Genomic DNA, 57,671 nt, shown 5'->3' with positions numbered 1-57,671 from the left:
TTTCGACGAAACCGATCAGCGCTCCGAACAACGTTCCGCAGGCCATCTGAAACGCCATCCGTTTGGGGTTCGGCGTCGCCGCTGAAAGGCCGACGGTGGCGGCGGCGATCAGGGTCATGGTCGCCCCGCTCGGCCACGCCGTGGCCACCCAATAACTGCCGAGCACCACGAGAATGAATGCTGCGCGAATGCCCGATGCCGCCGAGGCCAGCCAGTTGGTTTGCGGGGTGAAGGGCTCGTCCCAACGTTCCCGTTCGTGGCTGTGATCGGCCAGCGATGCGTGGGTCTGTGCATAACTGTGCAGGTCGTCGACGAAGCGATAAAGCAGCTCATAGGCGGTGTGAAAATCCAGCTGCTCGGCGTCGCTCGGAGCACTCTCCTGAAAGGTCGCCCGCAGGCTGCGAACCCGCGCCGGCAAGTTTTCCTTATAGGTCGCCAAAGCGCTGGCCAGGCGTGCAGCGTCGGGGCTGGTCAAGGCCCGACCGCTGAAGCCGTCGAGCACTTCAGCCAGATCCTGTAACCCCGGTTTGATCGCCGCGACAACATGATCGGCGCCACTGTTGCGCAGGCGTTCGAGCAACTGATGCAGCGCATTGAAGCGCGTGGTAATGCCCATGAACTCGCTGTTCAAGCGACTGAGCCGACCATTGCGTCGACGCATGTGCGGGTCTTCGAACACCGTGACGCTGCGCAGCCCTTCCAGACCTACCGCCTCGGCAATAAACCGTACGTTGCTCGCTTCAAACGCCTCGCGCCGGCTGCGACCGCGCAAGCCATCGGTGACAAACAAGGCAAACACGCCGAAGCGCTGATACAAGGCATTGCGCATCGCGGCGCTGGCGGTTTGCGGCAGGATCGCGGCGCTCACCAGCGTCGAGCAGAGAATCCCCAGGGAGATTTCCAACACCCGCCAGACTGCTGCCATGAATGCGCCGTCGGGATGAGCCAATGCAGGCAGGCCGACCATCGCCGCCGTATAACCGGCGAGCACAAAGCCATAGGCGCGGAAGTTGCGATAACGCGCCGCCCCGGCCGAGCAGAGGCCGACCCAGATCGCCAGCGAGCCGAGGAACAGTTCGGTGTTCTGCGCGAATAGGGCAATCAACGCGACCATCACCGCCGACCCCGCCAAGGTGCCGAGGAAGCGATAGAAACTCTTGGCGAATACCTGGCCGCTTTGCGGTTGCATGACGATGAACACGGTGATCATCGCGGTGCGCGGTTGCGGCAGCTCCAGGCGCATGGCCAGCCACAGGGTCAGGAATGCCGCGAACAGCACCTTGAAAATGTACACCCAGGTCACGCCGTCGCTGCGTGCCCAGTCGAAGAACCCCCGGCGCCATTCAAGGGAATACAGCCAGCGCAACGGTGCGGGCAAGGGAGTCATGGGATTTTGCTCATTGATATTCGGTTAAGACGCAGAACCTGTGGGAGCGGGCTTGCCCGCGATAGCGGTGTGTCAGGCGCCATCAATGTCGGATGTGATGACGCCATCGCGGGCAAGCCCGCTCCCACAGGTTGTGTGTTCAATTCGAGAGGCTGTTAAGAAGGGCCGGGGTCCTCGGTGCATCGGTCTGGCTGTCTTCCGGCACATCGTTGCCCGCCCCGAGTCCCCCGCCAAGCGCCGTCACTAGCTCGGCATGAGCACTCAAGCGTGCGGCCTGAACCTGCTGCTGCACTTGCTGCTGCTTGAACAACAACGTCTGCGCATTAAGCACATTGAGGTAATCGGTGAGCCCGCGCTGATACGCGATCATCGCGATGTCGTAGGTTTTGCGGGCCGTGGCTACCGACTCGGCGGCGAAGGCTTGTTGCTTGTCCATCGACTCGCGGCGAATCAACTGGTCAGAGATGTTTTTCAGCGCATTGATCAGCGTCTGGTTGTACTTCGCCACAGCGATGTCATATCCGGCCGAGGCTTCCCCCAGCTCCGAACGCAAGCGGCCACCGTCGAAGATCGGCAACGAGATCGCCGGGCCGACGCTGTAGTTGAGTTTCTTGCCGGTCAAAAACTCCAGCGCCCCACCGCCGGTGGCCATGTAGCCGAGGCTGCCGACCAGATCGACGTTGGGGTAGAAGCCCGCGTGAGCGACATCGATCCCCCGCGCCTGCGCCGCCACTTGCCAGCGACTGGCAACCACGTCCGGGCGTTGACCGAGCAGCTGAGCCGGCAACGAGGACGGCAGTTTTAATGCCGCACCCAACGACAGCGTCGGCCGTTGCAACTGCGCGCCCTCCCCCGGTCCCTTACCGGCCAGCGCAGCGAGTTGGTTGCGGCTGAGGGCAATTTCCTCGTCCAGGGCATCGATTTGCCGATGGGTTTCCGGCAAGGGTGTTTCGGCCTGGCTAACGTCGAAATGGGTGCCGATGCCGCCGTCCAGACGTTTCTGTGCCAGGTCGAGAATTTGCTGTTGCTGCTTCAAAGTCGCGGTGACGATGTCCCGTTGCGCGTAATGCAACGAGAGCTCGATGTAGGCGCGCACGATGTTGTTCTGCAATTCGAGCCGGGCCTGCCGCGCTTCGGCGACGCTCATGTGCGCCATGTCCACGGCGCGTTCGGTGGCGTTGCTTTCTCGACCCCAGAGGTCGAGGGCATAACTGAAACCCAGCGCGGCGTTGTTGTCCCAGGTGGTGGTGTTGGCCAGTTCGCCGGGGCCGTAGAACTGATCGGTCGGCCAGTTGTGGCGCTTGAGGGTGGATTGGCCATTGATCTGCAACGACTCGGCGGACTCGGCAAGGCCGGCCATCGACCGCGCCTGCCGCACGCGCGCGGCGGCCATGGCCATGCTCGGGCTGCCTTGCAGGGCGAGGTCGATCCAGCGGTTCAATTGCGGGTCGCCGTAGGCTTGCCACCATTGAGCGGTGGGCCAATGAGCGTCTTGTTCGGCGCTCTGGATGGCATCGTCGGTGGCCAGTGAATTGGCCTCCAGTGCCTTGTCTTGCGGGGCGATCCCTGCGGTGCCGATGCAGCCGCTGATTGCCAGGGTTAAAGCCAGAACACTGAGCGTCTTGAGCGCTCTGTTGATGCGACGCGGCACTGCTGCGATTTCCTGAGGTGGGAGAGATACAGAGAACTTCTGGGGACGGTTTTTTTGTGGCGAGGGGGCTTGCCCCCGTTCGGCTGCGCAGCAGTCGTAAACCGGTTACTGCAATTCTGATTGAAGATCGCGGTGACCGATTTCAGGGTCGCTTCGCAACCCAACGGGGGCAAGCCCCCTCGCCACACAAGCCCATGCCTACAGGGCGCAATTCTAGGGGTGGGCCTTGTTGGCGATAAGCCGGGATTCTTGTGAATCTTTGTTACCGTTAACGCGATAATCCCTCGGTCGCGTCTTTAGTCGTCTGTAAAGAGCCAGCAACTTCGTGTCACAATTTGCCATTCGCCAAGAGAGCACCCCATGGACACTTTGCAAAACATGCGCGCCTTCAGTTACGTGGCCGAGGCCGGCAGCTTCACCGCCGCCGCCGTGCAACTCGACACCACCACGGCCAACGTCTCGCGTGCGGTCTCCAACCTGGAAGCCCACCTGCAAACCCGTCTGCTCAACCGCACCACCCGCCGCATTGCCCTGACCGAGGCCGGCAAGCGCTATCTATTGCGCTGCGAGCAGATCCTGGCCTACGTCGAAGAAGCCGAGGCCGAGGCCAGCGACGCCCACGCGCGCCCGGCCGGGCAACTCAAGGTGCACACCATGACCGGCATCGGTCAGCACTTCGTGATCGACGCCATCGCCCGCTACCGCAAAACCCACCCGGACGTGACCTTCGACCTGACCATGGCCAACCGCGTGCCGGATCTGCTCGACGAGGGCTACGACGTGTCCATCGTGCTCGCCAGCGAACTGCCCGACTCAGGCTTCGTCTCCCAGCGTTTGGGCATCACCTACAGCATCGTTTGCGCATCGCCCGCCTATGTAAAAGCCAATGGCTGCGCGCACAAACCCAGCGATTTGCTCAACCACGCCTGCCTGCGCCTGGTGAGCCCGGTCATCCCGCTGGAGAAATGGGCCTTCGACGGCCCTGACGGCCAGGAAATGGTCACCATCAACAGCTCACCGTTTTTGGTGAACTCCGCTGATGCGATGAAAACGGCGATCACCAGCGGCATGGGGGTTGGCGTTTTACCGGTGTACGCGGCGATTGAAGGGCTGCGCAACGGCACGCTGGTGCGGGTGATGCCGAACTATCGTTCACAGGAATTGAATCTGTATGCGATCTACCCGTCGCGGCAATATCTGGATGCGAAGATCAAAACCTGGGTCGAGTACTTGCGCGGGTCGTTGCCGGAGATATTGGCGGCGCATCAGGCGGAATTGGCGGCGTATGAGTTGAGTGGGAGTTTGGGTGGGGCGCGGTTGGCGAATTGAGGTGTGTGGACTGCGGGTTAGCCCAGCAGTCCAGTGGCCTCTCCCAATCCCCAAAGCGCTATCACTGCGAAGAACGAACAAACAGACAATCACTGCGTCAGGAAAACCCTGAATGTCTGAGAAGTCTTAATTCAGTAGACCGGTGTATTTGCCCCAAGCCCATAAAGCCACCATGCAAACAATGAAAAACGTTGCAATATGAAATGGAATATTGACCCACAACTTAAGCGTCGCAGGGAGTTGCGCTAGATCCGAGATTGTCAGAGGCTCAGTTCGCTGCAGAAATGACTTGCTGGCGCAAAGCAATCCGCTAATTCGGCTCAAACGCATTAATCTGCTAATGGCTCCGCTGCCCATCAACTGATCTTCTTCTAAAACAGAGGACTTCTTAAGATACTTTTCAATTTCGTCAAGCTTGAAAAAAGCCACATATAAAATTACGACCAAATTTATTAGCATACATACCAATAAAAGTAGGGCGCATGCTCCATATAGGATTTTTTCTTGGCTCATGGAGTGGTTGCCTCGTGGATCAATTCTCCACTTGCCTCTCCCAACTTCGCCCCGATATTTCCTCCGACCGATGCTGTGCCCCCGCTGAGAATTAACGCGCAAACGATACCGCCTAAGCCGCGGGTCTTCAAAGCAATACCGGCGCAGTACTTTAAGGTGACTTTTCCCGTCACAACGCCTGCGGTAACCCCGCCAATTACGTTGCCAGACAGTTTACCGCCCTCGGAAAATTGCACCTGCCTGCAGTCTTCGGTGCTTCCTGTTCGGCAAACCTCGTTGATGCGCATGGTGGCTGCACCTGCTGCAAGTCCTATTCCTACATAGCCTCCCGCCTTCATAAACTTGGCGGCCTTCGCCACACCATCAATATTAGAGGCGTAGCCAGGTAACTGTGTTGGTGCCCCAGCCTTGTTCCAATGATGAATCGTTCTACGAGTAGAAAGGCCCAAGGCACGCTTGAGCTTGGGATGATCCGGAATACCGGTGCCTTTTCGTACAAGCCCCCCTAGGCCGGCATCGAGTTTGGCCATCAACCGCTTGCGCTGGGAAAAAAACTCAGGGGAGTGCAAATGGCCGTGTTTACGGAATTGCTGCTGATGCAGCCCATCAAGTTCTTTCAGGGTCGTTTTCAGACTCTCCAAATGCTGACCGATCATGAACGACGCTACGCCTAACGACCCCGCCGACACCTCCAAAAAAGGCTCGATCACTTCATGATGCTCGACTAAAAACGATGCCTCTTCATCACTCAGATCCTTCAATGCTTCGTTGACCTTCTGCGCCGCGATCATCATTTGCGCCTCTTCGCGGCGGCACATGTAATGCCGTGAATCGCTGAAAATCACCATTTGCCCCGGTTTCACCCGCTCATCGAGATGGCGATTGAGCGAGCGGAATTCCCGGCGCAGTGCATCGCTTGGCGGGTTTTCGTACAGTGAGCGCTCAAGGGCTTCGAGGGTCATGGGCTGCTGAATGATGTAGAAGCCCGACTCCACGGGTTTGGGCAGAGCGAAGGCGTGTTCTTCGACCAGATGTTGCGCCGGTGGAGGTTCGGGTTTGGGTTTGAAGGCATTCCATGAAGCACCGCCGTTATCGGGATCGATGCGAGGCGTCACCATGACCCAATCACCGTTGCTAACGGCGTTGATGAGTTTCTGCTGATTGGCGGCCTGCATGTAGTTGGAGCGGTTGGCGCCGATCGCGCCAAACAGATCGTCGAAGCCTTGCAGGTCGTAGGGATAGCTCAGGGCTTGGCGCAGGTCGGCGACGGCTTGATGGCTGTCTAGCACCTGGCCGCTTTGGCCGGCGAGTTGGTTTTGGGGGATGAGTCTGGTCACGCTCGTGTCCCGTTCCTTGGAAATGGGAGACTTTGGCGAGTGGGCTCAAGGGGGGATGCCGGGCGAATCGTTTTTGCGTGTAGGGGAAGTCCGAGTTTTTTGATGGCGACATTGTGGGTGCTGCCGAAGGGCTGCAATCTTTCGATCTTTACGTCATTGATAGCGCCGGAAGATCGAAAGATCGCAGCCTTCGGCAGCTCCTACAGACGGGGTGATTTTTGAGGATGTTTCCCACAGGTTTTGACGGTTGTTGCTTCGGAAACGAAATGGGTAGGCTTTGGGGGGCGCTACCAAATCAGCGATCAGGTCTGGAAAACCTGGCGAACACTTACCAAACCCCATGGCATACTGCGGCGCTTTTTTCTGCACGCAATTCCTTGTTATGGCGGCTGTGCGCGGGAGACCTTCGGGTCTGCCGGGTTTGGTGGATGTTCCGGTTTTTCCAGTCCGCGCGCAGCTGCCACCCTTTCGTCTGGAAAACGAAAGATGGCAGTTCCACTTCATCTGCCAATGAGTAACTTCCGCATGATCAAAGAAACACCGAATCCTCCTGAAACCGACGACGTTTCCCCCTACGAATCCCTCGATTCAAAAAAGCTCCACGATGCCGCTAACCGCGCGCTCGATCACTACCTCAATCCAGCCGCTCTCAAATCCCCCGTGGCTCGCAAGCCAAGCACGATGTACATGGTTGCGCCGGATATGAAAGATGAAGACCTGTTGGCTCACACCTGTGAATCGTTGGCCCAGGCCAGTGTGATGGCGACTGATTTTGCGGGGTATCTGGAAGGACCGCATCGGCACACGGCGATGGCGATTCAGCAAATCGTCATGCTGGCCGAGCTGGCGGTGAACCGGATGCTGGATAACCTCAACGTACCCAAACCCGCGCCACACAGCTGACCCCTGTAGGAGCGAACTGTGGCGAGGGGGCTTGCCCCCGTTGGGCTGCGAAGTAGCCCCCAAATCGCTGATGTACCAAATATCTTGTGAGTGCTACGCACTCAAACGGGGGCAAGCCCCCTCGCCACAAGTTCGCTCCTACAGTTTTGGATGGTGTACACCCGGCAATCCGAGCGCTCGCATAATGTCCGGGAAGAATGTTAGCGTGCTTGGCATTCTCCAAGCCCGACGAGCCGCCTCCAATGAAAAAAACCGTCCTCGCCTTCAGCCGTATCACCCCACCGATGATCGAACGTCTGCAACAAGACTTCGACGTGATCGTGCCGAACCCGAAAAACGGCGACATCCACGCCCAATTCAACGAAGCCCTGCCCCACGCCCACGGCCTGATCGGCGTCGGCCGCAAACTCGGTCGCGCACAACTGGAGAATGCGGAAAAACTTGAAGTGGTCTCCAGCGTCTCGGTCGGCTACGACAACTACGACCTCGCCTACTTCAATGAACGCGGGATCATGCTCACCAACACCCCCGACGTCCTCACCGAAAGCACCGCCGACCTGGCCTTCGCCTTGCTCATGAGCAGCGCCCGCCGCGTCGCTGAACTGGACGCCTGGACCAAGGCCGGCCAATGGCAAGCCACCGTCGGCGCGCCGTTGTTCGGTAGTGATGTGCATGGCAAAACCTTAGGGATTGTCGGCATGGGTAACATCGGCGCGGCCATCGCCCGTCGCGGCCGGTTGGGTTTCAACATGCCGATTATCTACAGCGGCAACAGCCGCAAGGCTGCACTGGAACAAGAACTCGGCGCGCAGTTGCGCAGCCTCGACCAGTTGCTGGCCGAAGCCGATTTTGTCTGCCTGGTGGTGCCGCTCAGCGAAAAAACCAGGCACCTGATCAGCCACCGTGAGCTGGCGCTGATGAAACCGAGCGCCATCCTGGTGAACATCGCCCGCGGCCCCGTAGTGGACGAAGCGGCGCTGATCGAAGCGCTGCAGAACAACCGGATTCGCGGCGCCGGGCTGGACGTCTACGAGAAAGAACCGCTGGCCGAGTCGCCATTGTTCCAACTGAAAAACGCCGTGACCTTGCCGCACATTGGCTCGGCGACTCATGAAACCCGTGAAGCCATGGCCAACCGTGCCTTGGCCAACTTGCGCAGTGCCTTGTCGGGTGAACGGCCGCAAGATCTGGTGAACCCACAAGTGTGGAAAGGCTGATTAAATAAGGGCAGACGTTTCAAACGCCTGCCCGCTCATTACATAATTTGCAATTCAGTCCGCCGTCATAAAACAGACACCCACGATAGACTCTCCATTACTGACCCGTACCCTTACGGGACTTAGCCATGGAGAGCAAAAACTTGAACTCGTCGACAACTGACCATCTCATCAGATACAGCAAAATAATATTGATGGCCTATATCAGTTTCTTTGGCCTGATGGTGATGTTCAGCAACTTTACCGACTACACAGCCAATTATGAGTATGTCGGCCACATCCTGAGCATGGACACCACCCGGGAAAATTCAAAATTGAGTTACCGGGCAATTACCTCACCCATACTTCACCACCGAATTTATTGGGTCATTATTACCCTTGAAGTAATTTCTACCACTTTCTGCCTGCTGGGCACGTTCCATCTTTACCAAAACATCAATGCTTCTTCCGAGGTTTTTCACGAAGCAAAAAAGTTTGCGATCATTGGGCTATTGGTTGCCATTTTTGTCTATTACGTCGTTCTACAAGTCATTGGCATCGAATGGTTCAACATGGATGAGTCACTCACCTGGAACGCCAAGGACTGGGCTCGAAATATTGTCGATTTCATAGTGCCGGTGCTGATTTATGTGGCCATCAGGATCGAGCGCTGAGTTGTTCGGTACCGCTTCTTTGCACCATCGACACCTTGGCTTTACGGAACACCAGCACATTGCCCAGCATCACCAATACCAACCCGACCAGTGCCGGCGCGGTCCATTGATAACCTTCGAAAAACGCCGACACATTCAGCGCCACCACCGGAAAGAGTACGGTGCAATACGCTGCCCGCTCCGGCCCCATGCGCCCCACCAGCGTCAGGTAGGCGGTGAAACCGATCACCGAGCCCGGAATCACCAGGTACAGCAACGACCCGATATAGCGGGCATTCCATTCCATATCGAACGGAATACCTTTGACCAGACACCACACCGTCAACATCGCCGCGCCGTAAGCCATGCCCCAGGCATTGGTGGTCAGGGGCTTCAGGCCGGCCTTCTGTTGCAGGCTCGACAGCATGTTGCCGGCCGAAAAGCATAAGGTTCCGAGCAGCGCCAAGCCCAACCCGAGCAGGGTGTCAGGACTGGCGGTATGACCGGCCAGCTCTGGCCAGAACAACAGGCCCAATCCGAGCAAACCCAGTGCACCGCCCATCAGTACATTGCGAGCGATTTTCTGACCGAAAAACACCCGTGCGTTGAAGGCATTCCAGAGGGTGGCGGTGGAAAACACCACGGCGATCAGACCACTGGGAATCCATTGGCTGGCGGTAAGAAAGCACATGAAATTGATGCAGAACAGGCACAAGCCCTGCGCCAGGCAAATCAGATGTCCGCGACGGTTCATCACTTGCAGACGGCGGCTGAGCAGCAACATCACGAACAGCACCAGCGCGGCAAGGCCGAAGCGATAGACGATCGACACCGGAATCGCCACCACGCCCAGTTGCCATTTCAAGGCGATCCAGGTGGTGCCCCAGATCAGCACGGTCAGTAGATACAACGAAAGGTTCATGGTGAAGACTCCTGAATAGGCCTTCAGTGTCTGGCGCGAAACCTTTTTACACTTGCATAAACTTGCGGTTTTGTCGGCGGCCGGGCTGGCAGGCCAACATCTACGGAGTAGGATGCAAGGCGTTGGAGAGAACCGATCATGGCCGCACTGGAATCAATGCAAGTCTTTCAAGCGCTTAACCGCTCGCCCAATGCTCGCCTGGAGCACAGCGCCGAGCTCGGTGACGGCATGGCTGCGGCTTTGTGGAACAATCACCACGATGCCCAGGATTATGAAGCGCCGAGCCATCACACCTTGTCTTGCTACATCGCCGGCGGCACCGGCACCTTTCGCCGCGACCAGCCCGGTACCAAGGGCGGCCCGGACAAGCTGTGCATTCTGCCGGCCGACCATCAGTCAGGCTGGGTGATCAACGGCGATATTCGCCTGGCCCACCTGTATTTCAGCCCCGAACAATTTGCCCTTGGTTGCGTCACGCTGCTGGATCGCGAACCTCGGGAATTGCAATTGCGCGAGCGCACGTTCCTCGAAGACCCGCAGCAAGCCCGACGCTTTCGGCAGTTGATCACCCTCAACTGGGATGAACCGGGCGAACGTCTGCTCACCAGCAGCCTGGCCCACGAAATGCTCAGCCATGCCCTGCTCAGCCAGGTTGGTTTACGTGAGGGCTTGCGACTCAAAGGCGGGTTGGCGGCACATCAACGGCGGCAGTTGATGGCGTTCATCGACCATCAATTGGCGGAAGCGATCAGCCTTGGGCAGTTGGCTGCATTGTGTGCGTTGTCGGAATACCACTTTGCGCGAATGTTTCGTGTGAGCTTCGGTTTGCCGCCGCATCAATATGTGCTGGCTCGGCGACTGAAGCGCGCGCGGGACTTGTTGCGCACAACGTCGCAGCCGTTGGGGGATATTGCGTTGGCCTGTGGGTTTGCCAGTGCGAGCCATTTCACTAACCGGTTTCGCCAGGCGTTGGGTGGCACGCCTGGGGAGTATCGGCAGGCGTTTTTGCGGTAAAGCAAGATCAAAAGATGCAGCCTTCGGCAGCTCCTACACGGGAGGCGAACGTTGATGGAGCCGTCGCAGCTTTTTTAACGAGTCTGAAGAGATAGCAGCCAGGAGCCGATTGCCGGATGCCGCCCTCGCCACTACAATGCGAACAATTCTTGTTCTCTAACGTATCCAAATGCGTCCGGAGCGGTTCCGTTGTCGTCAGCCACTACCGTCGAAGTCCTTTATCACGCCCATCACAACTGGCTCACCGGTTGGCTGCGGCGCAAACTCGGCTGCCCTGACAGCGCCGCGGACCTGGCCCAGGACACGTTCATTCGAGTGCTGACGGCACGGGAAACGCCCCGGATCATCGAGCCACGGGCGTTCCTCACCACCATCGCCAAGCGCGTACTGTTCAATCATTACCGCCGTCAGGATATAGAGCGCGCCTATCTCGACGCGCTGGCGCAGAGGCCGGAAATCGTCGCGCCATCGGAGGAGGATCGGGCGATCATCCTGCAAACGCTGATGGAACTCGACCAGTTGCTCGACGGTTTGCCACGCCTGGTCAAACGCGCCTTTTTGCTGGCTCAGCTCGATGGCTTGACGTATCCACAGATCGCCGCCGAACTGGGCATTTCCATTGCCACGGTCAAACGGCACCTGAACAAAGCGGCGATGCGCTGCTACTTCGCACTATGAACAGCCCTGCGGATTTCTCCTCTCAAGTGGCCGAGCAGGCCGTGCACTGGTGGATGCAAGTCCAGCAAGGGCCGTTGAATCCGCGTCAGCAAATCGCCTGGCAGCAATGGCTCGATGCTCACAGTGAGCATCGCCGGGCCTGGGAACATATTCAACGGGTCAACCAGCGCTTGCGCGATGTGTCTTCACCGCTGGCCCATGCGGTCCTCAACGCACCGAAATCCGCCGGGCGCCGTCAGGCATTGAAGCTGTTGCTGATTCTCGGCGCGGGTTCCGCAGTCACCTGGGGCATGCGCGAGCACATTGCGCTGACGCCGTTGTTGGCCGACTACCGCAGCCCGATCGGCCAGCGACGTAAAGTGCCGCTCGGCGATGGTAGCCAGGTGCAGCTCAATACTGCCAGTTCGGTCGATGTGCGAATCGACGGTCAGCAACGGCTGATCCGCTTGCTAGAAGGCGAGATGCTGCTGACCGCCGCCCAAGCATTTCAAGTACAGACCGCACAAGGCCTGTTGAAAACCCAAGGTGGGCACCTGAATGTGCGGCAGTTTGCCGATCACACTCAGGTGGCAGTGTTCGAAGGCAGCGTCGAATTGACGCCCGATGGCGGTACACCGCTGATGCTGCAAACCGCCCGGCAGTTGAGCTTCGACGCACGCGGCATCGGCGCTCCCCGGCCACTGGACGCCAACAGCGGCGCCTGGGCCGACGGCATGCTGGTGGCCGCGCATATGCGTCTGGAGGATTTTCTCGATGAACTCGGTCGCTATCGCCGGGGGCAACTCAAGTGCGCGGCGAATGTTGCCGACCTGCTGATCTCCGGGACTTATCCACTGGACGACAGCGAGCGGATTCTTGATCTGCTGGAAATCAGTTTGCCGGTGAAGGTGAGGCGTTTTACCCGGTATTGGGTGACGGTCGAGGCGCGCGCGTAAATGATCGTTCCCATGCTCTGCGTGGGAATGCAGCCCGTGACGCTCCGCGTTACTTCCAGAGCCGAACGCGGAGCGTCCGTTGAGGCATTCCCACGCAGAGCATGGGAACGATCTTCAATCTCAAAAAAAGTGAGCCGTTTTTCAGATCTGGCGTGACAGAGAAGGAAAGCCCCTTGATTCAACCTTCTCAGGATCGCCTTTCATGCAACCCATCCGCGTCACACCGCTAACCCGCACCTTGCGCCAACTCTTGCTGGGCGCCAGCCTGAGCTTCGGCGCACTGCCGCTGGTGCATGCCGCCGACACCAAGCCGTACCACATCGCGCCGTCCTCGCTGGAAAACGCCCTCAACCAGTTTGGTCGCGAAGCCGGCGTGCTGATCTCCTTTGGCTCGCAAGTCACCAGCGGTGTGCAAAGTCGCGGCCTGGAAGGCCACTACATCCCCTCCCAGGGTTTGAACGCGTTGCTCGAAGGCACCGGCCTGCAAGCTCGCGCCGAGGGCGACAATGCTTTCAGCCTGCAACCGGCGGGTGATACGGCGCTGGAGCTGGACACCTCGAAAGTGGTCGGCGACTGGCTCGGCGATGCGGCGCAAACCAACGTCTTCGAACATCCTGGCGCTCGCGATGTGATCCGCCGCGAAGAATTCGAACGCCAGGGCGCGACTCAGGCCAAGGATGTGCTCAATCGCATTCCGGGGGTCAATGCGCCGGACAACAACGGCACCGGCAGCCATGACATGGCGCTGAACTTCGGCATTCGCGGGCTCAACCCTCGACTGGCTTCGCGCTCCACGGTATTGATGGACGGCATTCCGGTGCCCTTCGCACCTTATGGTCAGCCGCAGCTTTCGTTCGCGCCGATCAGCATGGGCAACATGGACGCGGTCGACGTGGTGCGCGGCGGCGGTGCAGTGCGCTACGGGCCGCAGAACGTCGGCGGTGTGGTCAACTTCGTGACTCGCGCCATTCCCGATGAACCGACGGTCAAGGGCGGCTTCCAGACCGAAACCAGTCCATCGTCCAGCCATGACGGCTTCAAAACCACCGGCAATTTGCTGGCCGGTGGCACGGCCGATAACGGTCTGGGCGGCGCGATTCTGTACTCGGGCACCCGTGGTGGCGACTGGCGCGAACACAGCGACACCGAAATCGATGACCTGATTCTCAAGGGCAAGTACCAGCTCGACGAGGCCAACAGCTTCAACGCCATGGCCCAGTATTACGAAGGCAAGGCGGACATGCCCGGCGGGCTGAACGTCGCCGATTACGATGCCGACCCGTACCAGTCGACCCGCCCGAAAGACCAGTTCTGGGGCCGCCGCACGATGTTCAATTTCGGCTATCGCTATCAGCAAGATCGCCGGGAGTTCACCGCCAATACCTTCTTTACCAAAACCCTGCGCAGCGGTTATCTGGACCAGAGCACGTTCCTCTCGCTGTCGCCACGCGAGTATTGGGTACGTGGCCTGGAAACCCGTTTCGCCCAAGGCTTCGACCTCGGCCAAACCAGCCATGAAGTCGGCGTCGGCTATCGCTACATCAACGAAGCCAGCCACGAACTGCGCTACCGCACGCCGATCGCCAGCAACGAACTTCCGACCACCAACAGCCGCAACGACCGCGATACGCGGGGTGGCACCGAGGCCAATGCGTTCTTCGTCGATGACCGGATCGACATCGGCAAGTGGACGATCACCCCGGGCATCCGCTACGAAATGATCGAGTCGCAGCAGACCAACAACCTGACCAACGTGAAATACAAAGGCGACTACAACACCGCCCTGCCGGCGTTGAACGTGCTCTATCACCTGACCGACAGCTGGAACCTCTACGCCAATACCGAAGGTTCATTTGGCAGCGTGCAGTACAGCCAGATGCCTAACCGGGTGACCAGCGGCGAAGTCAAACCGGAGAAGGCGCGCACCTGGGAACTGGGCACCCGCTACGACAATGGCGCGTTGCGTGCCGAGATTGGCGCGTTCCTGATCAATTTCGACAATCAGTATGAAAGCAATCAAACCACTGATTCGGTGATCGCCCGTGGCGAAACCCGTCATCAAGGCATTGAAACCAGCATCAACTACGCCCTCGACGATTTGAGCCCGGCGCTGGCCGGTTTCGATGTGTACGCGACTTACGCCTATGTCGACGCAACTATCCGCGAAGACGGTCCGAACAAGGGCAATCGCGTGCCATTCTCTTCGAAACACAAAGGCACAATCGGCGTCGGCTATACCGAAGGCGCCTGGAAACTGAACCTGGACAGCAGCTACCAGAGCGACCAGTTCGCTGACAACGCCAACACCTCGGCCGAAAGCGCCGATGGCAGCACCGGCAAGATTCCGGGGTACATGTTGCTCAGCAGCCGTGCGGCGTATGACTTCGGGCCAAAGTTGGCGGACTTGAATATAGCGGTGGGGGTGAAGAACATTTTCAACCACCAGTACTTCACTCGCTCGTTCGATGACAACAACAAAGGCAAGTACGTGGGAGAACCGCGCACGGTGTATATGCAGACTTCCGTCGCGTTTTGATTCAATAGCGGCTAGAGCACACCCTTGTGGCGAGGGGGCTTGCCCCCGTTGGACTGCGTAGCAGTCCCAAAACAATCCAATGAGTTGTGTCAGGCAAAACCGGATAGCAGGTTTTGCGACTGCTACGCAGCCGAACGGGGGCAAGCCCCCTCGCCACAGTAAGCCCCTTTACCACAGTAAGCCCCCTCACCACAGAAGCCCCTCGCCGCAGGTTTCCACAGGAGCCAGCGAATACCACAAACAAGAACGGGCCTGCATAAGCAGGCCCGTTTTTCAGGTGGATAGAAAGTGGAAAGGTAAAAAGTGAATCAAGCCTCAGCCGTTTTGTGCAGCCTGTTCGTTCTCCAGAAACTCGTCTTCCAGCAGCGCATCGGCCGTAGGCCTTTCGAACGGCACCACAGCGGCACGTGGTTTGCCCCGCAGTTTGCCGAACAGATGTTCAAGCGCATGTTCGAGTTTTTCAGCCGCACCGTCGATCGCCATTTCCAGGTTAGCGGCTTTATGGGTTACAGAAATCGGTTGATGGCCTTTTGGCCGCGCTTCCAGCTGACAGCGTATGTCGTGGGGACCGGGCTTGTCGCCGTTCTCATCCCGCAGGTGGACCTCGACGCGGGTCAGGTCCTCTTCATAACGTTCGAGCGTGCTCTCAATGGTAGTACGTACCCACTCCTCCAGTCGGATGCTGCTTTGAATATGGTTATCGCTATTGACTTGGATTTGCATAGTTCATCCCTTATTTCAGCTAGCTCGCGAGAGGCCCCTTCGGCTGGCCCTTGGGCTTCATCACCGTGACCTCTTGGTTACACAATCGGTGTGCGCGCAGAACATTTCAACCCCTAAAAAAAGATAAATATTCATTCGCAAAAAAAGCCGGACAACGGGTAAAAGCGCTGTTAATGTCGGGAGTTCGGTCGCCCCTGGCTGATGTTCCAGGCTGCTGTCACATCTGCCGCTCCGCCAGCGGGTGCAGGCTACGAAATACCCCCGCTTCTTCCACCAGCCAGTCATGCACCGCGCGCACGCCCGGATGGCTTAGCGCACCCGGCGCATAAAGCAGCACGTAACGCTTGTGATTGGGCACCGCCAGGCCAAACGGCACGATCAGCGTCCCGCGCTCCAGTTCATCGTTGAGCAGCGTTCGCCGCGCAATCGCCACGCCCATCCCGGCAATCGCCGCTTCAATGGTCAGGTGATTGCGATTGAAAGTATGCCCGCGCCGCACATCCGCGCCCTCGAAGCCGATGGCGTTGAGGTAGAACTCCCATTCCGCGTATTCGTAACTGCCGCGCCAGGCGGTGATGTCGTGCAGCAACGGAAAATGCACCAGGTCCGCCGGGCCATGCAGAGGCGGCCTTGCGCGCAACAGGCCAGGGGCGCACACCGGAAAGATCTGCTCATCCAGCAAGGTTGTGGATAACAATCCCGGATAACTGCCGTCATTGAGGTCAATGGCCAAATCGAAGTCGCCCTCATGCAATGGCACGCTGCTGTCCTCGGCCACCAGCCGCAGCTGAATGTCCGGAAAACGCTGTTGCAAACGCGGCAGGCGCGGGGTCAGCCATTTGCTCAGGAAGGAGGGAATCGAGCGCAGCCGCAATATCCCGCTGATCATTCCCGCGTCCAGTCGTCGCAATTCCGCATCGATGCTGCCGTAGGCTTCATTGACGGTGATAGCCAATCGCTGGCCTTTGGCGCTCAACTCCACACCCCGGGCGCGACGATGAAACAGGCGAAAACCCAACCGCTCTTCCAGTTGGCGAATTTGCTGACTGACCGCACCCGGCGTGATGTGCAATTCCTCGGCGCAACGGGTGAAGGACAAGTGCCGCGCGGCACACGAAAACACGTGCAGCCAGACGTAGGTCTGGGCATGCAATTGGCGACTCATTGTTTAGTCCTGCTAAAGGCTGTCTTAGGAAGTTTCGTTGGTCACGTAGGACCGAGGTTGGCAGTATCGCCCACCTTGCGCTTGGCCTACAAAAATGGCGGCGATTTCTCTTCCATTGCTTGTATAGGCTTTAGCATGGCTATCAGTGTTTTCGATCTCTTCAAAGTTGGCATCGGTCCGTCCAGCTCCCATACCGTCGGCCCGATGCGCGCCGCAGCAACCTTCGCCCAGGCACTGATTGACCAGCATTTACTGGCCGATGTACGGCGGGTAGAAATCCGCCTCTACGGTTCGCTTTCGGCCACTGGCGTCGGTCACGCCACCGACCGTGCCTGTGTCATGGGCCTGATGGGCGAATGGCCAGACAGCATTGATCCGAATTCGATCGACAACCGAATCCAGGCGTTGCATGAAACCGGTGAACTGAGTCTGGCCGGCAAATCGACCATTGCCTTCAACTGGCAGCGCGATCTCCTGCTGCTGGACGAGAGCTTGCCCTACCACCCCAACGCGATGTCGCTGACAGCCTTTGGCGAAACCGGTGAACTGTTCGAGCAGACGTACTACTCGGTAGGCGGTGGTTTCATCATCGAAGCCGCGGAAGCCGAGTCCGGCATTGCACCGGCCAGCGATGTGGTGCTGCCTTACGATTTTTCCAGCGCCGCCGAATTGCTCAAACTCTGCAACCAGCACGGTCTACGGGTTTCCGAATTGATGATGGCCAACGAACGGGCCTGGCGCAGCGACGCCGAGATTCGCCAGGGCTTGCTGCATATCTGGTCGGTGATGCGCGAGTGCGTCGAGCAAGGTTTACGTCACGAAGGCATCCTGCCCGGCGGTCTGAATGTTCCGCGCCGCGCCGCGAAATTGCACCGCAGCCTGTTGGAAATCAGCAAACCGAATGTCATCAGTTCCACCCTGTCAGCCATGGAGTGGGTCAACCTGTTCGCCCTCGCCGTGAACGAAGAGAACGCGGCTGGCGGACGCATGGTGACCGCGCCTACAAACGGGGCGGCGGGGATCATTCCCGCCGTGTTGCACTACTACATGAAATTCAACCCGGACGCGTCGGACGATGATGTGGTGGCGTTCTTTTTGGGGGCTGCCGCTGTAGGCATCCTGTGCAAGAAAAACGCCTCGATTTCCGGCGCCGAAGTCGGCTGCCAGGGCGAAGTCGGTTCCGCCTGCGCCATGGCCGCCGCCGGCCTGGCCGACATACTCGGAGCAACTCCCGAGCAACTGGAAAATGCCGCCGAAATCGGCCTGGAACACAACCTCGGCCTGACCTGCGATCCGGTCGGCGGCCTGGTGCAGGTACCGTGTATCGAGCGCAATGCAATCGCTGCCGTAAAGGCGATCAACGCCACGCAAATGGCCCTGCGCGGTGACGGCAAACACTTCATTTCCCTGGACCGGGTGATCCGCACCATGCGCGATACCGGTGCCGACATGCACGACAAATACAAAGAAACTTCACGGGGCGGCCTGGCTGTCAGCTGGGTGGAGTGCTGAGGAGCACTCCGAAGCAGGTGCCTGCCTGACCGTCCGCAAAACGTGAGCCCGAGCAAGAATAATAACGAGGCAAAAACGATGACCGATGTACGTACACCTGCTGCCGATAATCCTGCTGTAGATCTGACCCGCAATAGCGAAACAACCTACAAAGGCTGGAGTAAACACGACACCACCTGGATGCTTGGCCTCTATGGCACGGCGATTGGCGCCGGCACATTGTTCCTGCCGATCAACGCCGGCGTCGGCGGTTTCTGGCCGCTGCTGCTCCTGGCGGTACTGGCCTTTCCGATGACCTTCTTCGCCCACCGCGGCCTGACGCGCTTCGTGTTGTCCGGGCGTTCCGGGGACATTACCGAAGTGGTGGAAGAACACTTCGGCATCGGTGCCGGCAAAGTGATCACGCTCCTGTATTTCTTCGCGATATTCCCGATTTTGCTGGTATACAGCGTGGCGCTGACCAACACCCTGAGCAGCCTCATGGAGCATCAGTTGCACATGACCCCGCCGCCTCGGGCAATCCTGTCGCTGGGGCTGATTCTCGGCTTGATGGCGATTGTGCGTTGCGGCCAGGGCGTCATCGTCAAATGCATGAGCGTGCTGGTTTACCCGTTCGTCGCGGCGTTGCTGCTGCTCGGCATCAGCCTGATTCCGAACTGGAACGGCGCGTTCTTCGCCACCGCCAGCGAAGGCATGCCGCTGCCGCTGTTCTTCCAGACCTTGTGGCTGGCGATTCCGGTGATGGTGTTTTCGTTCAACCATTCGCCGATCATTTCCGCGTTCGCCGTTGATCAGAAACAGCGTTACGGCGAGCAAGCCGAACGCAAAAGCAGCGGCATTCTCGCAATCGCCCACATCATGATGGTCGTGACGGTGATGTTCTTCTGCTTCAGCTGTGTGCTGGCCTTGTCCCCGGCTGATTTGGCCGCTGCGAAGGCGCAGAACATTTCGATCCTGTCGTACCTGGCCAACCACTTCCAGACACCGGTCATCGCTTACGCCGCGCCGTTGATTGCGTTGGTGGCGATCACCAAATCCTTTCTCGGCCATTACATCGGCGCCAGCGAAGGCTTTCAGGGCCTGATCGTGAAAAGCCTGCGTGGCCGTGGGCGCGTCATGTCCGCCAGTTGGCTGAACCGCATCACAGCGCTGTTCATGATCCTCAGTTGCTGGGCCGTGGCGACCTTCAATCCGAGCATCCTGGGCATGATCGAAACCCTCGGCGGGCCGATCATCGCGTGCCTGTTGTTCCTGATGCCGATGTACGCCATCCGCCGCGTGCCGGCCTTGCGCCAGTATTCGGGCCTGGCCTCGAACGTGTTCGTGGTGTTGATCGGTTTGATTGCACTGTCTGCGATCATTTACTCATTCATGCCCTGAAACGGGCAGGCAAAAAGAAGGCGGGCCAGAGTGCCTAATGCCGGTCAGTCAAGCGAGCAAACCGCTTTTCGTAGGAGCCAGGCTGGCCGGCGAAGGCGTTCTTAAGTGCGCTTTCGCCGGCCAGCCTGGCTCCTACAGGTCCGATTTGTCCTTGACTGACTGGCATTAGCCAGAGTGCGCGCCACTTTTTTGCCGTGTTCATTGTTCGACCATTTTTCCGGCATGTCCCTTGCTATGTCTCCTACGCGGCACGGATGAAAGTACATGAACATGGAAGGCCGATGGTCTGGTGTGGCGAACTAATCCCGATCATGGCCGGTCAACAACTGCACGTTCAATCAGGCGGTGACGCATCATGGACAACCCCTTTCAACTCATTACCGATGCCTTTGCACCGGATTATCAAGTCAACCTGAGTATTCAGGGTCTGGACGGCAGCATCATGCTGACCCTCTCCAAAAATGGTCGCGTGGTGGCCAAACGGATGATCAGCACCGAACAGCGCAATGATCCCAAGCGCCTCAAACGCCTGGTGCAAAGCATTCAATTCGGCATCGCCATCGAACAAGGCCACAGCGCCGTGGCCATCCTTGAAGCCATGACCGACGGCGACAGTCGCACCCCGCCGCCCTTGGTCAAATCCCGGCCACGACCTTCAATGGGGCTTTAAATCTCGCCCTTCTCCACTTCGGGATGTTCACCGGAACCCGCACCGATCTTGCGTTGCGGGTGTTCGATCTTCACCGAAGGAAACTGCGAGGAGGCGTAACGCACCACCAGAATCGCAAACGCCAGCAGCAGAATCCCGCCGCACAGGTAGATGATTCCCAGGTCCGGTGGATTGTGGTGCGAGACGTTGGAGATGAGCAGGCGTGTCAGCGCAGTGATCGCCACATAAATCAGGAAGCGCACCGGCATGTGGTTGGTCTTGAAGTAAATCCCGACCATCGCCCCCAGTTCCAGGTAGATGAACAGCAGCAAGATGTCATCGATCTTGATATGCCCCTTTTCGAGCATTCCGAGGAATTCCATCACCGCCGCCCACGCGGTCACTGCTCCGATGGCAAATAGTGCCAGGTAGTGGAAGGTTTCGACGAACAGGTTGCCCAGGGACTCGGCCAGTTGGTGCACGCTCTGCCGCAGGTTCTCGGCCCAGTTGATTTTCACTTTGATTGTTCCTTAGCTCGGTTCGAGCGGATGATGCGGGATGGACGTGACGGTTGTTCTGCATGCAGAAAAAAGGCCAGATAGTGTGGGTGAGATGGTGGCTGCGTGACATGAGACACGTTGGTGGTGGTTGGACGGACGCCATCGCGGGCAAGCCCGCTCCCACAGGGTTCAGCGGTGCTCGCGATGGGAGCGGACACGGTTCACCTGACAAACCCTGAATTCGGTCTACATTAAAAAGCCACTACCCAAAGCGTAGGGATTCGCTTATCCTTTTCGCTGTATATAAATACAGTGGTCGAAACAGACAACTAATGTAAAGGCATGTGAGGTGGTGAATGGCCGTCGAAGTGGTATACCGCAGCAGCCGAGATCTGGAGCGCTTGTTCATGGATAAAGCCGAAGCTGACCGTCATGACAAAATGCTCGAACTGGCCGAATTGCTGGCTGAAGTGTTGCAAAAAGCCGTTCCGTCCCTGACCGAACAGCAAGTGGAAGAAGCCGGGATCTACATGGCGAAGAACCGCGATGTATTCGCCAAGGCATTCAAGAGCCAGCCGGACGCATTGTCCGAACTGTTGAATGTACCCGCCGAAGCCATTGAACCTGCTAAAGCCACTGAACCTGTTGAAGCAGCTGCACCAGTTGAAGCAGCGAGCGCTGAGCCGACCAAGCCAGCCAAAGCCGCCAAGACACCCAAGTAAGCAATGCCCGAATTGAATAGGCCCTGAGTCAAATGCCTCAGGGCCTTTTTCATGCCGGCGGGAACCTAGACCTCGGGTTGTTCCAGCGCCTCGACCAACGCCTTGAAGAACCGCGCCGCCTCGCCGCCGGTGACCACACGGTGATCGAAGGTCAGGGACAGCGGCAGGATCGGATGCACCACCACCGCGCCTTCGACCGCCACCGGTTCATCGCGGATCGCCCCGGCGGCGAGGATCGCCACTTGCGGCGGCACCACCACCGGGTTGGCGTAGCGGCCGAACAAGGTGCCGAAATTCGACAGGGTCAGGGTCGCCCCCATCATTTCCTGGGGCGGGATCGAGCGCGCCTGCACGTCGGCCCGCAGACGCATCACACCTTCTTTCAGATCCGCCGCCGTGCGATGGCCTACATCGCGCAGCACCGGCACGAACAAGCCGTCCGGCGTGTCCACGGCAATGCCCAGGTCGAGTCGTTCATGTTGTTTGAGCGCCTGGGTTTTGCCATCGAAGGCGCTGTTGAGCACGGGCTCTACGGCGCAGGCCGCCGCCATCGCCTTGGCCAGACGAATCAATGGTTCTCGCGCCTGCCCCCAGCGATGCAGATCGGCATCGCCGAAGATCGTCACCGGCACCACTTCGGCATGGGACCTGGCCATGTTCAGCGCCATGCTGCGTCGCACCCCGCGCAGTTTTTCGCCGCCGAAGCGTTCGCGTTCCGTCTGGGCTGCGTTTTCCACGTCGCTGCGGGTGATCTGACCTTCCTGGCCGGAACCCGTCAAGCCGCTCAGTTCAACGCCGAGCTGCCGCGCCAATTGACGCACCGCCGGCGTGGCACGGCTCGCCAGATGCTCACGAGTCGAAGGCGCGGCGCCGATAAAAAATGCATCTTCCTGATCCGTGCCGCCGCCCTCCAGCCGCCCGACCACAGTGCCCGCATCGGCTTCGCCTTCGTAACCGAGCAGAGGTTCGCCAACATGAAGGATGTCGCCCTCGCCACCAAAGGTTTTCGCCACCACACCATCGTAGGGCGCGGGAATGTCCACCAGCGCCTTGGCGGTTTCCACCGACACCAGCAGTTGGTCGGCCTTGACGGTATCGCCGACCTTGACGTGCCAACGGACGATCTCCGCTTCCTGCAAGCCTTCGCCCAGATCCGGCAGTTTGAAATATTTCATCGCAACCTCCTCGGCCTCAGGCGTGTGTTCAGGGGTAGTGCTGCATGACGGTGTCGCAGGCATGAAGAATGTCTTCGACGCCGGGCATGTACAGCGATTCCCGTCGATACAGCGGCGGCGGAATGTCTGGCGCGGTGACTCGCTGGATCGGTGCCTGCAATTCCAGAAATACCCGTTCGTAGAGACTGGCGGCGATTTCCGCGCCGACCCCGCAGGAGCGCGGTGCTTCATGCACGATCACGCAGCGACCAGTCTTGCGCACCGAGGCTTCCATCGTGTCGAGGTCCAGCGGTTTGATACTGGCGATATCGATCACTTCCGCCGAGACGCCCTGCTCGGCCAGTTGTGTGGCGGCTTGCAGGGTTTCCATCACACTGGCGCCCCAACTGATCAAGGTAATGTCGCTGCCTTCACGCAAAGTGAAACAGCTGTCCAGCGGCAGGCGCTTGCCATCATCGAGCAGCGGTTGCGGGTTCATTCGATAGAGTCGGGTGGGTTCGAGAAAGATCACTGGATCCGGGTCGTCGATGGCCGCGAGCAACAAGCCATAAGCCCGGGCCGGCGAGGACGGGACCACCACCCGCAGCCCCGGAATGTGCGCGAACAGTGCTTCAGTGCTTTCGCTGTGATGCTCCGGCGCGCGAATCCCTGCGCCCATGGGCGAGCGCATCACCATCGGGCAGGTGATCCGCCCGCGCGTGCGATTGCGCATGCGGCTGGCGTGGGACACCAGGTGCTCCATGGTGGCGTAGATGAAACCCATGAACTGGATTTCCACCACCGGTTTCAGGCCTTGGGCCGCCATGCCCACCGCCAGCCCGCCGAGCATGGTTTCGGCCAGCGGCGAGTCGATCACCCGCTTGAAACCGAAGCTGTCGCGCAGGCCCAGCGTGGCGCGGAACACGCCACCATTCACCCCGACATCCTCACCGAGGACGATGACGTTCTCGTCTTCGCTCATGGCTCGATGCAACGCCAGATTCACCGCTTCCAGCAGCGTCACTTTGCCGTTACTCATCGCTCGAACCTCCTGTCCGGCGCGCCACCCGTTCCAAAAACTCTTCGCGCTGTTCGGCCAGGGCTTGTGGCCATTGCGCGTAGACGTAATCGATGACCGATTCCGGTGCCTGCATTCCCGCCGCTTCGAAGTTATCCACCGCCTGCTGCACCAAGCCCTGGCATTCGCTGACCAGCGCCTGCTCACGGCCTTCGTTCCACACGCCCTGCCCGGCCATGAAACGTTGCAGGCGTTTGATCGGTTCTTCGAGCCAGGCCTGCTTGACCTCGTCCGCCGACCGGTAGCGCGTGGCATCGTCGGCGGTGGTGTGATCGCCAAGGCGATAGCTCAAGCATTCGAGCAACACCGGGCCTTTCCCGTGGCGCGCCCGTTCAAGGGCCGCTTGCACGCGGTCGTAAACGGCGAGTATGTCATTGCCATCGACTTGCTCGCCGTGGAAGCCGGCGCCCATGGCTTTCTGCGCCAGGGTCGGGGCGCCGCACTGGATTCGTCGCGGCACCGAGATTGCCCATTGGTTGTTGTTGATCACAAACACCACCGGCAACTGCCAGGCGCCAGCGACGTTGAGGGCTTCGAGGAAATCACCTTTGCTGGTTCCGCCGTCGCCGCACGTAGTGACAGCGACCCGATGCTCGCCACGGATCTTGAAGGCGCTGGCGACGCCGCAGGCGTGCAGGGCCTGGGTGGCGATCGGCACACAGATCGGGAAATCCTGGGCCACCGCCGGGTCGGCAAAGTCGCTGCCACGCTCGTCGCCGCCCCAATACAGCAGGATTTCTTCCATGCGCACACCGCGCATCAATTGCACGGCAGTGTCGCGGTAATACGGGATCAGTACGTCTTCGGCATGCATCAGGCTGCCGATCGCAACGCCTATGGCTTCCTGGCCCAGAGTCGGCGCGTAGGTGCCGATGCGCCCGGTGCGTTGCAAGGCGACAGCTTTCTGATCGAAAAGGCGGGTGAGGACCATTTGCCGATACAGACGCGTCAACAAATTGAAATCGTCGGACCAGGCAGGAAGATCGCCAAGTGGCTGGCCATCAGGGGATAAAAAACGGGTGTACGGCAGCTCAACCTTGTGAAGCATCACAGGGCTCCTGGCACGCGGGAGTCGGCGTGCATTGTTCAGCCCGACGCTTGTGACGCGGGGCTTGAAGAGCAAGTCGGCCGGATAGGCCCTCACTCCTTCATTGGTTCAAACTTGATCAGTACAACATCAGCGGTATAGCACTTTCTCCGCCAACTCATCTGCCACCCGGGCCGGAGAGCGTTTTTCCGCCTGGGCATGGGCGAAGACTTCGGTCAACCGTGAACTGATTTTCGACAGGTGCGCGGTGATGGTCGTCAGCTCTTCCCCGCGGTGTTTGAGCGACACGTAGATCAGCCCGCCAGCATTAATCACGTAATCGGGTGCATACAAAATGCCCCGACGTTCCAGCTGATCGGCGATGCCGATATGGATCAACTGGTTGTTTGCCGAACCTGCGACCGCCGCGCAGCGCAGTTGCGCCACGCTGTTGCTGTTAAGCACACCGCCCAGACCGCACGGGGCGAGTATGTCGCACGGTGTGCTGAGCAGCGCATCGTTGGCGATTGGATGAGCGCCCAATTGCTCCATGGCCAATTGCACTTTGCCTTGGTCAATGTCGCTGACCAACAGTTCGGCACCGGCCGCATGCAGCTGTTCGGCCAAGGCAAAACCGACATTGCCCAGGCCTTGAATGGCGATGCGCAAGCCTTCGAGATTATCGCTGCCCAGACGGGCCATGGCAGTGCTGCGAATACCAGCGAATACGCCCATGGCGGCGTGCGGGGCCGGGTCGCCCGCGGCGGTGGTGCTGGTGACGAATTGGGTCTGTTGGGCGATGCAATCCATGTCCGCCACGGAGGTTCCGGCGTCGATGGCGGTGATGTAGCGACCATCGAGCTGATTGATCCAGCGCCCGAACGCTTCGAATACCGCGGCGCGATTTTCCACATGGGCCGGGCGAACAATCACCGCAACACCACCGCCCTGAGCCAGGCCGGCCAGGGCCGCCTTGTAACTCATGCCTTGAGCAAGGCGCACGGCATCCTCGATCGCGGATTCATCGGTGGGGTAAGCAAGGTAACGACACCCGCCCAGGGCAGGTCCCAGACGGCTGTTGTGGATGGCAATCACCGCCTTCAACCCGGTGACCGGATCGACGCTCAGGTGCAGCGATTCAAGGCGAGTGCTTTGCATGAGAGCGAACATCGTAGGGCTCCCGAATCACTTCTTGTAGTCGCCAGTATAGGCTTGTGCACAAAAATTGCAGAAACGCCCCGGAATAAGCGGCGTCGCTTTTCAGGCTTTCGGACATAACCTGCTACCGCCTGCGCCCGACACTGGACGAAAGCCCGCGACGGGGCTAAAACGAGGCATTCTCCGGAGATTTTGATGACCCCGCGCCAACGTTTTTTCGACTGTCTGCAACGATCACCGCCCGCGCTGTTCGAGGCGGCGCTGTGGATGGCCGTCGAACACGATAAGGAACTGAATCCCGAGGTGGTGCTGGCGGATTTCAAGGACCTGCAGCAACGGGTCAGCTACGGGTTGCCGATGCTGTCGGTGAGTGAGCTGGCCCAACCGTTGTTGCGCCGAATGAATGACCTGGGGTTCGCTCAGGACGATTCCACGCCCTTGCGCCCGCAAGTGGCGTTACTCAATAAGGTGCTGGAACGCCGGCGAGGCCAACCGCTGGCGCTGGGCCTGATTGCACTGGAACTGGCCAGAAGGCTGGAGATTCCCATGGTCGGCGTCAACTTTCCCGGGCATTTCCTGCTACGGGTACAAGGCGCCGATCACTTGCTCGACCCGTGCGGTGGGCGACGGCTGTACCCCAACGACTGCCGGGAGTTACTGCAACGCCAGTACGGCCCGAACATGCAACTCAGCGCCGAGCATTTACTGACGGCTGAACCGGTGCAGATGCTGCAGCGGCTGTCACGCAATTTGCGCCAGTTGTACCTCACGAATGATGACTACATCGACGCCCTGATCGACGCCGAGCGCGTGCTTGAATTGGGCAACGCCTGCGCCTCCGACTACCTGGCCCGGGCCAGTCTCTATCAACGGCTGGACTGCCCGAATGCCGAGCGTTTTGACCTGGAACACGCGCTGCTGCTCTGTGACGACCCGATTCAGCGGATTCGCCTGACCGAACGGCTCGGGCATTTGCCGCCGAAGTCGGTCGTGCATTAATCACCGCTCCCAGTAGGCGCCAGGCTTGCCGGCGAACCAGGCGCCTCGGTCTATCAGGAATACCGCGTTATCGTTCTTCGCGGGCAAGCCCGCTCCCACATTAGGTCTATGTGAGCCATTAAGGGGTATCGGGCTGATTCGCCGGATGGGCCAGGAAGAAGGCCGGATGGGTCGCCGCCAATGCCGCCACTCGACGAATTCGCGGATAGGCCTCAAGGGAAATATTGAAGCGCTCGGCCGCATACAACTGCGGGATCAAATAAACGTCCGCCAGCCCCGGCTGATCGCCAAAGCAGTAACCGGTGTCACCGATCAATTGCTCCACCGTCGCCAATCCTTGCCTGATCCAGTGACCGATCCACTCCACTACCTGCGGCTCATCGTGCCCCAGCTGCCGAAGCTTGTTGAGCACGCTGACGTTGTGCAGAGGGTGAACATCGCAACCGATCACCGCCGCCACGCCACGCTCATGAGCGCGGGCGACGAGGTCTTTGGACAGCAATGGCACCTGTGGATAACGTTCCTCCAGGTACTCGATGATCGCCGGTGACTGGATCAGCAACTCGCCTTCATCGGTGCGCAAGACCGGCACCCGGCCTTGCGGGTTGATGCCCAGATAGGTCGGCTGCCGATGTTCGCCCCCTTGCGGCGCGATCAGGTTGATGGGCAGCGCCTGGTAATCCAGCCCCTTCAACGCCAGCGCAATCCGCACCCGGTAAGACGAGGTCGAACGGTAGTAGGTATAGAGTTCCATGACCCGATCCTCTTAGCGCGCTGGCAGCACTTTGCCACGGCATTCGCCGAAACCGATCGAAGCAAAACCCTCGCGGCGGCAACGCGCGCGCAAAATGATTTCGTCGCCGTCCTCAAGGAATTTACGCACCTCGCCCGAGGCCAGTTCGATCGGCTTTTTACCGCCCTCGGTGATTTCCAGCAGGCTGCCGAACTGCCCGTTTTCAGGACCGGACAGCGTACCCGAACCGAACAGGTCACCAGCCTGCAACTGGCAGCCGTTGACGCTGTGGTGCGCAACCAGTTGGGCAACGGTCCAGTACATGTGTTGGGTGTTGCTGAGGGTCAAGCGATGGGCGGGTATATTTTGCTCGCGCATCGACTCGGTCAGCAGCAGCACTTCGAGTTCGATGTCGAAGGCACCGGCGGCCTGATCGCGTTTGTCGAACAGGTACGGCAACGGCTGCGGATCGCCTTCAGGGCGTGCAGGCTGCGCACGACGGAACGGCTCCAGCGCTTCGGCCGTCACCACCCACGGTGAAATGCTGGTGATGAAGCTCTTGGACAGGAACGGCCCCAGCGGCTGATATTCCCAAGCCTGGATGTCGCGCGCCGACCAATCGTTGAGCAGGCAGAAACCGGCGATGTGGTCGGCGGCGTCACCGATGGCGATCGGGTCGCCCATCTCATTGCCCGGACCGATCCAGATACCCAGTTCCAGTTCATAGTCCAGACGTGCGCACGGGCCAAACGTCGGCTCGGTCTGGCCGGCCGGCAGGGTCTGACCTTTCGGACGGCGAACATCGGTGCCGGACGGGCGAATGGTCGAGGCGCGGCCGTGATAACCGATGGGCACGTACTTGTAGTTCGGCAGCAACGGGTTGTCCGGGCGGAACAGTTTGCCGACATTCTGCGCATGCTCGATGCCAACGTAGAAGTCGGTGTAGTCGTTGATCTTCGCTGGCAAGTGCATTTCGCAATTCGCCGCCAGTGGCAGCAGTTTGGCACCTTGGGCTTCGATTTTGCCGTGCAGGGTGCTGCCTTCCTTGAACAGCTCGATCAAGCGTTCACGCAAGGCCACGCGTGCCTCGCGACCCTGTTCGAAAAACGCATTCAGCTGACCGCCACGGGTGGCTTCGACTGCGGCGCGCGCAGCGCCCTCGAACAGCCCGGCCTCCAGTGCCGCTTCCAGATCAAAGATGTGGTCGCCAATGGCCACGCCACTGCGCGGCGCGGAGCCCTTCACGCTGAACACGCCCAACGGCAGGTTTTGCAGCGGGAAGTCCGCGTGGCCGTTGGCGGAAGCAACCCAACTACGAGTGATGGAAGTCTGAGTCATGGTTATCTCCGGGTCGGGTCGAAAGTCGCGGGCAGCGTGGCCCAGCAGGCGTCGTAATTGTTTTGCAGTTGTGGGCAATCCAGGGCGAATCGGCTCGGGCGCAACACTTGGCTGGTCTCGAACATGAAGGCCATCGTGTTGTCGATTTTAGCCGGTGCCAGTTGTGCGTTGATCGCTTTGGTGCAGGTCTCGCCGTCGGGGCCGTGGGCGCTCATGCAGCTGTGCAGCGAAGCACCGCCAGGCACGAAGCCTTCGGCCTTGGCATCGTATTCACCCTGGATCAGGCCCATGAATTCGTTCATCAGGTTGCGGTGGAACCACGGCGGACGGAATGTGTTCTCGGCGACCATCCAGCGCGGCGGGAAGATCACAAAGTCGAGGTTAGCCAGACCGTGCACGCTGGTCGGCGAAGTCAGGACGGTGAAAATCGACGGATCCGGATGATCGAAACTGACCGTGCCAATGGTATTGAAACGGCGCAGGTCATATTTGTACGGCACGTTATTGCCGTGCCAGGCGACCACGTTCAGCGGCGAATGATCGAGCTCGCAGCCCCACAACTGACCGAGGAATTTCTGCACCAGCGTGGTCGGTTGCTTGAGATTTTCGTAATGAGCCACCGGCGTCAGGAAGTCTCGCGGATTAGCCAGACCGTTGCTGCCGATCGGCCCCAGATCCGGCAGGCGCAGAGGGGCGCCATGGTTTTCGGCGATATAGCCACGGGCTTGCGGATCGAGCAGTTCGACGCGGAATTTCAACCCGCGAGGTAGAACAGCGATTTCCAGCGGTTCCAGCTCCAGCACGCCCAGTTCGGTGGCGATGCGCAAGCGGCCCAGTTGCGGTACCAGCAACAATTCACCATCGGCATTGAAGAACACGCGTTCCATGGAACGGTTGGCGCAGTAGTTATAAATGCTGATCCCGGACGGCTTTTCCGCGCCCGAGTTGGCGGCCATGCTCACCAGCCCATCGATGAAATCAGTGGGCTCGGTCGGAATGTCCAACGGGTTCCAGCGCAGGCGATTGGGCGTTACCTCGCCCAACGGGCCACCGGCCAGTTGCCGATCCAGTTTGACGAATGCCGGGTGATTGGCCGACGGCTGAATACGGTACATCCAGGTCCGCCGCGCTTCGCTGCGAGCCATGGTGAACGCCGTGCCGGAGAACAGTTCGGTGTACAGGCCGTAAGGGGCTTTTTGCGGGGAATTCTGGCCGACAGGCAATGCGCCGGGCAACGCTTCGCTGCTGAATTCGTTGCCAAAACCTGACTGATAAGCCAGCGCTGGCGCCGTTGAATCGAGGTTCATGGAGCCTCCTGAACGGGAGTTGGCAATGGCCTGTCACTCTGCGGGAGAGGGATTGGCACGCCTGGGTTATTTTTATCGTAATTCGATTACGCATAACGTAATTTGATTGGTATTGACCGTCAAGCTATAAAGACGCCCATTCGTCCCGGGATCACACCGCCTCATGACCAGCGAAAGCAACGGTAAACAGAAAGTCCGCTCGGCCGAGGTCGGCACCGATATCCTCAAGGCGCTTGCCGAGCTGTCGCCATCGACCTCGTTGTCGCGTCTGGCCGAACACGTGCAAATGCCGGCGAGCAAGGTTCATCGCTATTTACAGGCGCTGATCGCCAGCGGTTTTGCCGAGCAGAACCCCGCCACCAACCATTACGGCCTGGGTCGTGAGGCGCTTCGGGTCGGTCTGGCTGCCCTGAACAGTATGGACGTGCTGAAAGTCGCCGCCCTGCCCCTGGCTGAACTGCGCGACGATTTGAATGAGACCTGTTTTTTGGCGGTGTGGGGCAATCAGGGCGCGACGGTGGTGCATATCGAACCGGCAGTGCGGGCAGTGACGGTGGTCACGCAATTGGGCTCGGTCCTGCCGTTGCTCAGCTCCTCGACCGGGTTGGTGTTCAGCGCCTATTTGCCACACCGCGAAACCGATGAGTTGCGCGATCTCGAAGTTCGCGCTGTCGACATTCATCCGCTGGCCGATGAGCGGGCTTACACCTCATTGTGCGAGCAGATCCGCGAACGCGGCTTGCACCATGTTCACGGCTTGCTGATGCCCGGCGTGGATGCGTTGTCGGCGCCGGTGTTCAATGCAGTCGGACAGGTAGCGGCGGTGATGACCATTGTCGGCCCGGCCTCGTTGTTCCATGCCGATGAAAACGGCCCGGCGGCGCAGCGGTTGTTGGCGGCGACGCGGGCCGTGAGTTGGCGGATGGGGTATCAGCCTGAGTAACGGCAAGACCTGGCAGGATCACTCTGTGATTCGGGTTTCACTGTCCTGAATGAGGTACGCGGATGTCACCGCAGTGACATAACCAACGCCCACCGGAACGCCAGTCGCGGTCGACACAATTTCGGAGATGTCCTTGATCCGCGACAACAGGCCCACCGCCGAAGTCGACGTGCCAATTCCCGCGACGATGCCCACATACAAGAGGATGGTGCCTCTCCACGCCGAGGCGAGGTAGGCTTTGCCGGCATCTTCATCTCCCAGGCTGTAGGCAATCACACCCTGAACGATCGAACGCGTGATACGCAGGACGCTGGCCACCAGAGCCACCGGTGGGATAAACAGCGAGATGACATCTACGACCAGTTCTGCGCCGATCATCACGTTACGCCAGAAGATTTCCCCACGCGTGCTCGTCTGATAGTCGACGTCGTAGATAAGCCGCGACACCATACTGTCGTATTCGAACCTGAAGTGGGACACAAGGTAACTGTCTCGCAACCTTGGCGTCGGCAAGGCATCTGAAGCGTTGCGGCAACTGTCGACAAAACGTTGCACTACGCCTCTGTCTTCCAACCTGACAAGGCCGACAACCTGATCGCCCAGTGCGTATCCCTTCAAGTCCTGGGTCAATGACTCAATGGGACGAAATGCCAGGCCATCCGGTGCTTTCGGAATGTAGATCAGGTATTCCAACCTACCAGCCACGTTGCGCCCGAACGTATAGGCACCCTCCAACCGTAGCCCCTCCAGCGCCAGCGTATAAACGCCTTCGCCTGGGGCGCCCCCCGTCGGCAACGGAACCGTACGATCATGATCCAGATCCTCGATCAGCCCCTTGAGCCAATTGAAGCGTTCACCGGAAAGAGAGCCCTGAATCTTTTGTGTCAATGCCGCCCTGAGCATTTCGTTCTGCACGGTCTTGCAGTAAAGCTTTGCTTTCAGATCATAAGAAGGCGTTGTCAGAAAACCCTGCCGTAGGTACTGCTCATATTTCTCACCCGGCATTAAGTTGATCAGCGCCGTGACAGCGGCCTCATTCAAGCGCCCCAGCGATGAGTTATCCAGGGAACTGAACGCCACCGGTTCATCAGCCCGCCAAATCTGCCACTGTATGAACACATTGGTGAGTGTCATCCAATCGTGTCCACGCAACTTGACGCTCACCCGATCCGGGTCGATTTCCGGGTGTGGGCCGGATCGACGCAGATAATCGTTCAACGCTTTCATGACCAGTTTTCGCGAGAAGGCGGCAAGCGTTTCAATGTGCAGTAGTTCTTTTGACACCTGGTAGATGGCTTTAAAATCTGTGTTCAGCCTGGTGAAAAGTTCGCGATCTTGTGGCACGGCTTTCCTGTACCAATCGGGTGTGGCCACCTGTTCTTCGGCAATTTCCCAGCCGACAATAGTGTGGATGGCGCCCATCAACGGTCCATCTTCCATCCGGCTGGCCCATTTCACCAAAGTGACACCGCCCCACCACCAGGGCTGGAACACCGGCCCCGGTTCGACGTAGGAAAGATAATCCTTCACGAACTGCTCACGATCCGTACTGAAAGCCTGCCTGATCAGGAAGTCGCGATCGCGCTGCTCGAAACCCCACGCAATGAACTGTCGCTTCAACGCCATCAGATCGGGGAACTCATACCATAGCTGCCCCGTCGGTGCGCCAGGTGCATAGAGCACATGCATCGAAAGATCGGGCATTGCACCTCTGGCACGGTAAACGATCATGTCTTTGAACGGTCGGTAATAGCTGCGAAAAGCAACGCCGCATGCCTCCACTGCCGGATCGCCAAACAGATAGCGCTGGGCGATGTCCTGTGCTTGCGGGCCGATATGTTTTTGAAGCAACGCGGCGAAGTTGCTCAGTGCAATCTGTTGACTTAGTACTTCTCGCAGGGCGTCCTTAACTTGCGGATCGTTAAGGTGATTACTTCGTTCAGTGGCGTACCTCAAACGAAGATCAAATTCCCGGATGGCCTTTTCGATATGGGACACTGACAGTCGTGGGTTGTAATGGAACTCTTCAAACTGAATCGTGTATCGCCCTGCAACATCATGCACACCGTACATGAATAGCTGTGTCAGGGTTTTACGCTGAACATGCTCGATGTTCCTGGCGCCCATACGCACCGAATGCTTTACCGACACCCAAACGGTATCGGGGTCAACGCGATTGGTATCGCCCTGGGAGATATGTTCTTCGACGATACGCCGCACATAGTCCTGAAAGGAGGACAGCCCCCCCATTGCCTCATGCAATGTCACCTGACTGCTGAGTAACGCCCGTTCCAAAGCGGCAAATGTTTGCTGATGGGGGGTGGACGCGTCCTTCAGCCATTGCGGCCTGGCGTTCATCGTCATCAATGCGAGCAGACGTGCGGTGCGGCTCTTGGCATCACTGTTCAACTCATACAGGCGTTGAGTCTGCTCAATGGATAGGATGATGCCTGGCAGATCTGCCGCGGGCTCCAGCAAACGGCGAATGCCATAAGCAACATCACGCCGTTGTTTATCCAGCAGGTTGTCGATGACATTCTGGAAAATTTCGCCATGGGTTTTTAAATAGCGGATATCAGGCACACTGATGACCTGTTCAGCATCCTCCAGTGAAATATCCTTGAGCAACTGCGCCCGGCTGTTCGGATCGCTCAGGCGCTGTTCCAGCGAGCGGTGCATTATTGCCGACGTCTGGAAAGTTTCCAGCCCGTTTGGGGGGGTGTAAAGGATGACCCAATCATCATTGGCAGGTACAAGCTCATCCATGGACCGGCCACTTGAATACATGACAAAACAACAAGCCAGCGTTGCAAATCGTCCGTTTTCCAGCTCCAGAGAAAGACTGTAAGCCGGCGTCTGGGGGTTATCCCTGATGTAAACTTCGTAGCTCTTTCCCAGGTCCGCCCCCACCCCTTGCATTTGTACCGTTGCTTTCAACTCTTGCCAGAAAAGCGCCGCATACACGTCCCGCAAATCCCTGCTGCGAGAGACCGATTCACGACCTTGGGCATCCCTGCCCAGAGGTGCCGCCCAGTATTGCTCCAGAACCTGCGTGTATTTTTGTCCCAGCGCACCCAGCACATCGCCGATCAGCGCCCCCAGGGCAACCACGTCCAGACCGTCGACCCGGTCCAGCTCATCCATGGAGTCGGGCCAGTCATAGACGCCGTACTGACTCGCGTCGTAAACAGGAGCGCGCCCACGACTCAGGCATTCCATGAACACGTCCATGAACAGACCGGTCGGCTCCTGATTCGCAATGCCTGAACGTCGGGCATTGATGTAAGTCTTGCTGATGTAGACCTCCGGCAACAGTTGCTGAAGTTCCTTTAACAAAACGTCCTGCACGATTGATTTAAACGATGGGGCTTTGTTCACCACTGCTTCCAACGCGGTAAAACTTTCAACCACCTTTGCAAGACTTTCTTGTATCAACGGTGTTTCCTGAATACTCATATACACTTCCATTAATGCACCTTAAAAAATCAGACAACGAAACATTGCCTGAAGCCAGTGCAATTAACTTACCGCAGTCAAAACCAATAATAATATCCACCACTCTTTGCAAAATATTAAACAACCCAGATATCAAAACAGACGCACAACAAGATTAAAAAACAATTAACCGCACAACCCCAGCGTTCTTGCCCTTGCCACTGCATGCGTCCTGCGCTCAACACCTAACTTTCCATGAATCCGTCGGACATGTGTTTTAACGGTATGTAATGAGATGAACAACTTATCAGCTATTTGTCGATTCGAATTTCCTGACGCAATCAACTCAAGCACTTCCACTTCCCTAAGGCTCAGTGGACTTTCATTAATATCTTTGTCAGGCAATGGCTCGTTATTATCGATCCGGTGCAGTTCCGACAAGAGACCGGGGCAGCGCCTGTTCAACTGCGCCAACAACGACTGCACGTTACAACGGTTCGCCTTCGCTAGACCTTTTTCGAAGAACTGCCGGGCATTCCCCTGTTCGCCCAGCATGAAGGCCGCTTCGGCCATCGCCAACAGAAGCTCGGCTTCCAGGCTGGCCATCCCGTTCGCTTGTGTGTCCTCAAGCAGCGTGGCGAGTCGAGCCAAGGGATCCGCCACCCGTTGCAGTTTGATCTCGGCCAGAATCAACAAACACTCAATCCGTGGAATCAACTCCAGTGTCGCCGGGGGGGCCTGCCGGGCCTGTGGCCCCCGATAGTGTTTGAGCACCCGGCTCAACGCCTCATGCGCCAATTCGGGACGCCCCTGTTGCAACCAGCACTGACTGCTGACCTGCAACAAGGCACTGCGGTAGACCGTGTCGGGAATCTGCCGCTGCTGCATCAATCGCTCGGCATCGCGCAGGCGAACGAAGGCTTGGGCGTAGTCGTCCTGATTGGCCGCCAGTTGTGCCTGCCCGAGAAAACCGTACAGCGCACGTTTGTCATGGTTGCGAACGCAGTCCTCCAGCCCGGCCTGAAAAAAATCCGCGGCCTGTTCATCCAGCCCCTGACACAAGGCCAAGCGCCCTCGACGCAAGGCAATTCGTCCCAGTAGAGGCACTGCTCGGTCTGATTGCAGGCAAAGCAGTTCATGCATATTGGCGAGCAGATTTTCAGCGCGCCCGGGAGCCCCCCGCTGCTCCAGCAATTGCGCATGATCGAGTTCCATCAAGCCCTCGAACACCAGCGAACCCTGCGCCCGCGCCAGGCACAGCGCCTCGCGGTTATGGGCTTGCGCCACATCGAGTTCGCCCCTCAGCAGCGCTTGTTGGGTCAGACCGGACAAGCACATCAGACGCGCCGTCCAGCAGTCGGGATCGAGCGCGCTCAATGCATCAAGAAAGTGGGCGCGCGAAGACTGCATTCGTCCCTGCAAATGCAGTAACCAACCCTGCAGGGCCTGCCAGCGTGCAATCAATTGACGCTGCAGCACCGCCGAGGGTTGAGGCGTGAAATACGCCAAATGAGCAATGCAGGCAGTCGCCTGTTCGAAACGCCCGGCGAACAACAACGCTGCGGTAATCAAGCCCACCAACTGCGGGCTCCCTAGCGTCAGTTCTTCGCCTTGCTGCTCATGCAAACGCAGCAACAGCACGACCGTTTGCTCTTCGAACAAGTGCTCGAAACTGAAATGCTGCAACAGGCTGACCGCCACTTCGTATTCCTCGGCGAGCAAGGCCTGTTCGAAAGCCGATCTCCAGTCCTGTTCAGCACAGAACCACTGGCAGGCGCGCCGATGCCAAGAGCGTCCCGCCGGCCATTGTTCGTTGCGCAATAACTGGGTGAAAGGGGTAAAAATCTGCAGCCAGTCGCTGGAGTCTTGCCAAGGCTCGATAAAGCAACCCAGCGCTTGCAAGGACCGCAAGTATTGAGCGCCCTCCCCGGCCCCGAACAGGTGATCGCACAATCGGGCATTGAAGCGGGGCAAGTGGGCCAGTACGCGCCAGGCCTCACTCAATTCAGGCGTCAGTGAGGTGAATAACTCATGCTCCAGATAATCGAGCAAGGTGGCGGCCCGTCCCAGGGAATTGTCCTGACGTGACCAGTCGCACTTGTGCAGCAATGCAATCCGCACCCCGGCACACCAGCCGCCGGTGCGCTGGATGATCCGACCCGCCACCTTGGCGGCTTGCTCGGGTACCCAAGGCTGCAATATCTGCTCGACTTCACCTTGGGTGAACGCCAGCGAAGCGCTCTCGCACTCGTATAACTCAGCGTCGAGCAGCAACCTTGGCCAGTTGCATTGCGGCCGGCGTCGGGTACCCAGCCACCAGGTCAGCATCGGGCTGCTGATCGCCAGCATGCGATCGAGTAACGGGTCCAGCTCCGGATTCGGCAGACGGCAATAGTCATCCAGAAACAGCCAGGCGGGTGTCTGCAATCGCGCCAGACCGTCCAGCAACCCGGTTTCATCCGATGAGGCCAGCCCCAACGTTTCTGCCAGACGCTGACGAAAATCCGCCGCGCTCCACGCCACGCCAGACATGGGCAACCAATGCACCCGGCATTGGGTTGGCGCCTGCAACAGGCATTCAGCGAGCAATGCGCTCTTGCCACTGCCGGCGGGTGCACAGAGTAATTTCACCCGGGCCGTCGAAGCCAATAACGGCTCGCTCAAACGAGCCCGCAACAGGTGATGAGAGGACAGACGGGGCAGGAATCCAGAACGGTCCAGACACGGAGTCATGGCGGTCATTGCGGCGTGCCTTTTTATAATTGTCCGGCCACCGTAGTCCTCTGTAACCCGCTTGTTGAGAAGTATTCAGGACGCTGATTGGCGCCCATAAAAAAGCGAGCCAGTTAAGCAATTTCAGCCACTACTCGTCGTAGCAGCTGCCGAGCCCGCGAGGCTGCGTTCGGCTGCGCAGCAGTCGTAAAATGAGAAATTGCGGTACGTCAGGCAGATTGCATCAGCCAGACTCACGACTGCTTCGCAGCCGAACGCAGCCTCGCGGGCTCGGCAGCTGCTACGGATCGCATTACGGCTTGAATGTGTCTCTACCGAACACCCTCGGCGCGCAGGGCCGACGGAGTGTAGTCCGCAGACTTGGCGTTGAAGCCGAATTCGAAGCTGTGCTTCTCTTCGTTCTTCATGCCCAGGGCAATGTATCGGCCGGCAATGATGTCGTAGAGCGCCTCCAGCGTGTAGGCCGGGGTCTGGTGATTGTAGTAATACTGGGCGTGACCTTCGGCCACTCGCCACAGTTGACCGCGACCGTCGTAATGATCCGCCAGCGCTACTTGCCAGCTGTCTTCGTCGATGTACATGTGGCGTTTGGCGTAGATGTGCCGCTCGCTCGACTTGACCGTGCCGACCACTTCCCAGACCCGGTGCAATTCATAACGGGTCAGGTCCTGATTGATGTGCCCGGCCTTCACCACGTCATCGTACTTGAGGCTCGGCGAGTCGAGTTTGTAGCTGTTGTAAGGAATGTACATTTCCTTTTTGCCGATCAGTTTCCAGTCGTAGCGATCAGGTGCACCGGAAAACATATCGAAGTTATCCGACGTGCGCAGGCCGTCAGCGGCGGTGCCCGGCCCGTCGTAGGCCACTTGCGGCGCGCGACGTACCCGACGCTGACCAGCGTTGTAGATCCACGCCAGGCGCGGCTCTTTCACCTGGTCGAGGGTTTCATGCACCAGCAGCACGTTACCCGCCAACCGCGCTGGCGCGGTCACCGACTGCTTGAAGAAAGTCAGCACGTTGGCGCCTTTTTCCGGGTCCAGGTCCTTCATCAATTGCGGTACGGCAATCTCTTCTTCGAAGCGGATCGGCGTGTAGCTGCCGTTGGTCTGTGGGGTCACCTGAGTAATGATGCGTCGCAGGTTACCGCCGTGATAACGGGTGATGTGGTTCCACAGCACCTCGACGCCATTCTTCGGAATCGGGAACGCGTAGTAGCGGTTGCCGGTGAAATTGGCCAGGCCGTTACCGTCGTTGATGCTGTTCACATTCAGCGCGCTGCGCTTGGCCGACTCGTAGATTTCCGCCGGCAGCCCCACGGTGCGATGGGTCGGGTAGACCGGGATCTTGTAGGTTTCCGGGTAGCGTTTGAACATCGCCACCTGGCCATCCGAGAGCTTGTCCTTGTACTTGGCAACCGTCGCGGCGGTGATGGTGAACAGCGGTTTTTCATTGGCGAATGGGTCAGCCAGGAAGCCTTTGCTGTCGACAGCGCCGGCGTTTTTCGGGATGCCACCGGTCCACGCCGGAATCGAGCCGTCGGCGTTGCCGGCTTTCTCGGCGCCCAGCGGCGTGAGCGTGCTGCCCAGCTTGTTGGCTTCTTCCGGCGAGACCGCCGCCATCACGTTGGCGGCCAGCAGGCTCAGGGCCAAGGCGCCACATTGCAGAATCATCTTGCGCATTAACATTATCCTTCTCAGCCAGATCAGAAGTTCACACCGAAGCTCAGCGCCAGGAAGTCACGGTCTTCCAGGACGTTGTAGTCACCGCCGAAGAAGTCGGTGTAACTGAGGCTCGCGGTATAGGTGTTGCGGTAATCGGCATCGACACCGACGCTCACCGCCTTGGCGCCTTCGTTGAACAGCCCATTGGGGCCGTAGCCGGCGACGTCGTGGGACCAGGACAGATTCGGTTTGAGGTTGACCCCGCCGATGGCGTTGGCGTAATCGAGAATCGCCCGACCGCGGTAACCCCAGGAGGTGGACGTGACAAAGCCTTCCGTGTCGCCGCCAAAGCCGTATTGGCCGTAGACCGAATCCCGGCCATAACGCAGCGTGTCGCGCGACTCCAGGCCCCCCACTCGTACCACGGCGGCTTCACCGACCAGTGTCAGGCGTTCAGCACCCAGAACCTGGTCGAAAAAGTGCGTCAGGGTGCTTTGGACCTGGGTCACTTCCTTGCGCCGATAACCCGTGTTGTCGGCACCTGGCCGGGTCGCGACAGGCGATGCGGCGCCGCCGGCGATCGGGTTTAGCAACGCCAGGGTCAGGTCGTTGGTATTGACCTGCACCGGAGCGTTGGGCCGGTAGCTGATTTCGCCGGTCCAGGCAGTGCCGGTGGGCAACGTGGTGGAGAAGCTTGCGCCGTACAGACGAATGTCCTCGGGGTATTCGAGGTAATACTGGCCGCGCCCGAGCATTACGCTTTGTGCCAGCCCCGAACCGCTGCCCGGAGCCAGACGGTTGGCAATGCTGACCATGCCCGGCAGGCTGGCCAGTGTCGACAGCCCCGCGGTGGTAGTGCCGACGCTGGGTGTGCGACTGTGGTAGTTCATGAAGTAGAGGCCGTACTCGGTGTCGTCACCGAGCCAGCGCAAGGCGGTGCCCCACTGCCCTGAATCCCGGGCATCGCGGTCGCCGCCACGGGGCACGATGACGCCCTCGCCGGTGACCTGAATAGGTTGGCCAAAGGCTGACGCCAGCGGCGCCAACGGGGCAATCGCCGGGCTGCCGACGGTGTAACCGTTGTTGCAGCCGTCCGCCGCCACGTCGACGCCGAAGAAAGTGCCGCAGTTGTCGAGCACCGTCTGGTCCCACTCCAGTTGGTAGAAACCTTCCACCGTGAGCTGATCGGTCAGGCCTTGGGAAGCGAACAGCATGTTCACCGGAATCAGGCCTTCCTTGATCTCCGCCCCCGGACGACGGAACGCGGAAACGTCGACCGGGTTGATGCTGTTGATAGAGTTGCCGATGAAGGTACTTTCACCCCAACTGACCACCTGCTTGCCGGCGCGCACGGTGCCCGGCAGATCGGCAATGGAATAGTTGTGATAGACGAATGCATCGAGAATCTGTGCGCCCGAAGACTTGGCGCCTTCTTTGCGACCGCTGTCGCTGATCTGCTTGAACTCGCGGTCTTCGTCCTTCAGCTCGAAGTCGTACCAATACTTGCCACGGACGAACACGCCGGTGTCGCCGTACTTCAATTCGAGGTCGTGGATACCTTTGAAAATCTTGGAGAAGGTCTCGCCTTTCTTGAAGTTCAGGCGCCCGTCATCACCGGTCGAAGACTGGCCCGTACCGCCGTTGACGCTGCCCACCAGCGACTTGTCGGCATCACGCATGCCCCAGCTCGCGCCGACCGACAACGAGGAATCGAACTGCCCCTCGATTTCGCCGATGTTGAATGAAACAGCCTGCGCCTGGGCACAACAGCCCAAGGCCACCGCAGCGGCCAGCGCTTGCGGTTTGAAGATGGCGCGCATTGTTATTTTTGTCATGCGTCTTCCCCAGTGAGTGACAGAAGGCCCCACCCTACTGCCGTGCGCCGATAGCGATAAGCGCACCAAGGAGGTATTCGCGTTGTACCTCCAAAGGATGAATGTCCGCCTGGGACGAGGGTTTGCGCGAGGTATGGATGGGCTGGATGGAGGATTATCAGCGCAGCGCATGGGACGCGGTTGAATCGGGCGCGTAGCCGCTGCCGAAGACCGCATTCGCCTGTAGCAGCTGCCGAGCTCGCGAGGCTGCGTTCGGCTGCGCAGCAGGCGTAAACCCTGAACCCACAGTGTGCCTCTGACAGAACGCAGTACCTGATTTTGCGACTGCTTCGCAGCCGAACGCAGCCTTCGGCAGCTGCTACAAAAAGCCGGCCTGCGACTGTTGCTCAGACTGCAACAGAGCATGTCTGGAATCGCTATTTTTCCTTTGCGCTCAAGCCCTTATTCTTGCCGGGCTTTCACGGCAAACGGCCTGAAAGCATGAAGCGTTGGGGATGATGGCCTCCAACAGAATCCAGATGATTTGAAGCGTTACTTTCGACTCATCGCCCCGTGTTCATTGACGTTGATTTATTGCTCCTTGATCTACGTCTTACTTTGGCCGCTGCGTTTGCAGCGGCCTTTTTTATGGGGGATGGTTTTGTGGTGATAGCGTCTCCCATTGCTTCTGAAGACAGCTTTGAAAGATCTTTCCTGCAACAGCATGGGAAACGTCTTTTTATGCGAAGGAACATCCTGCCTTCATTTCTACCCCATCGAAACTTCCGCTTCTTCTATATGTAACTCCTTACAACACTCTCAGACTCGTCCCTGCGGCTTCTGCTGTAACGTTAAATGGCGCAAAACAATCGCTTACTAAAAATACTTTCTTGAATACAGCGCACATTCAAAAGGATATGAATATGCAAAAACCTCCACCATTGGTGTTAACTCAAGCTGTGCATACCACAGCAATAGCGCCTCCGGGCGTACACCCCGTACCCGCCACTTCACCACACTACCCTAATAGCGGACATTTCGGCTTCCAGCCGGCAGTCGGGACAATCTTGAACAAATTGCGGAGCACCACCAAGACTTCAGAACAGGAGTTTCAAGTCCGATCCAGTCAACTACCGCAAACTATCGAGCAAGAACTGGCAGCCACAAGACTCGAGGGATCGACTCACCCGCTTCCCCCTGCCGAGGCAATCATTCGCGAACTGGGCGTGCGCAACACGCTTCTGGCGCGCAAGACCGCCGACTTTCACCACAAAACGGCGATCGCCAATAGTTTTTATGGCGTAGACCCCATCGGCAAGCCTTTGCAGGCGTTCTATCCAAAAGCCTTGACCCTGGAGAAGCCAGTTCCCGCGAATGGTATCGCGATACAAGCTTGGATGACCTCGTACAAGGCAGCATACGAGGCAAGGCTGCTGTCGCAAACCATCCAGATGCTGAATCAGCAACACGTCAACGTACTCAACTGGCTGGCTGCCGTGCAAGCCAATGATCAGGCGCGATTGGCGGCTGAACAGGAAGCCCGTCGGGTCGCGGCCGAATTGGCCCAAATCAACGAGCAAGCCGCCATCCGTGCCCGGGAGCAGACACGGCTTGCGATGCTGGCCGAAGCCCAACGACTGGCTGTCGAACAAGCACGGGTTGCCGCCGAAGCCGCCGCGCGACAAGTCGCTGCTGAACAGGCACAGCTTGCAGCATTGGCCGAGGCTCAGCGCCAGGCAGAACAGCTTCGCGTTGAAGCTGAACGGCAGGAGCATGAGAAACAGCAGGCGGCTTCAGCAACCCTGCGTGTATATCCCGCTGTGGGAGCGACCGCCTCTTCCAGCCCGGTATTTTCCTTCGCCTCGACCGCCGTCATCCTCGCTCCCGAAACGTCGGCCGCGATAATCACCGCACTGCGTTCGGCATTGCAGGTGGCAACTGCGGCAGGCGCCGCGACACTGGGCTCGGTATTGATCGGTTTCGCCGCTTTGCTGACGCCTTCGCGCCTGGGAAACGGCGAACGCTTTACGATGAGCGTACCGCTCGCGGAACTGACGTCAGAAAGCGCACCGTCACTGCGAGCGATTGCAGACCGGCAAGGAACACTGGATCTGCCGGTCGGAATTGGCTACAGACCCATCGGCTCAGGCGCAGAGGTGTTTGTCATCACCGCCGACGGGTTCGATATTCGCCCCAGCGTTCCGGTGAGGCACGCCACATTCGATGCGCAGAACAACGTTTATCGGCTAAGCCTGCCTGACTCGCCAACCAATACCCTGACCTGGACGCCCGCCGTCACGCCGGGTAACAGCTCGACCGAACGGCCGATTGTTCAGGCTGATACGCCGACGTATCCCGGAATCCCAATCGTGCCGCTCGAAGGGCGTCTGGATTTGCATCCCATACTGGTGGAGGGTTGGGACTGGTCCATCATCGTCTTTCCAGATGATTCGGGTATTGCGCCGCTGTATGTCGTTATCAGCAGTCCCTATCAAGGGGCTTACGTCAAAGGTAAATACAGCGGGCGTCTTTTCAATCCGGAGCTGGCGGGTGGACCGATACTCGATCTGGACTGGCGCACGGCTGTCATTACCCAAACCGGAATTGATGCAGTGAAATTACACATCGCACGGCTCGATCAATCGGACGCCAACGACATAATGGTTCGACGCCTAGAAAAAATTCTGAGCCAACACGGAAAAGTAACTGACACAGATTTACGCTACTACACTCATGAGATACGAGAACTAGAGCGTTACAGGGCGTTCGGCTATAGCGACACCGCATCTCCTTCCGACGAGTCTCAAATATGGAACAATGCACATACGGCTACTCTTGAGGACTACAAGCTAGGAAGCGAATTGACACTTTTGTATAGCGAAGAAGCAATCAGCGCAATGAATGCACAAGACCAAAGAGAGTACGAAAAAGACATGAGGAGCTTCGAACAATGAGCCCTATCGAACAAATCATCAAAAACGAATCGGTAGAAGATGTCGTTTCGTATTTCGCGCTTTTCAGGTCTGCCCAAGCGGTCGACAGAATGTATGGGCGACACCGCCAGGAGATAATTTTAAATGGTGAACTGGTAAACACTTACAACTCGCTCTTCAGCGATGGCGTACTGGCTAGCGATGAACATGGAAAAACCGTAAAGGGACCGAACTGGAAAGCCCCTCAGTTTATTACCGAAAATAAATATTCTTAACAAGCAACTCGGCCACCAAGCCTCAGCTTGGTGGCCTGCTCCACTTAAACCGTATATCTCTGCAAATTCCCCATCATTTCCTTCAGCGCCTCAATAGTGTCCTTCGGATGCGCTGCCCCCTCAAAATCGCAAATCTGCTCCCAATGCGCCGCCACATCTTCCGGTGAAAATCCCACCCGCGGATCAAACCCGGCCCCAAGGCTGCGCTCCCAGCGCACCTTGCCCATCCAGCCGCCACCCACTTCGAACAGCCCGGACGTTTCCTGGCAATGCTCGCTGGCCAGGTACACCACCAGCGGGCTGACCAGTTCCGGTTTGAGTTGTTCGAATACTTGCGGCGGGATCAGGCCTTCGGTCATGCGGGTGCCGCCGGTCGGGGCGATGGCGTTGACCAGGATGTTGTTTTTGCGGCCTTCGATGGCCAAGGTACGGGTCAGGCCGTAGAGCCCGAGTTTGGCCATGCCGTAGTTGGACTGACCGAAATTGCCGTAGATGCCCGAAGTCGATGCGGTGAAGATCACGCGGCCATAGTTTTGCTCGCGCAGGTGCGGCCAGGCGGCGCGGGTGACTTTGTAGGCGCCTTCGACGTGGACGCGGTAAACCAGGTCCCAGTCGCTGTCGTCCATTTTGTGAAAGGTCTTGTCTCGCAGGATGCCGGCGTTGTTCACCACGACATCGACACGGCCGAATGTGTCGAGTGCATGCTGGACGATTTTGTCGCCATCAGTGACGGAATCGTGGTTGGCCTCGGCGATGCCGCCCCCTTCGCGAATCTCCATCACCACACGATCGGCCGCCGATGCATTGGCGCCTTCGCCTTGAGCCGAGCCACCGAGATCATTGACCAGCACCTTGGCGCCCTGCTTTGCGAACAACAGCGCGTGCGCCCGCCCCAAACCACCGCCCGCACCGGTGACGATCACCACTTTATCTTCGAAGCGCACAGACTCATTCATGGGGAAACTCCAGCAGGCCAGGGGACAATGAGTGCGAGTGTCAGCGACGAAGCTGCCGGTCACAATGAACACGGGGGCGGCTGAATGGTGGGCAATAAGGCAGCGGGATAATCAGGAACAGGCCACCTTGCGCGGCGGTGAAACCAGCCGGTCGCGAAACTCCAGATAGTGCTTGAGCACCTGCGCTGGCGCTTCGATCTGCGGGTAATGGCCGACCCCGGCTAGCAGAATGGTGTCCGGGTCGCGAATCAGTTGCCGATAGCGCGTCACCATGTGCGCGCCGGAAACCGGATCGACCTCGCCATCGATGAACCGCAACGGCACCTCGCCACGCTGCATGGCGCTGACCCAACGCTCACGCTGGACCCGGCGCTGCGGGATATAACTGATCAATTTGTGCATGATCCGTTGCCCGCGATTGCTGTCGACCAGGCTCCAGAAATCATCCAGTTCACTTTCGGTGGGCCGTGTCTGCGGGCCGAAGACCTGCTGGAAACTCTTCACTAACGCGTCTCGGGTAAAGGCTCGCCCGATCATCCAGCCCAAAGGGCTGAGCAGGAGCTTTTGCATCAACACCGGGTGATGGGCTTCAGGAAACAGCCCGCCATTGAGGAACACACAACTGGCGATATCAGCACGTGTTTCATAATGCCGGGCCAACAGTTCCTGGGCCACGCTGTCGCCATAATCGTGTGCCAATACGTGAACGGGTTGGTCTACGTTCAAATGCGCCAGTAAGGCCTGTTGCAAATCGGCCTGTTCCAGCAGGCTGTAGTCGTGGTTCACCGGTTTGGCCGAATCGCCGAAGCCGAGCATGTCGCAGGCAATCACCCGATAACGCTGCGCCAGCGGCTGCCACAGGTAATGCCAGTCCCAGCTGGCGGTCGGGAAACCATGGATCAGCAACAGCGGCTCGCCTTGCCCCGCGGCCCAGTAGCGCAGGGTCTGACCGCGGAATACGAACGTCTGGCCGCGCTTGCGCCAGACACACAGCGGAATCTCGGCGAGTGCCATTTAGAGTTTATAACCCGGGTCTTGTTTATCGAGTTTGCGCAGCAGCGCCGGCCAGGCCAGCGCGCCACCCATCCCTTGGGCACTTTTGGTGACACCGGCGATCATCGCCTTGGCGCCTGCCAGAATCTGCGGTTCGATGGCGATCAGCTCTGCGCCACCGTTCTGCGCCAGCACTTGAATCTCGCAGGCGCGCTGAAAGGTGAACATCATCAGGAACGTGTCGGCGATGGTACTGCCACAGGTCAGCAGACCGTGGTTGTGCAGCATCAGGAAATTGTTTTCGCCAAGATCGGCTTGCAGTCGCGCCTTCTCTTCATGGTTCAGCGCAACGCCTTCGTAGGCGTGATAAGCCAGGCTTGAAAGAACGAACAAAGACTGCTGACTGATCGGCAAGATGCCCTGCTTCTGCGCCGATACCGCCACCCCCGCCGCGGTGTGGGTGTGCAGGACACACACGACGTCATGACGGACTTCATGCACGGCGCTATGGATGGTGTAACCCGCCGGGTTGATTTCGTAAGGGCTGTCCATCAACTTGTTGCCGGCCTGATCGACCTTGACCAGGCTCGACGCCGTCATCTCATGGAACATCAGCCCGAACGGGTTGATCAGGAAGTCTTCAGTGCCCGGCACCTTGGCGGAAATATGGGTGAAAATCAGATCGTCCCAGCCATGCAAGGCGACCAGGCGGTAACAGGCCGCCAGATCGACGCGAGCCTGCCATTCGGCGGCACTGACCTTGTCTTTAATGCTGTGTGGCGATTGGACGGGGGCTACGCTCACGGCAAGAATTCTCTTTTTTATTTTTCTGGTTTTTTATTGTTTTTACTGCGTTACAGCAGTCTAGTCAGCCCTCGGACTTCGGGTAGTTGCATTGGCAGCCAGCTTGATGGCCGAGCGAGTCAGTACACGGGGGAGCCTGGATCCATTGTCAGAATCCCCCCACACGTCAGCCTCGCAGTGCGCTGACCAGTTCCGCCAGCCAAGGCTCGGCGTCGGTTTCCGGCGTTACGGTTTCGCTGGCGTCCAGGCGTAGCATGTCCAGTATTTCGCGCACACCCAATTCGCTGAACAATTCGCGCATTTGTTCGCCGCCGCCGCAGAACGTGTCGCCATAACTCGAATCGCCCAAACCGATCACCGCGCCTGGCAAACCACGCCAAGCCGCCGGCAACTGATCGCGGATGGCGAAATACAACGGCTGCAGATTGTCTGGCAACTCGCCCATGCCGGTGGTCGAGGTCACCGCCAGAAATGCTTCGGGGCCAAACGCCTGAACATCGGCGAGGGTCGCACGCGGGTTGTGGAATGTTTCAAAACCGGCGGCGTTCAAAATACTTGCAGCGTGACGGGCGACTTCTTCAGCCGTGCCGTACACCGAGCCGGAAAGGATGGCGACTTTCATCAATCTGATCCTGAATCTAAATAAAAGTAGGAGATATTAACAGCACCGACCTCGTTGATCTTTTAGAATGCAGCGTATCAATCGATACGCAAAGGGCTCTGCAATGATCAATGCCTCTCTGCTGAAAATGGCCATCGATGCGTCCAACGATGGCATCGTGATTGCTGAAAAGGAAGGCGAGCAGGACAACATCCTGATCTATGTAAACCAGGCATTCGAACGCCTGACGGGTTACAGCAGCGAAGAAATCCTCTATCAGGATTGCCGTTTTTTGCAGGCAGGAGACCGGGATCAGGCCGCCCTTGCCTTGATTCGCCAAGCATTGGACAGTGGCGGCTCCTGCCGGGAAATCCTCAGGAATTACCGCAAGGACGGCACGCCGTTCTGGAACGAACTGTCGCTTTCCACGATAGAAAACCCGCACGACGGTCGGACCTATTTCGTCGGGGTTCAGAAAGACGTCACGGTTCAGGTCAAGGCGCAGCAGCGAGTCGCGCAGCTGGAAGCGCAATTGGCCGAGGCACAGGCAGAAATCACCGCCCTCAAAACGACGAACGGCTCAAACCAATCTGCGAATTAATGGTCATTAACTACAATCACCGATGACTTTGTAATTATTTCTTTCGAGCAAATCATGCAGCGCGACGCACTCTTGACTCAGGATGAGCTGGATTTTATCCAGAACATGCAGCACAACCCGCAACTCAATGTGCGGGATGCCACGTCGAGTCTGCTCGTCAACGGTGGTTCGCAGATTCGTGACTTGCTCACACGTCTGGCGGCGCATGAACAAGTCACCATCCAGGCCAATTTCGAAAATCAGCAAATAACCTTCCCGCTGCATTTGGTGGAAGATGAATTTCACGCCATGCATCTACGTCTTGGCGTCCCCAGCATCTATGAAGACGGGCCGATGATTCGGCCATGGCGCCTGGTGCTCGAAGAGCCCGTGGCACTGGAAAATGCCAAGGGCCAACCCGGCACCATGTGGGTGCATGAAATATCGTTTAAAGGGGTTTTGCTGGAGGTTCGCAACAAGACCAAGGCGCCAAAGCATTTCGCGCTGTGGTTCAGCCCGTCAGGTTATGAGCGGATTGCGTTACGCGGTACCTTCGAGCGTGAAACCGAGCAGGGTTATTACGCCTACGAATTGAGCCAGAGTGACAAGGATGAAACCGAACGTCTGCGTCAGTACATCCTTCAACAACATCGCCTGACCCATCCCGCACTGCATATCTGATTTTCCTGTTTTTTCTACGCTCAGGTATCCAGGTTTCCCGCCAGGAACTGCTTCAAACGCTGGCGCATCAACAGGCCCTCGTTTCCCAGACAACCGATCGACGATCCAGCCAGGCTCTCCTGCGCCAGATCCGATGCATCTCCGGCCAGCAATACCTGACAATCCAGGCTCATCGCCAAACGATTCAAACGTCTAGGCAGTTCGCCCGCTGGCGCATGGTTGGAAACCAGTATCAGTGCCTTGGGCCTGATCTTTTCGCAGATCAAAACCAATTCTTCGAAAGGCTGGCCAATCGCCAATAATTGAATAGCCGAATCGACGCTGCTCAGATACAGCGCCGTGACCAACACTTCGAGTTCCCGGCATTGATCGGCCAAGGCGCAAACAATCACTCGTCGCGGTTGCATGACTCGCACCAGCAACAGACGTTGCAACACTCGAGCGCGCAGAAAACCATCCAGAAAAAGCCACTCGCTGACCTGGCCGAATGCTTCATGGCGTTGTAGCAATAGCTTCCAGACCGGAATGAGAATGTCCTGGAATACTACGGTCAACGGGTAACTGGAAAAAACCTGACCGTAGACATGCTCCAGTTGAACTTCGTCGAAAGCACTCACCGCAGCCCTGACCTGCTGCTGCCATTGGTTGTAATCGGCTTGAACGAGTTCGTTGGGAATGATCTGAGCCAGTGCCTTGAGCGGTTCGGTCTTGGCCAGTATCTTGCCGACCTTGCTGACTGCGACGCCGCGTTCGATCCAGCCAAGGATGCTACGAATACGCTCTATATCGGTCATCGAATACAAACGGTGCCCGCTGTCGGTGCGCACGGGTTGTATCAGACCGTACCGCCGCTCCCATGCGCGTAGCGTAACCGGGTTGACCCCTGTCAGGCGTGCTACCTCGCGAATCGGAAACAGCTCTTCTCGAACCAGCGAGGTGCTGAGGGTCAAACCAGGCGCAAGGTCGGTCAGCACAGGCATTTTGAAATGTGTATCCATGGAAAAAATTGGATCCATTTAACTCCACAGCCCCATTATCGATCAACACGTTGTTGAACTAATTGGCACCGACGTCCTGCGGCAGAATCAGCTTGCTTGAGACGCAGCCCACTATCCGGCGCTGTGTCTGGCGAAGCGCTTATCCGGAGCGACGCGTTTGCCCTACGGAGATACCTCACCCGTCATGCTGATGGTGTATTGCTTCATTCCGCTGTCGACGCGTCTGCTGGCTAGGCGGCTGCATACCCCATCTGCACGTCCATTGCCCGCCGGCCCCTCAACTCAGCATCGCTGATCCACGATAGGTGTACGCCTCCCGTCGCTGGTATAGTTTTGCTCTTACCGCGATGCGAGCCGTTCATGACCTCTACCGCAGCCCCAATCCTCATCACCGGTGCCGGCCAGCGTGTCGGCCTGCACTGTGCGCAGCGTTTGCTCGAAGATGGCCATGCCGTCATTTTCAGCTATCGCAGCGAACGTCCTGGTGTGCAAGCCCTGCGCGATCTGGGCGCGAGCGCGGTGTTTGCGGATTTTTCCAGCGAGGCCGGGATCCTTGCGTTCATCGGCGAACTGAAAAACCGCACCGACAGTTTGCGGGCGATTGTCCATAACGCTTCCGAATGGCTGGCCGAAACCCCGGGCACCGAAGCCGCGGCGTTCTCCCGCATGTTCAACGTGCATATGCTGGCGCCCTACCTGATCAACCTGCACTGTGCCGACCTGCTACGGCGTTCAAGCCCCGCCGACATCGTGCACATCAGCGATGATGTGACCCGCCGGGGCAGCAGCAAGCACATCGGCTACTGCGCCAGCAAAGCCGGGCTCGACAGCCTGACGCTGTCCTTTGCCGCGAAGTACGCGCCCGGCATCAAGGTCAACGGTATCGCGCCAGCCCTGCTACTGTTCAATCCGGATGACGACGCAGCGTACCGCGCCAAAGTCCTGGCCAAATCGGCACTGGGCATCGAGCCAGGCAGCGAAGTGATCTACCAGAGCCTGCGCTATTTGCTCGACAACCCTTATGTCACCGGCACGACACTGACCGTCAACGGCGGACGGCACGTCAAATAAGCCGCTCCCGCGAGGATGTCCCATGACGTTATTCCCGCCACACAACTCCTTGTCCCAGAGCTATCGCGAGATCCTGATCGGCCTGGGTGAGAACCCCGACCGCGAAGGACTGCAAGACACCCCGGTGCGCGCCGCCAAGGCGATGCAATACCTGTGTCATGGTTACGAACAAAGTGTCGAAGAAATCGTCAACGGCGCGCTGTTTGCCTCCGACAACGATGAAATGGTGATCGTCGACAATATTGAGCTGTACTCGCTCTGTGAACATCACATGCTGCCCTTCATCGGCAAGGCTCATGTGGCTTATATTCCAACGGGCAAGGTGCTGGGCCTGTCGAAGATTGCGCGGCTTGTGGATATGTTCGCCCGCCGCCTGCAAATCCAGGAAAACCTCACCCGGCAAATCGCCGACGCCGTGCAGCAAGTGACCGACGCCGCCGGTGTCGCTGTGGTCATCGAAGCCCAGCACATGTGCATGATGATGCGCGGCGTGGAAAAACAGAATTCGACCATGAACACCTCGGTGATGCTTGGCGCCTTTCGCGAGTCGAGCAACACCCGCCAGGAGTTCCTGCAATTGATTGGACGGAGCAAGTAGCAATGCCACAACTTCAACCAGGAATGGCACGTATCCGGGTCAAGGACCTGTGTTTGCGAACCTTCATAGGGATCAACGAGGACGAAATCCTCAACAAGCAGGATGTGCTGATCAACCTGACCATCCTGTACGCCGCTCAAGATGCCGTGCGTGACAACGATATCGATCACGCATTGAATTACCGCACCATCACCAAGGCAATCATCGCCCACGTCGAGGGCAATCGCTTTGCCCTGCTCGAACGCCTGACCCAGGAATTGCTGGACCTGATCATGGTCAATGAGTCGGTGCTGTACGCCGAAGTCGAAGTCGACAAGCCTCATGCCTTGCGCTTTGCCGAATCAGTGTCGATCACGCTCGCGGCAAGTCGCTAAGCTTCAAGCTTCAAGCTTCAAGCTTCAAGCGGTAAGCTAAGGGCACCGCAACCCATCTTGCAGCTTGAAGCTTGCTGCTCAAAGCTGTCTCGCAGAGACCCCCATGAACGATCAACAACGCCTGGAACTAGAAGCCGCCGCCTTTCGTCGGCTGGTCGCCCACCTGGACAGCCGCAAGGACGTGCAGAACATCGACCTGATGAACCTCTCGGGTTTCTGCCGAAACTGCCTGTCCAAGTGGTACAAGGCCGCCGCCGACGAACGCCAGATCGAGGTCAGCCTCGATGAAGCCCGCGAAGTGATTTACGGCATGCCGTACGCCGAGTGGAAAGCCCAATACCAGAAAGAAGCCAGCGCCGATCAACAAGCGGCGTTCGCCAAAGGAAAACCCAATGAGTGATCTGAACACCCTGCGCGCCAGCCTCAAGAGCGGCGAACACGCTTTCGCCGATACCTTGGCGTTCATCGCCGCCGGTTACGACTATCAGCCCCAGGCGTTCAATAACGGCGGCGTGGAAAATGCCGCCGGGCAAAACGAAGGTTCGTGCAAGACCCTGGGTCTGGCATTGCTGGAAGGTTTGAGCGATGAAGAAGCGCTGTTGGCGTTTGGCGAACATTACCGCTCGGTAGTGGCCACGCCGCAAGGCAGCGATCACGGCAATATCCGCGCGTTGATCGCCCATGGCCTGGCCGGTGTGAAGTTCACTCAGCAGCCGCTGACTCGGCGCTGATTCGCGGAAGATCAAAATCAAAAGATCGCAGCCTGCGGCTGCGATCTTTTGACCTTTTGCCATTCATCTCTTACCGCACATCCCGACTTTTAATATTGACCCGGCGACTTTATTTCGTTTGCCGGGCACCGCTGCTCGCGGCTTAGATAAAAAGAAGCATCCCTTCTTCTGAGCCCGGTAATCCATGAGCAGCGAAAACATCAGTCGGTCCATCAATATCGTTCATCCCGTTACGCTCAGCCACGGCAAAAATGCCGAAGTCTGGGACACCGATGGCAAACGCTACATCGATTTCGTCGGTGGTATCGGCGTACTGAATCTCGGCCATTGCCACCCGCGCATCGTCGAGGCCATTCGTGAACAAGCCACCCGGCTGACCCACTATGCCTTCAATGCCGCCCCGCATGCGCCTTACCTCGAACTGATGGATCGCCTGACGGCGTTTATCCCGGTGGATTACCCGGTCAGCGGCATGCTTACCAACAGTGGTGCGGAAGCGGCGGAAAACGCCCTGAAGATCGTCCGTGGCGCCACCGCTCGCACGGCAGTCATCGCCTTCGATGGCGCCTTTCACGGTCGCACACTCGCCACGCTCAACCTCAACGGCAAAGTCGCGCCGTACAAGCAGAAAGTCGGTGTGCTGCCTGGGCCGGTGTTCCACCTGCCCTTCCCCAGCAAAGACAACGGCGTGACCTGCGCCGAGGCACTGAAGGCAATGGAGCGGCTATTCAGCGTTGAGATCGATGTTGACGACGTGGCCTGTTTTATCGTCGAACCGGTACAGGGCGAAGCGGGTTTCCTGGCGATGGACGTGGAATTTGCCCAAGCGCTGCGGCAGTTCTGTGATGACAAAGGCATCCTGCTGATCGCCGACGAAATCCAGTCCGGCTTCGGCCGCACCGGCCAGCGGTTTGCGTTCTCGCGACTGGGCATCGAGCCGGACCTGATCCTGCTGGGCAAAAGCATTGCCGGCGGCGTGCCGCTGGGGGCGGTTGTCGGGCGTAAGTCGCTACTCGATCACTTGCCCAAGGGCGGATTGGGCGGCACCTATTCAGGTAATCCCATCGCTTGTGCTGCCGCGCTGGCGACCCTGGACGAAATGACTGACGCGCATCTGCACGCCTGGGGTGCGCAACAGGAAGAAGCGATTGTCAGCCGCTACCAATCCTGGCGAACCCGCGAACTGTCACCGTATCTGGGCCGCTTGACCGGCGTCGGTGCCATGCGCGGCATCGAGTTGATCAATACCGATGGCACACCGGCTTCGGCGCAGCTGACACAATTGCTGGCCCTGGCGCGCAACTCGGGCTTGCTGTTGATGCCCAGCGGCAAGTCGCGCCACATCGTTCGGCTGCTGGCGCCGTTGACCACTGAAGCCGTGGTGCTGGAGGAAGGGCTGGATATTCTTGAGGCGTGCCTGGCGAAGCTGACCTGAAGTAAAAATCCCCACGATCCCTGTGGGAGCGGGCTTGCCCGCGATAGCGATTTATCATTCAACCTTTGTGTCGACTGACTTACCGCCATCGCGGGCAAGCCCGCTCCCACAGGTTTTTTGATCGACCACCCAATCGTGGGCACAAAAAAACCGGCCGAAGCCGGTTTTTTGCCTTCTACAGAATCAGAATCAAGCGTTCTGCAGATCGTCGAGGTAACGCTCGGCGTCCAGTGCCGCCATGCAACCGGCGCCGGCCGAGGTGATGGCTTGACGGTAAACGTGGTCAGCCACGTCACCGGCGGCGAAGATGCCTTCGAGGTTGGTTGCCGTGGCGTTGCCGTCACGGCCGCCCTGCACAACCAGGTAGCCGTCTTTCAATGTCAGCTGACCTTCGAACAGCGAAGTGTTCGGGGTGTGGCCGATGGCGATGAACACGCCGTCGACTTTCAGTTCGTCGTAGCTGCCGTCGTTGTTCTTCAGGCGAGCACCGGTCACGCCCATGTTGTCGCCCAGCACTTCATCCAGGGTCGAGTTCAGCTTCAGGACAATCTTGCCTTCGGCAACCCGGGCATTGAGTTTGTCGATCAGGATCTTCTCGGCGCGGAACGTTTCGCGACGGTGGATCAGGGTTACGGTGCTGGCGATGTTGGCCAGGTACAGGGCTTCTTCCACAGCCGTATTACCACCACCGACCACAGCCACCGGCTTGTTGCGATAGAAGAAACCGTCGCAGGTGGCGCAGGCCGAAACGCCTTTGCCCATGAACGTTTCTTCCGACGGCAGGCCCAGGTAACGGGCGCTGGCGCCGGTGGCGATGATGAGTGCGTCGCAGGTGTAAGTCGCGCTGTCGCCAATCAGGGTGTACGGCTTGGCGGCGAAGTCCACGGCATTGATGTGGTCGAACACGATCTCGGTTTCAAAGCGTTCGGCGTGCTCTTTCATCCGCTCCATCAGCGCCGGGCCGGTCAGGCCATGGACGTCGCCCGGCCAGTTGTCGACTTCGGTGGTGGTGGTCAGTTGCCCGCCAGCCTGCATCCCAGTGATCAGCAGTGGCTTGAGGTTGGCACGGGCGGCATAGACCGCGGCGCTGTAACCGGCAGGGCCGGAACCAAGAATAATCACCCGCGAATGACGAACTTCAGACATGACCTGCTCCTGTTGACCGGGCCCGACATATCGGGCGCGGAACGCCGGATTGCCGGCGGGAATAAAAAAGGACCGTTGAAAGCACTTGGGGAAGGCTTGGGCTCGACAGTCCTGTAAAAGAATGGGTGCAGCGTATCGAGGGGGCGAAGATTAAGGAAATACGGTTTAACAATCCAGCTCATAGGCGGTCTCTATCCCGTCGCAGTGAATTTATAGACGCCTTTGTTACAGTTAATGTCGATGCCGCTGCCGCGCTTTCGCCTGTCAGGCAAAGCCGGTAAGGTCGGCGCGTTTACCCTTTGCTCGGAGCACGTTATGCCCGCCCCCGTTCTGTCTGGCCCGCAATACTTGCGCGAGGGCCTCAAGCTGGTCCTGAGCCCTGGCCTGCGCTTGTTTGTGTTGTTGCCGCTGGCGATCAACCTGGTGCTGTTCGTCGGATTAATCTATCTGGCCGGCCATCAGTTCAGTTTGTGGGTCGATACCTTGATGCCGTCCTTGCCCGAATGGCTGAGTTTTCTGAGTTACATCCTCTGGCCAATTTTTGTCGTGTTGGTGGTGTTAATGGTGTTTTTTACCTTCACCATGCTCGCCAACATCATTGCCGCGCCGTTCAATGGCTTCCTCGCGGAGAAAGTCGAAGTGGTGGTGCGCGGTACCGACGACTTCCCGGCCTTCAGCTGGAGCGAACTGATCGCCATGATCCCGCGCACCCTGTCCCGGGAAATGCGCAAACTTGGCTACTTCCTGCCCAGGGCCATCGGGCTGTTCATCCTGTCGTTGATCCCGGTGGTCAACATCATCGCCGCGCCGCTGTGGCTGCTGTTCGGGGTGTGGATGATGGCGATCCAGTACATCGACTACCCGGCGGACAACCACAAACTGGGCTGGAACGAAATGCTCGCCTGGCTGCGGCAGAAACGCTGGCAGAGTCTCGGCTTCGGCGGGAGCGTGTATCTGGTGTTGCTGATTCCGGTGGTCAACATTCTGATGATGCCGGCAGCAGTGGCTGGAGCAACGCTGTTCTGGGTGCGTGAGCGTGGCGCGGAAAATCTGCTGGCAGAACGCCGCTGATCGCGTCACAAATCCATCATCCAACCGTCACAATGACGACATGGCCTCAGTCGACACTGAGGTCATGACGACAACTCTGCATATCACCCTGATCACCGAAACGTTCCCACCGGAAATCAACGGCGTGGCCAATACCCTTGGCCGCTTGTTCGACGGTTTGCGCGCGCGCGGGCATCAGGTCGAGCTGGTGCGGCCACGCCAGGGTGGCGACCCGCTCATCGGCAGCGACGATGAATTGCTGTTGTGTCGAGGCTGGCCGCTGCCGGGTTATCCCGGGCTGCAATGGGGTCAGTCGTCGATGCACAAATTGCTGCGGCGCTGGAAACGCCATCGCCCGGATGTGTTGTACATCGCCACTGAAGGACCGCTGGGGTTGTCGGCATTGCGCGCGGCACGGCGCCTGGGGATTTCGGTGGTCAGCGGCTTTCATACCAATTTTCAGCAGTACTCCAGCCAATACGGCTTCGGGCTGCTGACCCGCTTGCTGACCCACTACCTGCGCTGGTTTCACAATCGCTCGACCCTGACCCTGGTGCCCAGCGCCAGTCAGCGACTGGAACTGGAACGCCGCCGTTTCGAGCGCCTGGCGCTGCTCTCTCGAGGTGTCGACAGCCAGTTGTTCCATCCGGCCAAACGGCTGAAACCGCTGCGTGAGCAATGGGGACTGGCCGAGGAAGATATTGCCTTGATCCATGTAGGACGCCTGGCGCCAGAGAAGAATCTTGGCTTGCTCAGACGGTGTTTCGACACGCTGAGAACGACTTATCCACAGCGAAACATGAAATTGATTGTGGTCGGTGATGGACCGCAAAGACCGGTACTGGAGAAGGAACTGCCCGAGGCGATCTTCTGCGGCTCACAACGTGGCGAAGCGTTGGCCAGTTATTATGCGTCGGGGGATGTGTTTCTGTTTCCAAGCCTGACCGAAACCTTCGGCAATGTGGTGCTTGAAGCATTGGCCGCGGGGCTGGGGGTGGTGGCGTACGATCAGGCTGCGGCGGCCCAGCATATTCGCCATGGCTACAACGGCGTTCTGGCCATGCCCGGGGATGAAGAGGCGTTTTGCGATGCGGCACGCTGGCTGCTGGATGAGCGCGAAACCTTGCGTTGCGTGCGCCTTAATGCGCGCCAGCATGCGAGTCGTCAGGGTTGGGCGGCGATTATCGAGCAGTTCGAGGGGCAGTTGCGGGGGGCTTGTGTTGGGGAACAGGTGGTGCCAAATGCACCGACCTTGCCCTGAAAAGCTTCGCGGGCAAGCCTCGCTCCTACATCTATGGTTACCCCCTTTTCTGCAATACTGTTTTTGATGCGTGTTTGGCTTGCTTTCATCTATCCGGCG

At 58.6% G+C, this 57,671-nt stretch carries 51 protein-coding genes and 1 pseudogene (1 of these 52 running past the window's edge); 26 read left to right on the top strand and 26 right to left on the bottom strand.

The annotated features are described in order from the left end of the window. Together FHW68_RS25590 and FHW68_RS25585 are read right to left on the bottom strand one after the other, a co-directional pair. Positions 1-1,387, bottom strand: partial view of an FUSC family protein gene (locus FHW68_RS25590; protein WP_183683715.1) — the 5' portion only. It extends 818 nt beyond the left edge of the window; only the first 1,387 of its 2,205 coding nucleotides appear in the window; its start codon is at positions 1,385-1,387; its stop codon lies beyond the left edge, outside the window. Positions 1,388-1,526: 139 nt separating this feature from the next. Further along, complete coding sequence (locus tag FHW68_RS25585) at positions 1,527-3,038, bottom strand: efflux transporter outer membrane subunit (protein WP_183683713.1); 1,512 nt, start codon at positions 3,036-3,038, stop codon at positions 1,527-1,529. A gap of 360 nt (positions 3,039-3,398) precedes the next feature. Here FHW68_RS25585 and FHW68_RS25580 point away from each other — a divergent pair, with 360 nt between their 5' ends. Next, a complete protein-coding gene (locus tag FHW68_RS25580; protein ID WP_008070477.1) occupies positions 3,399-4,367 on the top strand; it encodes a LysR family transcriptional regulator in 969 nt (322 codons plus the stop codon). 126 nt (positions 4,368-4,493) lie between these two features. On the opposite strand, the gene FHW68_RS25575 is transcribed toward FHW68_RS25580, so the two are convergent. The 3 genes from FHW68_RS25575 to FHW68_RS25565 form a co-directional block, all read right to left on the bottom strand. Next, the gene (locus tag FHW68_RS25575) at positions 4,494-4,880 is read right to left on the bottom strand and encodes a hypothetical protein (RefSeq protein ID WP_183683711.1); all 387 of its coding nucleotides are present in this window, start codon (positions 4,878-4,880) and stop codon (positions 4,494-4,496) included. After that, positions 4,877-6,217 carry a hypothetical protein gene (locus FHW68_RS25570; protein ID WP_183683709.1) on the bottom strand — a complete coding sequence of 447 codons (1,341 nt, stop codon included), beginning with the start codon at positions 6,215-6,217 and terminating at the stop codon, positions 4,877-4,879. The genes FHW68_RS25575 and FHW68_RS25570 overlap by 4 nt, the downstream gene beginning before the upstream one ends. A gap of 153 nt (positions 6,218-6,370) precedes the next feature. After that, positions 6,371-6,586, bottom strand: coding sequence for a hypothetical protein (locus tag FHW68_RS25565; RefSeq protein ID WP_143517866.1), 216 nt, complete (start codon positions 6,584-6,586; stop codon positions 6,371-6,373). A 156-nt stretch (positions 6,587-6,742) separates the two neighbouring features. Between FHW68_RS25565 and FHW68_RS25560 the strand changes: the two genes are divergently transcribed. From FHW68_RS25560 to FHW68_RS25550, 3 genes are all read left to right on the top strand, one after another. Further along, complete coding sequence (locus FHW68_RS25560; protein ID WP_095633344.1) at positions 6,743-7,120, top strand: DUF6124 family protein; 378 nt, start codon at positions 6,743-6,745, stop codon at positions 7,118-7,120. Positions 7,121-7,362: 242 nt separating this feature from the next. Next, the gene (locus FHW68_RS25555) at positions 7,363-8,337 is read left to right on the top strand and encodes a D-glycerate dehydrogenase (RefSeq protein ID WP_183683707.1); all 975 of its coding nucleotides are present in this window, start codon (positions 7,363-7,365) and stop codon (positions 8,335-8,337) included. Between the two features lie 143 nt (positions 8,338-8,480). Next, on the top strand, positions 8,481-8,990 hold the full coding sequence (locus tag FHW68_RS25550) for a DUF2165 family protein (RefSeq protein ID WP_183683720.1): 510 nt from the start codon (positions 8,481-8,483) through the stop codon (positions 8,988-8,990). On the opposite strand, the gene FHW68_RS25545 is transcribed toward FHW68_RS25550, so the two are convergent. Continuing rightward, positions 8,974-9,891 carry a DMT family transporter gene (locus FHW68_RS25545; RefSeq protein WP_183683706.1) on the bottom strand — a complete coding sequence of 306 codons (918 nt, stop codon included), beginning with the start codon at positions 9,889-9,891 and terminating at the stop codon, positions 8,974-8,976. The two genes, FHW68_RS25550 and FHW68_RS25545, sit on opposite strands and share 17 nt — an antisense overlap. A gap of 138 nt (positions 9,892-10,029) precedes the next feature. Between FHW68_RS25545 and FHW68_RS25540 the strand changes: the two genes are divergently transcribed. The 4 genes from FHW68_RS25540 to fecA all read left to right on the top strand — a co-directional run bounded on the left by FHW68_RS25540 (position 10,030) and on the right by fecA (position 15,054). Then, positions 10,030-10,905, top strand: a complete 876-nt coding sequence (locus FHW68_RS25540; protein WP_183683704.1) for an AraC family transcriptional regulator — start codon at positions 10,030-10,032, stop codon at positions 10,903-10,905. Positions 10,906-11,094: 189 nt separating this feature from the next. Next, entirely contained in the window at positions 11,095-11,583 is a 489-nt protein-coding gene (locus FHW68_RS25535; protein ID WP_183683702.1) for a sigma-70 family RNA polymerase sigma factor, read from the top strand. After that, entirely contained in the window at positions 11,580-12,518 is a 939-nt protein-coding gene (locus FHW68_RS25530) for a FecR domain-containing protein (protein WP_183683700.1), read from the top strand. Before FHW68_RS25535 ends, FHW68_RS25530 begins: the two co-directional genes overlap by 4 nt. Positions 12,519-12,720: 202 nt before the next feature. Beyond that, entirely contained in the window at positions 12,721-15,054 is a 2,334-nt protein-coding gene (gene fecA / locus FHW68_RS25525) for a TonB-dependent Fe(3+) dicitrate receptor FecA (protein ID WP_183683698.1), read from the top strand. A 315-nt stretch (positions 15,055-15,369) separates the two neighbouring features. Here fecA and FHW68_RS25520 read toward each other — a convergent pair whose 3' ends face one another. Together FHW68_RS25520 and FHW68_RS25515 are read right to left on the bottom strand one after the other, a co-directional pair. Beyond that, positions 15,370-15,777 (bottom strand): HPF/RaiA family ribosome-associated protein, encoded by a 408-nt coding sequence (locus FHW68_RS25520; RefSeq protein WP_095633337.1) that lies wholly within the window; start codon positions 15,775-15,777, stop codon positions 15,370-15,372. A gap of 217 nt (positions 15,778-15,994) precedes the next feature. Next, positions 15,995-16,942: a LysR substrate-binding domain-containing protein gene (locus FHW68_RS25515; RefSeq protein WP_095633336.1), complete on the bottom strand. Its 948-nt coding sequence runs from the start codon at positions 16,940-16,942 to the stop codon at positions 15,995-15,997. Between the two features lie 135 nt (positions 16,943-17,077). On the opposite strand from FHW68_RS25515, the gene FHW68_RS25510 reads away from it, so the two are divergent. From FHW68_RS25510 to FHW68_RS25500, 3 genes are all read left to right on the top strand, one after another. After that, complete coding sequence (locus FHW68_RS25510) at positions 17,078-18,454, top strand: L-serine ammonia-lyase (RefSeq protein WP_183683696.1); 1,377 nt, start codon at positions 17,078-17,080, stop codon at positions 18,452-18,454. A 78-nt stretch (positions 18,455-18,532) separates the two neighbouring features. After that, positions 18,533-19,834, top strand: coding sequence for a serine/threonine transporter (locus tag FHW68_RS25505; RefSeq protein WP_183683694.1), 1,302 nt, complete (start codon positions 18,533-18,535; stop codon positions 19,832-19,834). Positions 19,835-20,189: 355 nt separating this feature from the next. After that, the gene (locus tag FHW68_RS25500) at positions 20,190-20,504 is read left to right on the top strand and encodes a DUF3509 domain-containing protein (protein ID WP_095633333.1); all 315 of its coding nucleotides are present in this window, start codon (positions 20,190-20,192) and stop codon (positions 20,502-20,504) included. Here the strand turns inward: FHW68_RS25500 and FHW68_RS25495 are convergent. Further along, positions 20,501-21,001 (bottom strand): phosphate-starvation-inducible protein PsiE, encoded by a 501-nt coding sequence (locus FHW68_RS25495; RefSeq protein WP_095633332.1) that lies wholly within the window; start codon positions 20,999-21,001, stop codon positions 20,501-20,503. The two genes, FHW68_RS25500 and FHW68_RS25495, sit on opposite strands and share 4 nt — an antisense overlap. 338 nt (positions 21,002-21,339) lie before the next feature. On the opposite strand from FHW68_RS25495, the pseudogene FHW68_RS25490 reads away from it, so the two are divergent. After that, positions 21,340-21,579: pseudogene (locus FHW68_RS25490) on the top strand (YebG family protein); the annotation flags it as partial. Positions 21,580-21,770: 191 nt separating this feature from the next. On the opposite strand, the gene FHW68_RS25485 reads toward FHW68_RS25490, so the two are convergent. From FHW68_RS25485 to FHW68_RS25470, 4 genes are all read right to left on the bottom strand, one after another. Then, positions 21,771-22,880, bottom strand: a complete 1,110-nt coding sequence (locus FHW68_RS25485; RefSeq protein WP_183683690.1) for a dihydrolipoamide acetyltransferase family protein — start codon at positions 22,878-22,880, stop codon at positions 21,771-21,773. Between the two features lie 28 nt (positions 22,881-22,908). Beyond that, complete coding sequence (locus FHW68_RS25480) at positions 22,909-23,898, bottom strand: alpha-ketoacid dehydrogenase subunit beta (protein WP_095633329.1); 990 nt, start codon at positions 23,896-23,898, stop codon at positions 22,909-22,911. Further along, a complete protein-coding gene (gene pdhA / locus FHW68_RS25475) occupies positions 23,891-24,985 on the bottom strand; it encodes a pyruvate dehydrogenase (acetyl-transferring) E1 component subunit alpha (RefSeq protein ID WP_183683688.1) in 1,095 nt (364 codons plus the stop codon). The genes FHW68_RS25480 and pdhA overlap by 8 nt, the downstream gene beginning before the upstream one ends. Positions 24,986-25,114: 129 nt before the next feature. Beyond that, positions 25,115-26,134: a Glu/Leu/Phe/Val dehydrogenase dimerization domain-containing protein gene (locus tag FHW68_RS25470; protein ID WP_095633327.1), complete on the bottom strand. Its 1,020-nt coding sequence runs from the start codon at positions 26,132-26,134 to the stop codon at positions 25,115-25,117. 183 nt (positions 26,135-26,317) lie between these two features. Here FHW68_RS25470 and FHW68_RS25465 point away from each other — a divergent pair, with 183 nt between their 5' ends. Further along, complete coding sequence (locus FHW68_RS25465) at positions 26,318-27,121, top strand: SirB1 family protein (protein ID WP_183683686.1); 804 nt, start codon at positions 26,318-26,320, stop codon at positions 27,119-27,121. A gap of 118 nt (positions 27,122-27,239) precedes the next feature. On the opposite strand, the gene maiA is transcribed toward FHW68_RS25465, so the two are convergent. The 3 genes from maiA to hmgA are packed head-to-tail and all read right to left on the bottom strand — an operon-like array spanning position 27,240 to position 30,499. Continuing rightward, complete coding sequence (gene maiA / locus FHW68_RS25460; protein WP_095633325.1) at positions 27,240-27,875, bottom strand: maleylacetoacetate isomerase; 636 nt, start codon at positions 27,873-27,875, stop codon at positions 27,240-27,242. Positions 27,876-27,887: 12 nt separating this feature from the next. Further along, positions 27,888-29,192, bottom strand: a complete 1,305-nt coding sequence (gene fahA, locus FHW68_RS25455; protein ID WP_183683684.1) for a fumarylacetoacetase — start codon at positions 29,190-29,192, stop codon at positions 27,888-27,890. 2 nt (positions 29,193-29,194) lie between these two features. Beyond that, positions 29,195-30,499, bottom strand: coding sequence for a homogentisate 1,2-dioxygenase (gene hmgA / locus FHW68_RS25450; RefSeq protein WP_095633323.1), 1,305 nt, complete (start codon positions 30,497-30,499; stop codon positions 29,195-29,197). 163 nt (positions 30,500-30,662) lie between these two features. Between hmgA and FHW68_RS25445 the strand changes: the two genes are divergently transcribed. Continuing rightward, entirely contained in the window at positions 30,663-31,442 is a 780-nt protein-coding gene (locus FHW68_RS25445) for an IclR family transcriptional regulator (RefSeq protein ID WP_183683682.1), read from the top strand. An 18-nt stretch (positions 31,443-31,460) separates the two neighbouring features. On the opposite strand, the gene FHW68_RS25440 is transcribed toward FHW68_RS25445, so the two are convergent. The 4 genes from FHW68_RS25440 to FHW68_RS25425 form a co-directional block, all read right to left on the bottom strand. Continuing rightward, on the bottom strand, positions 31,461-34,898 hold the full coding sequence (locus tag FHW68_RS25440; protein WP_183683680.1) for a dermonecrotic toxin domain-containing protein: 3,438 nt from the start codon (positions 34,896-34,898) through the stop codon (positions 31,461-31,463). Positions 34,899-35,063: 165 nt separating this feature from the next. Further along, a complete protein-coding gene (locus FHW68_RS25435; RefSeq protein ID WP_183683678.1) occupies positions 35,064-37,619 on the bottom strand; it encodes a LuxR C-terminal-related transcriptional regulator in 2,556 nt (851 codons plus the stop codon). A gap of 302 nt (positions 37,620-37,921) precedes the next feature. Then, a complete protein-coding gene (locus FHW68_RS25430) occupies positions 37,922-39,289 on the bottom strand; it encodes a DUF1329 domain-containing protein (RefSeq protein ID WP_095633319.1) in 1,368 nt (455 codons plus the stop codon). A gap of 23 nt (positions 39,290-39,312) precedes the next feature. Then, positions 39,313-41,106, bottom strand: a complete 1,794-nt coding sequence (locus FHW68_RS25425; RefSeq protein WP_183683676.1) for a DUF1302 domain-containing protein — start codon at positions 41,104-41,106, stop codon at positions 39,313-39,315. A gap of 896 nt (positions 41,107-42,002) precedes the next feature. Here FHW68_RS25425 and FHW68_RS25420 point away from each other — a divergent pair. Together FHW68_RS25420 and FHW68_RS25415 are read left to right on the top strand one after the other, a co-directional pair. Further along, on the top strand, positions 42,003-44,039 hold the full coding sequence (locus FHW68_RS25420) for an S-type pyocin domain-containing protein (RefSeq protein WP_260296837.1): 2,037 nt from the start codon (positions 42,003-42,005) through the stop codon (positions 44,037-44,039). After that, complete coding sequence (locus tag FHW68_RS25415; protein ID WP_183683674.1) at positions 44,036-44,293, top strand: immunity protein; 258 nt, start codon at positions 44,036-44,038, stop codon at positions 44,291-44,293. Before FHW68_RS25420 ends, FHW68_RS25415 begins: the two co-directional genes overlap by 4 nt. A 44-nt stretch (positions 44,294-44,337) precedes the next feature. Here FHW68_RS25415 and FHW68_RS25410 read toward each other — a convergent pair whose 3' ends face one another. From FHW68_RS25410 to FHW68_RS25395, 4 genes are all read right to left on the bottom strand, one after another. Then, entirely contained in the window at positions 44,338-45,249 is a 912-nt protein-coding gene (locus FHW68_RS25410) for an SDR family oxidoreductase (RefSeq protein WP_183683672.1), read from the bottom strand. Between the two features lie 111 nt (positions 45,250-45,360). Further along, the gene (locus tag FHW68_RS25405; protein ID WP_183683670.1) at positions 45,361-46,263 is read right to left on the bottom strand and encodes an alpha/beta fold hydrolase; all 903 of its coding nucleotides are present in this window, start codon (positions 46,261-46,263) and stop codon (positions 45,361-45,363) included. Next, positions 46,264-47,046: a class II aldolase/adducin family protein gene (locus FHW68_RS25400; protein WP_095633313.1), complete on the bottom strand. Its 783-nt coding sequence runs from the start codon at positions 47,044-47,046 to the stop codon at positions 46,264-46,266. Between the two features lie 166 nt (positions 47,047-47,212). Beyond that, complete coding sequence (locus FHW68_RS25395) at positions 47,213-47,668, bottom strand: flavodoxin (protein WP_095633312.1); 456 nt, start codon at positions 47,666-47,668, stop codon at positions 47,213-47,215. A gap of 103 nt (positions 47,669-47,771) precedes the next feature. On the opposite strand from FHW68_RS25395, the gene FHW68_RS25390 reads away from it, so the two are divergent. After that, a complete protein-coding gene (locus tag FHW68_RS25390; protein ID WP_183683668.1) occupies positions 47,772-48,248 on the top strand; it encodes a PAS domain-containing protein in 477 nt (158 codons plus the stop codon). 54 nt (positions 48,249-48,302) lie between these two features. Beyond that, positions 48,303-48,908: a hypothetical protein gene (locus FHW68_RS25385; RefSeq protein WP_095633310.1), complete on the top strand. Its 606-nt coding sequence runs from the start codon at positions 48,303-48,305 to the stop codon at positions 48,906-48,908. Between the two features lie 20 nt (positions 48,909-48,928). Here the strand turns inward: FHW68_RS25385 and FHW68_RS25380 are convergent, their stop codons facing one another. Further along, complete coding sequence (locus tag FHW68_RS25380) at positions 48,929-49,906, bottom strand: MerR family transcriptional regulator (protein WP_095633309.1); 978 nt, start codon at positions 49,904-49,906, stop codon at positions 48,929-48,931. Between the two features lie 360 nt (positions 49,907-50,266). On the opposite strand from FHW68_RS25380, the gene folM reads away from it, so the two are divergent. The 6 genes from folM (at position 50,267) to FHW68_RS25350 (ending at position 54,115) form a co-directional block, all read left to right on the top strand. Beyond that, entirely contained in the window at positions 50,267-50,977 is a 711-nt protein-coding gene (folM, locus tag FHW68_RS25375) for a dihydromonapterin reductase (protein ID WP_095633308.1), read from the top strand. Between the two features lie 22 nt (positions 50,978-50,999). Beyond that, positions 51,000-51,575, top strand: coding sequence for a GTP cyclohydrolase I FolE (folE, locus tag FHW68_RS25370; RefSeq protein WP_095633307.1), 576 nt, complete (start codon positions 51,000-51,002; stop codon positions 51,573-51,575). Between the two features lie 2 nt (positions 51,576-51,577). After that, complete coding sequence (gene folX, locus FHW68_RS25365; protein WP_007901645.1) at positions 51,578-51,949, top strand: dihydroneopterin triphosphate 2'-epimerase; 372 nt, start codon at positions 51,578-51,580, stop codon at positions 51,947-51,949. A gap of 103 nt (positions 51,950-52,052) precedes the next feature. Further along, a complete protein-coding gene (locus FHW68_RS25360) occupies positions 52,053-52,349 on the top strand; it encodes a DUF1244 domain-containing protein (RefSeq protein WP_095633306.1) in 297 nt (98 codons plus the stop codon). After that, entirely contained in the window at positions 52,342-52,680 is a 339-nt protein-coding gene (locus FHW68_RS25355) for a HopJ type III effector protein (protein ID WP_095633305.1), read from the top strand. Before FHW68_RS25360 ends, FHW68_RS25355 begins: the two co-directional genes overlap by 8 nt. A gap of 184 nt (positions 52,681-52,864) precedes the next feature. Beyond that, positions 52,865-54,115 (top strand): aspartate aminotransferase family protein, encoded by a 1,251-nt coding sequence (locus FHW68_RS25350; protein WP_183683666.1) that lies wholly within the window; start codon positions 52,865-52,867, stop codon positions 54,113-54,115. Between the two features lie 189 nt (positions 54,116-54,304). Here the strand turns inward: FHW68_RS25350 and trxB are convergent, their stop codons facing one another. Beyond that, entirely contained in the window at positions 54,305-55,261 is a 957-nt protein-coding gene (trxB, locus tag FHW68_RS25345) for a thioredoxin-disulfide reductase (protein ID WP_183683664.1), read from the bottom strand. Positions 55,262-55,576: 315 nt separating this feature from the next. Between trxB and cysZ the strand changes: the two genes are divergently transcribed. Together cysZ and FHW68_RS25335 are read left to right on the top strand one after the other, a co-directional pair. Beyond that, positions 55,577-56,332, top strand: coding sequence for a sulfate transporter CysZ (gene cysZ, locus FHW68_RS25340; protein ID WP_183683662.1), 756 nt, complete (start codon positions 55,577-55,579; stop codon positions 56,330-56,332). A gap of 40 nt (positions 56,333-56,372) precedes the next feature. Then, complete coding sequence (locus tag FHW68_RS25335) at positions 56,373-57,572, top strand: glycosyltransferase family 1 protein (RefSeq protein ID WP_183683660.1); 1,200 nt, start codon at positions 56,373-56,375, stop codon at positions 57,570-57,572. Positions 57,573-57,671 lie beyond the last annotated feature (99 nt).

Source organism: Pseudomonas sp. Tn43, assembly GCF_014192635.1.
Lineage (GTDB): Bacteria > Pseudomonadota > Gammaproteobacteria > Pseudomonadales > Pseudomonadaceae > Aquipseudomonas.
Note: the sequence above shows the minus strand (reverse complement) of the source record. Positions and strands in the feature narration are given on the sequence as shown.

Coding starts and splice junctions, on each gene's coding strand:
- FHW68_RS25390 (WP_183683668.1), top strand. CDS start 47,772: ATGATCAATGCCTCTCTGCTGAAAATGGCCATCGATGCGTCCAACGAT.
- folM (WP_095633308.1), top strand. CDS start 50,267: ATGACCTCTACCGCAGCCCCAATCCTCATCACCGGTGCCGGCCAGCGT.
- FHW68_RS25500 (WP_095633333.1), top strand. CDS start 20,190: ATGGACAACCCCTTTCAACTCATTACCGATGCCTTTGCACCGGATTAT.
- FHW68_RS25575 (WP_183683711.1), bottom strand. CDS start 4,880: ATGAGCCAAGAAAAAATCCTATATGGAGCATGCGCCCTACTTTTATTG.
- hmgA (WP_095633323.1), bottom strand. CDS start 30,499: ATGAACCTCGATTCAACGGCGCCAGCGCTGGCTTATCAGTCAGGTTTT.
- FHW68_RS25465 (WP_183683686.1), top strand. CDS start 26,318: ATGACCCCGCGCCAACGTTTTTTCGACTGTCTGCAACGATCACCGCCC.
- FHW68_RS25440 (WP_183683680.1), bottom strand. CDS start 34,898: ATGAGTATTCAGGAAACACCGTTGATACAAGAAAGTCTTGCAAAGGTG.
- maiA (WP_095633325.1), bottom strand. CDS start 27,875: ATGGAACTCTATACCTACTACCGTTCGACCTCGTCTTACCGGGTGCGG.
- FHW68_RS25555 (WP_183683707.1), top strand. CDS start 7,363: ATGAAAAAAACCGTCCTCGCCTTCAGCCGTATCACCCCACCGATGATC.
- FHW68_RS25515 (WP_095633336.1), bottom strand. CDS start 16,942: ATGAGTCGCCAATTGCATGCCCAGACCTACGTCTGGCTGCACGTGTTT.
- FHW68_RS25520 (WP_095633337.1), bottom strand. CDS start 15,777: ATGCAAATCCAAGTCAATAGCGATAACCATATTCAAAGCAGCATCCGA.
- FHW68_RS25560 (WP_095633344.1), top strand. CDS start 6,743: ATGATCAAAGAAACACCGAATCCTCCTGAAACCGACGACGTTTCCCCC.
- FHW68_RS25430 (WP_095633319.1), bottom strand. CDS start 39,289: ATGCGCAAGATGATTCTGCAATGTGGCGCCTTGGCCCTGAGCCTGCTG.
- FHW68_RS25540 (WP_183683704.1), top strand. CDS start 10,030: ATGGCCGCACTGGAATCAATGCAAGTCTTTCAAGCGCTTAACCGCTCG.
- FHW68_RS25385 (WP_095633310.1), top strand. CDS start 48,303: ATGCAGCGCGACGCACTCTTGACTCAGGATGAGCTGGATTTTATCCAG.
- FHW68_RS25405 (WP_183683670.1), bottom strand. CDS start 46,263: ATGGCACTCGCCGAGATTCCGCTGTGTGTCTGGCGCAAGCGCGGCCAG.
- FHW68_RS25435 (WP_183683678.1), bottom strand. CDS start 37,619: ATGACCGCCATGACTCCGTGTCTGGACCGTTCTGGATTCCTGCCCCGT.
- FHW68_RS25380 (WP_095633309.1), bottom strand. CDS start 49,906: ATGGATACACATTTCAAAATGCCTGTGCTGACCGACCTTGCGCCTGGT.
- FHW68_RS25415 (WP_183683674.1), top strand. CDS start 44,036: ATGAGCCCTATCGAACAAATCATCAAAAACGAATCGGTAGAAGATGTC.
- FHW68_RS25425 (WP_183683676.1), bottom strand. CDS start 41,106: ATGACAAAAATAACAATGCGCGCCATCTTCAAACCGCAAGCGCTGGCC.
- FHW68_RS25335 (WP_183683660.1), top strand. CDS start 56,373: ATGGCCTCAGTCGACACTGAGGTCATGACGACAACTCTGCATATCACC.
- folX (WP_007901645.1), top strand. CDS start 51,578: ATGCCACAACTTCAACCAGGAATGGCACGTATCCGGGTCAAGGACCTG.
- FHW68_RS25445 (WP_183683682.1), top strand. CDS start 30,663: ATGACCAGCGAAAGCAACGGTAAACAGAAAGTCCGCTCGGCCGAGGTC.
- trxB (WP_183683664.1), bottom strand. CDS start 55,261: ATGTCTGAAGTTCGTCATTCGCGGGTGATTATTCTTGGTTCCGGCCCT.
- FHW68_RS25420 (WP_260296837.1), top strand. CDS start 42,003: ATGAATATGCAAAAACCTCCACCATTGGTGTTAACTCAAGCTGTGCAT.
- FHW68_RS25485 (WP_183683690.1), bottom strand. CDS start 22,880: ATGAAATATTTCAAACTGCCGGATCTGGGCGAAGGCTTGCAGGAAGCG.
- FHW68_RS25480 (WP_095633329.1), bottom strand. CDS start 23,898: ATGAGTAACGGCAAAGTGACGCTGCTGGAAGCGGTGAATCTGGCGTTG.
- FHW68_RS25510 (WP_183683696.1), top strand. CDS start 17,078: ATGGCTATCAGTGTTTTCGATCTCTTCAAAGTTGGCATCGGTCCGTCC.
- FHW68_RS25470 (WP_095633327.1), bottom strand. CDS start 26,134: ATGTTCGCTCTCATGCAAAGCACTCGCCTTGAATCGCTGCACCTGAGC.
- FHW68_RS25350 (WP_183683666.1), top strand. CDS start 52,865: ATGAGCAGCGAAAACATCAGTCGGTCCATCAATATCGTTCATCCCGTT.
- FHW68_RS25530 (WP_183683700.1), top strand. CDS start 11,580: ATGAACAGCCCTGCGGATTTCTCCTCTCAAGTGGCCGAGCAGGCCGTG.
- cysZ (WP_183683662.1), top strand. CDS start 55,577: ATGCCCGCCCCCGTTCTGTCTGGCCCGCAATACTTGCGCGAGGGCCTC.
- FHW68_RS25395 (WP_095633312.1), bottom strand. CDS start 47,668: ATGAAAGTCGCCATCCTTTCCGGCTCGGTGTACGGCACGGCTGAAGAA.
- FHW68_RS25505 (WP_183683694.1), top strand. CDS start 18,533: ATGACCGATGTACGTACACCTGCTGCCGATAATCCTGCTGTAGATCTG.
- FHW68_RS25360 (WP_095633306.1), top strand. CDS start 52,053: ATGAACGATCAACAACGCCTGGAACTAGAAGCCGCCGCCTTTCGTCGG.
- FHW68_RS25580 (WP_008070477.1), top strand. CDS start 3,399: ATGGACACTTTGCAAAACATGCGCGCCTTCAGTTACGTGGCCGAGGCC.
- FHW68_RS25545 (WP_183683706.1), bottom strand. CDS start 9,891: ATGAACCTTTCGTTGTATCTACTGACCGTGCTGATCTGGGGCACCACC.
- fahA (WP_183683684.1), bottom strand. CDS start 29,192: ATGACTCAGACTTCCATCACTCGTAGTTGGGTTGCTTCCGCCAACGGC.
- FHW68_RS25355 (WP_095633305.1), top strand. CDS start 52,342: ATGAGTGATCTGAACACCCTGCGCGCCAGCCTCAAGAGCGGCGAACAC.
- folE (WP_095633307.1), top strand. CDS start 51,000: ATGACGTTATTCCCGCCACACAACTCCTTGTCCCAGAGCTATCGCGAG.
- pdhA (WP_183683688.1), bottom strand. CDS start 24,985: ATGCTTCACAAGGTTGAGCTGCCGTACACCCGTTTTTTATCCCCTGAT.
- FHW68_RS25410 (WP_183683672.1), bottom strand. CDS start 45,249: ATGAATGAGTCTGTGCGCTTCGAAGATAAAGTGGTGATCGTCACCGGT.
- fecA (WP_183683698.1), top strand. CDS start 12,721: ATGCAACCCATCCGCGTCACACCGCTAACCCGCACCTTGCGCCAACTC.